The organism is Candidatus Binatota bacterium (assembly GCA_012960245.1).
GTDB lineage: Bacteria > Desulfobacterota > Binatia > UBA1149 > UBA1149 > UBA1149.
Genome location: DUBO01000045.1, coordinates 476 through 57,961 on the forward strand (window position 1 = coordinate 476; position 57,486 = coordinate 57,961).

At 64.4% G+C, this 57,486-nt stretch carries 53 protein-coding genes and 1 pseudogene (2 of these 54 only partly in view); 23 read left to right on the forward strand and 31 right to left on the reverse strand.

Annotated features, from left to right (window positions below; all coding sequences use genetic code 11):
• Window positions 1–483: pseudogene (locus tag EYQ35_07925) on the reverse strand (ATPase) (it extends 475 nt beyond the left edge of the window).
• Window positions 484–610: 127 nt separating this feature from the next.
• Window positions 611–1,624: a sigma-54-dependent Fis family transcriptional regulator gene (locus tag EYQ35_07930; GenBank protein HIF64062.1), complete on the reverse strand. Its 1,014-nt coding sequence runs from the start codon at window positions 1,622–1,624 to the stop codon at window positions 611–613.
• Between the two features lie 137 nt (window positions 1,625–1,761).
• Between EYQ35_07930 and ispH the strand changes: the two genes are divergently transcribed.
• Window positions 1,762–2,766: a 4-hydroxy-3-methylbut-2-enyl diphosphate reductase gene (gene ispH / locus EYQ35_07935; GenBank protein ID HIF64063.1), complete on the forward strand. Its 1,005-nt coding sequence runs from the start codon at window positions 1,762–1,764 to the stop codon at window positions 2,764–2,766.
• Window positions 2,767–2,776: 10 nt separating this feature from the next.
• Window positions 2,777–4,042, forward strand: a complete 1,266-nt coding sequence (locus tag EYQ35_07940; protein ID HIF64064.1) for an MFS transporter — start codon at window positions 2,777–2,779, stop codon at window positions 4,040–4,042.
• Between the two features lie 24 nt (window positions 4,043–4,066).
• Here the strand turns inward: EYQ35_07940 and msrB are convergent, their stop codons facing one another.
• Together msrB and EYQ35_07950 are read right to left on the reverse strand one after the other, a co-directional pair.
• Entirely contained in the window at window positions 4,067–4,477 is a 411-nt protein-coding gene (gene msrB, locus EYQ35_07945; protein ID HIF64065.1) for a peptide-methionine (R)-S-oxide reductase MsrB, read from the reverse strand.
• 108 nt (window positions 4,478–4,585) lie between these two features.
• Window positions 4,586–5,689 (reverse strand): ferredoxin--NADP reductase, encoded by a 1,104-nt coding sequence (locus EYQ35_07950; GenBank protein ID HIF64066.1) that lies wholly within the window; start codon window positions 5,687–5,689, stop codon window positions 4,586–4,588.
• A 101-nt stretch (window positions 5,690–5,790) separates the two neighbouring features.
• On the opposite strand from EYQ35_07950, the gene EYQ35_07955 reads away from it, so the two are divergent.
• Window positions 5,791–6,225, forward strand: coding sequence for a nuclear transport factor 2 family protein (locus tag EYQ35_07955; GenBank protein ID HIF64067.1), 435 nt, complete (start codon window positions 5,791–5,793; stop codon window positions 6,223–6,225).
• A gap of 10 nt (window positions 6,226–6,235) precedes the next feature.
• Here EYQ35_07955 and EYQ35_07960 read toward each other — a convergent pair whose 3' ends face one another.
• Complete coding sequence (locus EYQ35_07960) at window positions 6,236–7,825, reverse strand: phospholipid carrier-dependent glycosyltransferase (GenBank protein ID HIF64068.1); 1,590 nt, start codon at window positions 7,823–7,825, stop codon at window positions 6,236–6,238.
• Here EYQ35_07960 and EYQ35_07965 point away from each other — a divergent pair.
• The 4 genes from EYQ35_07965 (at window position 7,824) to EYQ35_07980 (ending at window position 11,476) form a co-directional block, all read left to right on the forward strand.
• A complete protein-coding gene (locus tag EYQ35_07965; GenBank protein HIF64069.1) occupies window positions 7,824–8,354 on the forward strand; it encodes a hypothetical protein in 531 nt (176 codons plus the stop codon). The genes EYQ35_07960 and EYQ35_07965 overlap by 2 nt on opposite strands.
• Before the next feature lie 73 nt (window positions 8,355–8,427).
• Window positions 8,428–9,462 (forward strand): aldo/keto reductase, encoded by a 1,035-nt coding sequence (locus EYQ35_07970; protein HIF64070.1) that lies wholly within the window; start codon window positions 8,428–8,430, stop codon window positions 9,460–9,462.
• 3 nt (window positions 9,463–9,465) lie between these two features.
• Window positions 9,466–10,611: an epoxide hydrolase gene (locus EYQ35_07975; protein ID HIF64071.1), complete on the forward strand. Its 1,146-nt coding sequence runs from the start codon at window positions 9,466–9,468 to the stop codon at window positions 10,609–10,611.
• Window positions 10,544–11,476, forward strand: a complete 933-nt coding sequence (locus EYQ35_07980) for a VOC family protein (protein HIF64072.1) — start codon at window positions 10,544–10,546, stop codon at window positions 11,474–11,476. Before EYQ35_07975 ends, EYQ35_07980 begins: the two co-directional genes overlap by 68 nt.
• Before the next feature lie 31 nt (window positions 11,477–11,507).
• Here the strand turns inward: EYQ35_07980 and EYQ35_07985 are convergent, their stop codons facing one another.
• The 3 genes from EYQ35_07985 to EYQ35_07995 are packed head-to-tail and all read right to left on the reverse strand — an operon-like array spanning window position 11,508 to window position 14,068.
• The gene (locus EYQ35_07985) at window positions 11,508–12,734 is read right to left on the reverse strand and encodes an LL-diaminopimelate aminotransferase (GenBank protein ID HIF64073.1); all 1,227 of its coding nucleotides are present in this window, start codon (window positions 12,732–12,734) and stop codon (window positions 11,508–11,510) included.
• A gap of 39 nt (window positions 12,735–12,773) precedes the next feature.
• On the reverse strand, window positions 12,774–13,223 hold the full coding sequence (locus tag EYQ35_07990) for a DoxX family protein (GenBank protein HIF64074.1): 450 nt from the start codon (window positions 13,221–13,223) through the stop codon (window positions 12,774–12,776).
• Between the two features lie 44 nt (window positions 13,224–13,267).
• A complete protein-coding gene (locus EYQ35_07995; protein HIF64075.1) occupies window positions 13,268–14,068 on the reverse strand; it encodes a DUF2781 domain-containing protein in 801 nt (266 codons plus the stop codon).
• On the opposite strand from EYQ35_07995, the gene EYQ35_08000 reads away from it, so the two are divergent.
• Window positions 14,046–15,227, forward strand: a complete 1,182-nt coding sequence (locus tag EYQ35_08000) for a DUF1329 domain-containing protein (GenBank protein ID HIF64076.1) — start codon at window positions 14,046–14,048, stop codon at window positions 15,225–15,227. The two genes, EYQ35_07995 and EYQ35_08000, sit on opposite strands and share 23 nt — an antisense overlap.
• Window positions 15,228–15,248: 21 nt before the next feature.
• Here the strand turns inward: EYQ35_08000 and EYQ35_08005 are convergent, their stop codons facing one another.
• Together EYQ35_08005 and EYQ35_08010 are read right to left on the reverse strand one after the other, a co-directional pair.
• Window positions 15,249–16,631: an aldehyde dehydrogenase family protein gene (locus EYQ35_08005; protein ID HIF64077.1), complete on the reverse strand. Its 1,383-nt coding sequence runs from the start codon at window positions 16,629–16,631 to the stop codon at window positions 15,249–15,251.
• A gap of 70 nt (window positions 16,632–16,701) precedes the next feature.
• Window positions 16,702–18,714: a DUF4215 domain-containing protein gene (locus EYQ35_08010; GenBank protein ID HIF64078.1), complete on the reverse strand. Its 2,013-nt coding sequence runs from the start codon at window positions 18,712–18,714 to the stop codon at window positions 16,702–16,704.
• A gap of 223 nt (window positions 18,715–18,937) precedes the next feature.
• Between EYQ35_08010 and EYQ35_08015 the strand changes: the two genes are divergently transcribed.
• The 4 genes from EYQ35_08015 to EYQ35_08030 are packed head-to-tail and all read left to right on the forward strand — an operon-like array spanning window position 18,938 to window position 21,140.
• Entirely contained in the window at window positions 18,938–19,087 is a 150-nt protein-coding gene (locus EYQ35_08015; protein ID HIF64079.1) for a redoxin domain-containing protein, read from the forward strand.
• A gap of 3 nt (window positions 19,088–19,090) precedes the next feature.
• Window positions 19,091–19,399, forward strand: a complete 309-nt coding sequence (locus EYQ35_08020) for a redoxin domain-containing protein (GenBank protein ID HIF64080.1) — start codon at window positions 19,091–19,093, stop codon at window positions 19,397–19,399.
• A gap of 32 nt (window positions 19,400–19,431) precedes the next feature.
• Window positions 19,432–20,076, forward strand: a complete 645-nt coding sequence (locus EYQ35_08025) for a hypothetical protein (protein ID HIF64081.1) — start codon at window positions 19,432–19,434, stop codon at window positions 20,074–20,076.
• An 11-nt stretch (window positions 20,077–20,087) separates the two neighbouring features.
• Entirely contained in the window at window positions 20,088–21,140 is a 1,053-nt protein-coding gene (locus tag EYQ35_08030; GenBank protein HIF64082.1) for a phosphotransferase family protein, read from the forward strand.
• On the opposite strand, the gene EYQ35_08035 is transcribed toward EYQ35_08030, so the two are convergent.
• The 6 genes from EYQ35_08035 to EYQ35_08060 form a co-directional block, all read right to left on the reverse strand.
• Window positions 21,137–22,723, reverse strand: coding sequence for a wax ester/triacylglycerol synthase family O-acyltransferase (locus tag EYQ35_08035; GenBank protein ID HIF64083.1), 1,587 nt, complete (start codon window positions 22,721–22,723; stop codon window positions 21,137–21,139). The two genes, EYQ35_08030 and EYQ35_08035, sit on opposite strands and share 4 nt — an antisense overlap.
• An 86-nt stretch (window positions 22,724–22,809) precedes the next feature.
• A complete protein-coding gene (locus tag EYQ35_08040) occupies window positions 22,810–24,993 on the reverse strand; it encodes an FdhF/YdeP family oxidoreductase (protein ID HIF64084.1) in 2,184 nt (727 codons plus the stop codon).
• 6 nt (window positions 24,994–24,999) lie between these two features.
• Window positions 25,000–25,431 carry a nitroreductase family deazaflavin-dependent oxidoreductase gene (locus EYQ35_08045; protein HIF64085.1) on the reverse strand — a complete coding sequence of 144 codons (432 nt, stop codon included), beginning with the start codon at window positions 25,429–25,431 and terminating at the stop codon, window positions 25,000–25,002.
• Entirely contained in the window at window positions 25,432–26,577 is a 1,146-nt protein-coding gene (locus EYQ35_08050) for a class A beta-lactamase-related serine hydrolase (protein ID HIF64086.1), read from the reverse strand.
• An 82-nt stretch (window positions 26,578–26,659) separates the two neighbouring features.
• Complete coding sequence (locus EYQ35_08055; protein ID HIF64087.1) at window positions 26,660–28,318, reverse strand: fatty-acid--CoA ligase; 1,659 nt, start codon at window positions 28,316–28,318, stop codon at window positions 26,660–26,662.
• 106 nt (window positions 28,319–28,424) lie between these two features.
• On the reverse strand, window positions 28,425–29,486 hold the full coding sequence (locus EYQ35_08060) for a glycosyltransferase (GenBank protein HIF64088.1): 1,062 nt from the start codon (window positions 29,484–29,486) through the stop codon (window positions 28,425–28,427).
• Between the two features lie 20 nt (window positions 29,487–29,506).
• On the opposite strand from EYQ35_08060, the gene EYQ35_08065 reads away from it, so the two are divergent.
• Window positions 29,507–31,117, forward strand: a complete 1,611-nt coding sequence (locus tag EYQ35_08065) for an FAD-binding oxidoreductase (GenBank protein HIF64089.1) — start codon at window positions 29,507–29,509, stop codon at window positions 31,115–31,117.
• On the opposite strand, the gene EYQ35_08070 is transcribed toward EYQ35_08065, so the two are convergent.
• The 6 genes from EYQ35_08070 to EYQ35_08095 form a co-directional block, all read right to left on the reverse strand.
• A complete protein-coding gene (locus tag EYQ35_08070; protein HIF64090.1) occupies window positions 31,104–32,318 on the reverse strand; it encodes an amidohydrolase in 1,215 nt (404 codons plus the stop codon). The two genes, EYQ35_08065 and EYQ35_08070, sit on opposite strands and share 14 nt — an antisense overlap.
• A complete protein-coding gene (locus tag EYQ35_08075) occupies window positions 32,318–32,890 on the reverse strand; it encodes a hypothetical protein (protein ID HIF64091.1) in 573 nt (190 codons plus the stop codon). The genes EYQ35_08070 and EYQ35_08075 overlap by 1 nt, the downstream gene beginning before the upstream one ends.
• A 59-nt stretch (window positions 32,891–32,949) precedes the next feature.
• Complete coding sequence (locus EYQ35_08080) at window positions 32,950–33,651, reverse strand: crotonase/enoyl-CoA hydratase family protein (protein HIF64092.1); 702 nt, start codon at window positions 33,649–33,651, stop codon at window positions 32,950–32,952.
• 75 nt (window positions 33,652–33,726) lie between these two features.
• Window positions 33,727–34,479 (reverse strand): DUF1499 domain-containing protein, encoded by a 753-nt coding sequence (locus EYQ35_08085; protein HIF64093.1) that lies wholly within the window; start codon window positions 34,477–34,479, stop codon window positions 33,727–33,729.
• A 73-nt stretch (window positions 34,480–34,552) separates the two neighbouring features.
• The gene (locus tag EYQ35_08090) at window positions 34,553–34,942 is read right to left on the reverse strand and encodes a BON domain-containing protein (protein ID HIF64094.1); all 390 of its coding nucleotides are present in this window, start codon (window positions 34,940–34,942) and stop codon (window positions 34,553–34,555) included.
• A 44-nt stretch (window positions 34,943–34,986) separates the two neighbouring features.
• On the reverse strand, window positions 34,987–35,628 hold the full coding sequence (locus EYQ35_08095) for a nitroreductase (protein ID HIF64095.1): 642 nt from the start codon (window positions 35,626–35,628) through the stop codon (window positions 34,987–34,989).
• A gap of 215 nt (window positions 35,629–35,843) precedes the next feature.
• Here EYQ35_08095 and EYQ35_08100 point away from each other — a divergent pair, with 215 nt between their 5' ends.
• The 5 genes from EYQ35_08100 to EYQ35_08120 all read left to right on the forward strand — a co-directional run bounded on the left by EYQ35_08100 (window position 35,844) and on the right by EYQ35_08120 (window position 40,961).
• Window positions 35,844–36,401, forward strand: a complete 558-nt coding sequence (locus EYQ35_08100) for a hypothetical protein (protein ID HIF64096.1) — start codon at window positions 35,844–35,846, stop codon at window positions 36,399–36,401.
• 66 nt (window positions 36,402–36,467) lie between these two features.
• On the forward strand, window positions 36,468–36,674 hold the full coding sequence (locus EYQ35_08105; GenBank protein HIF64097.1) for a hypothetical protein: 207 nt from the start codon (window positions 36,468–36,470) through the stop codon (window positions 36,672–36,674).
• A gap of 31 nt (window positions 36,675–36,705) precedes the next feature.
• On the forward strand, window positions 36,706–37,284 hold the full coding sequence (pdxH, locus tag EYQ35_08110) for a pyridoxamine 5'-phosphate oxidase (GenBank protein HIF64098.1): 579 nt from the start codon (window positions 36,706–36,708) through the stop codon (window positions 37,282–37,284).
• Between the two features lie 98 nt (window positions 37,285–37,382).
• A complete protein-coding gene (locus EYQ35_08115; protein ID HIF64099.1) occupies window positions 37,383–37,763 on the forward strand; it encodes a DoxX family membrane protein in 381 nt (126 codons plus the stop codon).
• 273 nt (window positions 37,764–38,036) lie between these two features.
• On the forward strand, window positions 38,037–40,961 hold the full coding sequence (locus tag EYQ35_08120) for a hypothetical protein (protein HIF64100.1): 2,925 nt from the start codon (window positions 38,037–38,039) through the stop codon (window positions 40,959–40,961).
• Window positions 40,962–41,079: 118 nt separating this feature from the next.
• On the opposite strand, the gene EYQ35_08125 is transcribed toward EYQ35_08120, so the two are convergent.
• The gene (locus EYQ35_08125) at window positions 41,080–42,873 is read right to left on the reverse strand and encodes a long-chain-acyl-CoA synthetase (GenBank protein HIF64101.1); all 1,794 of its coding nucleotides are present in this window, start codon (window positions 42,871–42,873) and stop codon (window positions 41,080–41,082) included.
• 13 nt (window positions 42,874–42,886) lie between these two features.
• Window positions 42,887–43,645 (reverse strand): SDR family oxidoreductase, encoded by a 759-nt coding sequence (locus EYQ35_08130; GenBank protein ID HIF64102.1) that lies wholly within the window; start codon window positions 43,643–43,645, stop codon window positions 42,887–42,889.
• Between the two features lie 105 nt (window positions 43,646–43,750).
• On the opposite strand from EYQ35_08130, the gene EYQ35_08135 reads away from it, so the two are divergent.
• Together EYQ35_08135 and EYQ35_08140 are read left to right on the forward strand one after the other, a co-directional pair.
• Window positions 43,751–44,035, forward strand: coding sequence for a DUF4212 domain-containing protein (locus tag EYQ35_08135; protein ID HIF64103.1), 285 nt, complete (start codon window positions 43,751–43,753; stop codon window positions 44,033–44,035).
• On the forward strand, window positions 44,032–45,864 hold the full coding sequence (locus EYQ35_08140; GenBank protein ID HIF64104.1) for a cation acetate symporter: 1,833 nt from the start codon (window positions 44,032–44,034) through the stop codon (window positions 45,862–45,864). Before EYQ35_08135 ends, EYQ35_08140 begins: the two co-directional genes overlap by 4 nt.
• A gap of 23 nt (window positions 45,865–45,887) precedes the next feature.
• On the opposite strand, the gene EYQ35_08145 is transcribed toward EYQ35_08140, so the two are convergent.
• From EYQ35_08145 to EYQ35_08160, 4 genes are read right to left on the reverse strand one after another with little or no spacing between them, the layout of a single operon-like run.
• Window positions 45,888–46,298 carry a VOC family protein gene (locus EYQ35_08145; protein ID HIF64105.1) on the reverse strand — a complete coding sequence of 137 codons (411 nt, stop codon included), beginning with the start codon at window positions 46,296–46,298 and terminating at the stop codon, window positions 45,888–45,890.
• A 23-nt stretch (window positions 46,299–46,321) separates the two neighbouring features.
• Window positions 46,322–46,927, reverse strand: coding sequence for a hypothetical protein (locus EYQ35_08150; protein HIF64106.1), 606 nt, complete (start codon window positions 46,925–46,927; stop codon window positions 46,322–46,324).
• Window positions 46,928–47,371: an MOSC domain-containing protein gene (locus EYQ35_08155; GenBank protein HIF64107.1), complete on the reverse strand. Its 444-nt coding sequence runs from the start codon at window positions 47,369–47,371 to the stop codon at window positions 46,928–46,930.
• A gap of 56 nt (window positions 47,372–47,427) precedes the next feature.
• Window positions 47,428–48,579: a flavodoxin-dependent (E)-4-hydroxy-3-methylbut-2-enyl-diphosphate synthase gene (locus EYQ35_08160; GenBank protein HIF64108.1), complete on the reverse strand. Its 1,152-nt coding sequence runs from the start codon at window positions 48,577–48,579 to the stop codon at window positions 47,428–47,430.
• A gap of 61 nt (window positions 48,580–48,640) precedes the next feature.
• Here EYQ35_08160 and EYQ35_08165 point away from each other — a divergent pair, with 61 nt between their 5' ends.
• The gene (locus tag EYQ35_08165; GenBank protein ID HIF64109.1) at window positions 48,641–49,048 is read left to right on the forward strand and encodes a CoA-binding protein; all 408 of its coding nucleotides are present in this window, start codon (window positions 48,641–48,643) and stop codon (window positions 49,046–49,048) included.
• A gap of 344 nt (window positions 49,049–49,392) precedes the next feature.
• Here the strand turns inward: EYQ35_08165 and EYQ35_08170 are convergent, their stop codons facing one another.
• The gene (locus EYQ35_08170; GenBank protein HIF64110.1) at window positions 49,393–51,510 is read right to left on the reverse strand and encodes a thioredoxin domain-containing protein; all 2,118 of its coding nucleotides are present in this window, start codon (window positions 51,508–51,510) and stop codon (window positions 49,393–49,395) included.
• Window positions 51,511–51,758: 248 nt separating this feature from the next.
• Between EYQ35_08170 and EYQ35_08175 the strand changes: the two genes are divergently transcribed.
• Window positions 51,759–53,984 carry a hypothetical protein gene (locus EYQ35_08175; protein HIF64111.1) on the forward strand — a complete coding sequence of 742 codons (2,226 nt, stop codon included), beginning with the start codon at window positions 51,759–51,761 and terminating at the stop codon, window positions 53,982–53,984.
• Window positions 53,985–53,987: 3 nt separating this feature from the next.
• Here the strand turns inward: EYQ35_08175 and EYQ35_08180 are convergent, their stop codons facing one another.
• On the reverse strand, window positions 53,988–54,809 hold the full coding sequence (locus tag EYQ35_08180) for a DUF481 domain-containing protein (GenBank protein ID HIF64112.1): 822 nt from the start codon (window positions 54,807–54,809) through the stop codon (window positions 53,988–53,990).
• A gap of 64 nt (window positions 54,810–54,873) precedes the next feature.
• Window positions 54,874–55,287: a CBS domain-containing protein gene (locus EYQ35_08185; protein ID HIF64113.1), complete on the reverse strand. Its 414-nt coding sequence runs from the start codon at window positions 55,285–55,287 to the stop codon at window positions 54,874–54,876.
• Window positions 55,288–55,556: 269 nt separating this feature from the next.
• Here EYQ35_08185 and hemE point away from each other — a divergent pair, with 269 nt between their 5' ends.
• Window positions 55,557–57,486 carry the 5' portion of a uroporphyrinogen decarboxylase gene (gene hemE / locus EYQ35_08190; GenBank protein ID HIF64114.1) on the forward strand. The gene runs 56 nt beyond the window's last position, so 1,930 of the gene's 1,986 nt are visible here — the first part of the coding sequence; the start codon lies at window positions 55,557–55,559; the stop codon falls past the right edge of the window.

Consider the following 57,486-nt stretch of genomic DNA (forward strand, 5'->3'; position numbering starts at 1 on the left):
GGTGGCAGCGACGAGGTCGGGGAGGTCATCGCAGAGCATGGCCTCGGCCTCGCGTGCCGCGATCCGACGCCCACGGGCGGGAAGTCCGGCGGTAAACCGGAGCTCGAGGGCACCGTCTTCGCCCACCATGACCGCGCTCTGCTCGATCACTTGCTGCCCCGGACATTCCATTTTCAGTCGCCCGCTTTTGCCCGAGCCACGGCTGCAGCTGCTGCGCAGGGCCAGCAAGGCGAATCGCCTGGCTACGTAGTCGCCCAGCGCGATCCTGCGAACCCGGCTGCTGTAGAGCGCGGGAGGAAAACCCGCAACGTCGCCTTCCACCCTTACGCCCAATCGCGACGGTCCGGCGAAGGGGTCACCCTGCACGCGGACGAGTTCGAAACAGAAATCGCCGAAGTCATAACGACCGCGCAGGTCCTTGTAGGCGGGGTAGCCGCGGCCCTCCAGCCGCAGCAACGAGGCCCTGAGATCGTCGCAATTCACATGCCCGGATTACTCCCCCCGAGCCGACTCATCAACCGGCGGCCAGCAACTGCCTCGCCGGCCGAGGGAAACAACGCGCCGCGGGAAGGCGGCCGAGGGAAACAACGCGCCGCGGGAAAGCGGCGCTTCAGCTCAGGCCGTAGCGGCCCAGCTTACGCCACAGGGTAGAGCGGCTCATGCCCAGCGATTCCGCGGCTTTTCCGCGGTGTCCGCGGGCTTCGCTCAGGGCAGCCATGAGACGATTGCACTCCTGGTCCTGCACGGGCGTCAGGTCGCGCGCGAGCCCGGCCGAACCGGCCGGCTCAACCACCCTCGAAGAAATAACCACCGGGGGCGGAGAAGTCCCGGCCGCGCCGAGAAGCTCGGGCGGCAGATCGTCCATCCCTAACTTGTCGCCGCGACACATCACCACGGCGCGCTCCACGGCGTTGCGCAGCTCTCTCAGGTTGCCCGGCCAATGCCAGGTCTCGAGAGCCTTCATGGCTTCTTCGCTTATCGATCCGGGGATCTCTTGGTACTTGCCTCGCAGTTCTTCGAGAAAGTGCCAGAACAGGGCAGGTACATCGCCGCTGCGATCTCGCAGTGGCGGAATCGACAACATTACCACTCCGACGCGGTACCTGAGATCTTCGCGCAGGCTGCCCTGCTCAACGGCAACGACCGGGTCACTGCTGGTCGAAGACAGCACCCTGGCGTCCGAACGACCGACATCGCCGGCAGCGCCGCGCACGAAACTGCCGTCTTCAAGAAAGCCGAGCAGGCGCGACTGCACGGAGAGGGGCGACTCCGCGACCTCGTCAAGGTACAGCGTCCCCCCATCGGCACGCGCGAGGGCTCCCGCACTGTCAGCGGAATCGCTCTCGCCCCCGTCACCGAAGAGATCAAGCTCGAGGCTGGCCTCGCCCAGGGCGGCGCAGTTGACGGTTTCACAAGACGCGCGACGACGATCGCCCAGCGCGTGTATCGCCCGCGCAACCGTCTCCCGGCCCGTGCCGGCCTCGCCCACGATGAGCACCGGGCAATCGCTCCGCGACACCTTCTCGAGTTGGAAAAACATGTCGAGCATGGCGCGGGAGTTGGTGTACACCCCCTGGAAATTGCGCAGCCCATGCGGCTTCGGTCGTTGCAAATATTGTTTCATACTGTCGCATCATTGTGCCACAGACCCCAGCCCCCCGAAAGGGGGGTCAGGCAGCTTTGGCGGCTTAAGTGCCAGGGCTCGATACCGGCTCCACTGCCTTTATAGCAAAAGGAGCGTATCCCGGTTACTTTCCGGGCGTGGCGACGAGCGAAAAAGGCAGCGATAAAGCTGGCCAGACTGACAAAAACAAGGCCATCGTGGCCAGCCCGCGTGGTTTCTGCGCGGGCGTGAGCTACGCCATAGATATAGTCAACACGGTACTCGAGCAGCACGGGCCGCCGGTCTACGTGCGCCACGAAATCGTCCACAACCGCCACGTCGTCGAAGACCTGCGAAGCCGAGGCGCCCGCTTCGTGGAGGACCTGGCCGACGTACCGAGCGGCAGCCTGCTCGTGTTCAGCGCCCACGGCGTGTCGCCGGCCATCAGGCAGCAGGCCGACCAACTGGGCCTGCGCGTGGTCGACGCCACCTGCCCACTGGTGACCAAGGTACACCTGGAGGCCGCCCGGTTCGCCGGCCAGGACTACGACATCCTCCTCATAGGCCACCGCGGCCACGTGGAGGTCGAGGGCACCCTGGGCCACGCGCCCGAGCGCATGCAACTGGTCGAAACGGTCGAAGACGTTGCCAAGGTTCGGGTGCGCGACCCCGAACGCGTGGCGGTGGTGACACAGACCACCCTGTCGGTGGACGACACCCGCGAAATCATCTCGGCTATCCGCGAGCGCTTCCCAGCCGTAAGCACGCCCGGACGAGACGACATCTGCTACGCGACCCAGAACCGCCAGGAAGCGGTCAAGGCGCTCGCGCTCCGCTGCCGCGTAGTTTTCGTGCTGGGCTCACCCAACTCGAGCAACGCCAACCGCCTGGTCGAGGTAGCCCGCAGCGCAGGGGCTCACGCCACGCTGATTGAAACCGCTGCCGACATTTCCGAAAAAGACCTTGCCCACAATCTGAACAAGCGAGACGCGAGTGGCCGCCAGGCCGTGGGCGTAACGGCCGGCGCGTCGACCCCGGAACTGCTGGTGCAACAAACGCTGGCGCGCCTGCGAGAACTCGGCTCCACCGAGGTCGAAGAGCTGCGTACCGCCGAAGAGCGAGTCACCTTCTCCCTGCCGGCCAAACAGATAGAAAACGCCTGACCGTCGCCAGATCGTGCGCGCGGCCGTATTCATAGCACTGTTTGATTTCCTGGCGCTGGGCGCACTGGGGGTGTTCTTTCCCTACTTCAGCATGTACCTGCACTCCACCGTCGGCCTTTCGGCCACGCAAACGGGCTTGGTATTTGCCATCACGCCCGCCACCGGCATGCTCGCCCATCCACTGTGGGGCCAACTCGCCGACCGCAGTGGCTCGCGCACCCGCGTGCTCGCGCTGGTGAGTTTCGGTGCCGCTGCTGGCTTCGTGCTGCTGGGTCAACTCGATGGTTTCTGGCCCTTGGCGCTGGGCACGGCAGTGATGGCGCTGTTTATGACCGCGATAATTCCCCTGGCGGTTTCTATCACCCTGGCGACAGTGCAGGACCTCGGCCGCCACGCTTATGGCCTGGTCAGAGTGTGGGGCACCGTAGGATTCCTGGTATCGGTGGTCGCGTTTCCCCGCCTGCTCGCCAGTACCGGGGCACAGCCGGGTGACCTGTCGTTAATGATGCCGGCCGCCGCGTTGCTGTTTGCCTCGGCCGGCCTGGTGGCGCTCGCCCTACCTCGCGGCAAGACAGTGTCGGCACGGGCCGAACCCCACGACTATCGACTGTTGCTGTCCGAACCATCGTTCCTGCGCATGCTGCTCTTCATCCTGCTCGCGTACCTCTTCCTGCAAGGACCCATGTCGCTGTTTCCGCTGTTCGTCGAATCGCTGGGCGGCGGCGTCAACATGGTTTCGGATATGTGGATAATCATGCTGCTGCTTGAGCTCCCGCTGGTAGCCATGATCGGCATGGTGCAGCAGAAGGTCGGCGCGCGCGGATTGCTGGCCATCGGGCTTTTGTCGGGTTCGGCCAGGTGGCTGGTGTCGGCGTGGTCTAACGACCTCAACATTGTTTATGCCGCGCAACTTCTTCACGGCGTCACAGTGATGGGCCTGATACTGGGCGCGCCGCTCTACGTCGACGCGGTGGTCCCCGCCCGGCTGCGGTCAACCGCCCAGGGAGTCCTGGCCATGGCCGGCGTGAGCCTGGGCGGGGTGTTGTCCAACCTCATGACCGGCTGGATGAGCGACGCACTGGGTCCGCGCTCGCCAGCGCTGGCGGGAGGGCTGGGCGCGCTGCTGCTCGCCCTTGCAATGTCGCGGCTGCTGCCGCCACTCGCAGACTCGGACCCGAGCCACGACGGTCGCGACAAGGACAACGGCCTTGCAAACCGCGGCGCCAGGACCGGCGAGCTTCCCCAACCCGAGCAATCGGTTGAGGCCGGCATCTAGCAACCCGGGGTGAAGCAGTCCGCGTCAGTCTTCGTCGCCGGGGTCACCGTCAAAATTCAGCGACAGCGAATTGATGCAGTAGCGCAATCCGGTCGGTGCCGGGCCGTCAGGAAAAACATGGCCGAGGTGTGAGTCGCAGCGCGAACAGACCAACTCTGTGCGCTGCATGCCGTGACTCGAGTCGCCATGCTCCTCCACCTTGTCGGCACCAGCAGTGCTGCTGAAACTGGGCCAGCCGCTTCCCGAATCAAACTTGGCGTCGGAGGAGAACAGTTGCTGCCCACAACCCGCGCAGAGGTAGACCCCCGCTTGCTTGTTGTCGCAGTACTCGCCGCTGAAGGCCGGCTCGGTGCCCGCGCGTCGGCATACCGCGTAGCGTTGCTCGCCCAACTGGGCCAACCACTGCTCATCGCTTTTCTGTAACTTTTTTTTCATGCCTGTTCTCCACTCGAGAGCCTGTCGCCCGCCAGCTTGCAATCGACGGGCGCAAACACCGCCGTACCGCACATCTCGGCGGTCGCAGTCCCGGACGGCGGCGATATATCAGTCCGGGTATTCCACGCGCACGCGGCCGCCAAGGGCCACGGCCTGGCAGGTGAGCACCCAACCGTCCTCTACCTCGGCGGGGGTGAGCACGTCATTGCGCAGCATTTTCACTTCACCCTCTACCAGCTGCGCCATGCAGCAGGCGCAGTAGCCCTCGGTGCAGGAAAACGGCACCGAGATCCCAGCCGCCTGGGCCGCCGCCACCACGGTCTGTCCGGGCTCGGGCTCGAGCTCGTGCTCGCGACCGTCAATGACGACCACGACCTTGATCGCTTCGCCGCTGTCGGCCGCCTGTTCGCGCGCCTGCTCGGCTGCCTTTTTCTGCTCGCGGGCCAGCTCTTCGTCGTCGACGTCGGCGGGCGACACGAAGTGCTCAACGTGCACCTGCTCCACGGGCACCAGCTCATCGCGCAGGCCCTGCTCGACCACCTCCATGAAGGGGCCGGGGCCGCACACGAAGAACTCCCTGTCGCCGTTGCCGGCCGACAATGCGCGCACGCCCGAAAGATCGAGAAAGCCATCGCTGTCGTCGTAGCGCCGTTGCAGGTCAAAGCGGTCGCCGTAGCGGCTTTCTAGCTGGGCCAGCTCGGCGTCAAAGATAACGCTGTCGTGGTCGCGGTTGGCGTAGAGCATGCTCACACTGCGCGAGCCGCTGACCAGGGCCGTCTTAAGAATGGATATAACGGGCGTGATGCCGCTGCCGCCGGCAAAGAGAAAAAGATCGCGCTCGCCCCCCCCGTCGCTGCCAGCCCCACCGTGGCCGAGATGAAAGTGCCCGGCCGGCGGCAGCACCCGGAGAACGTCGCCCTCGGCGACGTTCTCGTTCACCCAGTTCGACACCCTGCCGTCTTCCACGCGCTTGATTGTAACCTTGTGCTCGGGGTCACTGTCGGGCGAGCTGGCAAGCGAGTAGCAGCGATCGAGGCTACCGTCCTGCCAGGGCACCCGGAGGGTGAGAAACTGTCCTGCCCTGTAGCTGAACACCTCGGCCAGCTCGACCGGTATGTCAAAAACCAGCGAACAAGCGTCGCTGGTTTCACGAATCACCCGCGAGACGGTCAGTTCGTGCCACTGGTGGCGAGGATCGGGAGAAGACTGCATCAGCGGAGTCTGCTTGCTGCGCGCAGTAGACTCAACGGCAGGGGCAGCTGCCGACAGGCCGGGTAATTGTGTCACGCGACGGCATCCGTGTAGAAAGGGGCGTGGGAAAACGAGAGCAGGTCGAAGCGCTTATCTACGGTTACGCCGAACTTCTCGACGCTGGCGACCTGGCGGGAGTCGCCGCGTTGTTTGACCAGGGCAGTTATTGCTTCGGTGAGGACGTCGTCATCTCGGGGAGCGAAGAACTGCTGTCGATCATGCAGGCGACGGTCATACTCTACGACGGCAGCCCTCGCACCCAGCACGTTACCGGCAACCTCATTCTCGAGTTCGACGACGACAGCTGCCTGGCGCGCTCACGCTACACCGTGCTGCAATCGGTAGAGGCCGGTGAGCTCACGGTGGTCGTCGCCGGTCGCTACCACGACCGCTTCAAACGCGACGACGGACATTGGCACTTCAGCGAACGTCGCGTGTTCATGGATCTCGTGGGCGACGCCTCGCGCCACTCGCGCTTCGAACTCACGACGGGCTGACAGCGCGGGCTTAAGGTGCCGATGGCGGCGAGGAGCGCCTGCGCAGGCGGCGCTCAGTGCGCCGACTTCCCGCGGGAGTGAGGTACACGCGGATCTCCGGGCCGTTGCTGCTCCGCCAGTCGGGGCGAAAAACCTTGACCAGTTCGTTCGATGCAAACACGCGCTGGTAAGCCGCCGCCTGCTCGGGGTAACGCTCGGGGTGGTTAACAAAGCGGCCGTAATCACCGCTGCTCGCCACCAGGTAATCAAAGCCGGCGAGTCCGCCGCTGCGCGCGAGGCCACCGTAGCCCAGGCGGGTTGGCCACAAGCGCCCCGCGGCCAGGGGCGGTGTGTAGTGCTCCAGAGCGACGGTGCTTCGCCGCGGCAGGTTCTGCTGCATCCAGTTCATGGCAAGCAAGCGGGTGTCGGGCAGGCGAGCCAGGCGCAGGTGCGCGGCCGAGCGCGAGGCCTGTTGCCAAGCGCCCGCCACCAGCACGAGCAACAACAGCGAGCGCAGCAGCATCGCGCCCCTGGCTCCACCTGGTTTTGCACTGGCCTGCCAGGCCGTGGCCGCGCCCACCGCCGCCAACGCCCCCAGGGCGGGAAGCAGTACGACCGCGTTGCGCTCAAAGTGCACCGGGTAGGCGCCCATGAAAGCAAAGTAGAGGAGCGGGAAGCCGCCGAGCACGGCCGCCGTCGACCCCGCGCGCATGCACAGGGCCGCCGCGCCAATGCCCGCCAACAACAACTGCGGGCCACCGAACTTTCGCAGCAAGGTGGCCCAGTAAGCCGCGTAGCTCGTGGCCGCTCCCGTCCCGGCTCCCGGATGTTGATTGTAAGCGTCGCTCTGCAGCACGAGGAAGCGCCACAGTTCACCCGGCTCGACCAGGGCGAAGGGAGTGCTGACAAGAAAGGCGCCCACTGCCGCCGCGCCACCCGCCAGCAGGCGGCGGTCGAAGAGCGCCGCCAATGAAAACCCGCGCGACAGGTGAACCGCCACCAGTGCCAACGCCACCAGGCCACCGTTGTACTTGCTGCCGGCCGCGAGGCCAGCCATCGCGCCGGCCAGCAGGTAGTCGCGCACAGCGTCGTGGCCGCGGGCCACGCGCAGGCAGGCCAGCAGGCAGGCGCTTACCCAAAGGGTGGCCGGCATATCGGTGGTGATCAACATCGACTGTCCCAGGTGCAACACCGACACCGCAACAAGCGCCGCGGCGAGCAGCGACCAGGCCCTCGCACCCGCCGCTCGCGCGCAGGCCCAGGCCAGGGCCAGGGTCGCGGTGCCCAGTGCCGCGGTCAGTACGCGCCCCCACCAGTAGTAGTCGGCCATCTCGGGAGCGGCACGTCCGCCCAACGCCGACAAACCGCGCAGCAACCCGGCCACCGCGGCCTGCGCGTAAATATAAAAGGACGGGTAAAGGAAGCCGCCCGGGTGGGCGCTGCCGCTGTCGAGCATACGCAACGCCGGGTCGATGAGCTTGTTCTCATCGGGGTGAAGGAGCAGGGGCAAGCCCCACCGGGCACCCGCCACTCGCGCCAGCAGCGCCACGAGCAACAACAGCGCGAGCAGCTGCCGACCACTGACCCGGCCTTTGATGGCTTCGAACATTGCTCCAATCATGGCACAAATCCGCCGCGTGCACCCCGGCAGGACCACGCCACGGCAAGCGACCTCGCAAGTGTTTGCCGCCGGTAAGCCTTTCGCTTTTCACTACGTCGCCCACGTGGAAAGGTGCGGCATGAGAAAAATACCGCTGATATTCGTCTCGCTGTTGCTGACATCTACCCTTGGAGCCGGGCTCGCAACGGCCGACGACTGGGACCCCGCCGATTTTGCCGACCGCGATGTCCTCGAATTGCGCACCGAGCGCGAGGGTGAGGGCGAGCACTGGTTCAAGGTCTGGTTGGCCGTCGTGGACAACCAGCTCTACGTGCGCCTCGGCGGACGTGCAGCCGACCGTATAAACGGCAACACGGCCGACAGCCTCGGCCTGCGCGTGGCCGCTTCGCAATACGAGGTCAGCGGTACCCCGGCCCCGGACATGGCTGAGAAAGTAGCGGCGGTCATAGCCGATAAGTACCCGAGCGACTTCCTCATACGTTTTTTTCCCCACCCCCTCACCCTGAGGCTTGAACCGGTAGCAGACTGATGCGCGTTGACGGCTGCCCCACTGGCCGGGGCCTGACCTGGTACTCTTGCCACCAAAGGAACGTATCCCACTCATGAAACAACGCAGGCTCGGAAGATCAGGACTCACCGTGTCCGAAATATGCATGGGCACGATGACCTTCGGCAGCATGGCCGACGAGAAGGTCAGCCGTGCCATACTCGACCGCGCGCTCGACGCCGGCGTGGACTTCTATGACACCGCCGAGATCTACCCCGTGCCGCCCGACGCGAAATGGGTGGGCCGCAGCGAAGAGATACTCGGGAGTTGGATGAAAGGCAGGTCGCGCGACTCGCTCATCATCGCGAGCAAGATCGCCGGGCCCTCGGGTGGATGGTTTGTCACACCCTGCCGCGATGGCAAGACCTCGCTCGACCGGCACGCCATCGAACACGCGGTAGAAGACAGCCTGCGACGGCTCGGCACCGACTACATAGACCTCTACCAGACCCACTGGCCCGACCACGAACTGCCGTTTGACGAAGTGCTCGAAGGGCTCGACCGCGTGGTCGAAGCAGGCAAGGTGCGCTACGTGGGCTGCAGCAACGAAAATGCCTGGGGCCTGATGAAGAGCCTGGCCGCCTCCGAAATGTCGGGCGGGCCGCGCATGCAAACCATCCAGAACAACTTCAGCCTGGTCAACCGCCGTTTCGAAGACGAGCTGGCACTGGTGTGCCGTCGCGAGGGCGTGAGCCTGCTGCCCTACAGCCCCAACGGCGGCGGCGTGCTCAGCGGCAAGTACGACGGCGGAAAGGAAGGCGGCAGCAACTGGCCCAAGGGCGCGCGCTTCAGTCTCTACCGCAAGGACGCCAAGCGCGGGGCAGCGATGACCGAACGTTTCGTAAATGAAAAAACAATCGAGACATCCCGCCGCCTGGCGGCCGTGGCCGAGGAGGCCGGCATGGCGCCGCTCACGCTGGCAACCGCCTGGACACTGGCGAAGGACTTCACCGGCTCGACAATAATCGGTGCCACCACGGTCGAGCAGCTCGACGACACCCTCGCCGCCGCCGACGTTACCCTGTCGTTCGACGTTCTCGCGGAGTGCAACCGCATCACGAGCGAACTACGCTACCCCATGGAAGGCTGACCCATGGACGTTGAACGATTCAAGGCCAACGTAGACCAGGCGGTTCTCGACGATCTCCGCGAGCGTCTCGAGCGCACGCGCTTCCCTGGCCAGCTCGACGACGCGCAGTGGAGTTACGGTACTGAGCTGGGCTACCTGCGCGAGCTGGTTGACTACTGGATCAACGACTTCGACTGGCGCGCGGTCGAAGCCCGCCTGAACTCCTTCGACCACTACACCGCGCTGGTTGACGGGCGCCGGCAGCACTTCATCCACCAACGCTCGCCACACGACGACGCGATGCCGCTGGTACTCACCCACGGCTGGCCCGGCTCGGTGCTGGAGTTCATGGACGTCATCGGCCCACTCACCGACCCCACCGCGCACGGCGGGAAGGCCGCCGACGCGTTCCACGTGGTTTGCCCGGCTATACCCGGCTACGGCTTTTCGGAAGCGCCGTCGCAAGCCGGTTTCGATATCCGGCGGGTAGGCGCATGCAACGCCGAACTCATGGAAGGCCTGGGCTACTCGCGCTACGGAGCCCAGGGCGGCGACTGGGGTGCAATAGCCACCTCGTGGCTGGGCCTGGACGACAGCGAGCACTGCGCCGGCGTGCACCTGAACATGGTAGTGGCCGCTCCGCCCGAGGGCGACGACATGCAGGGCTTGAGCGAACGCGAAACCGAGGGCCTCGCGGCCATGGCAGAGTTCATGGAAGAAGGTGCAGGCTACCAGGCCATACAGGGCACGCGTCCGCAGACACTCGGCTACGGACTCAACGACTCGCCCGCCGGACTGGCGGCGTGGATAGTCGAAAAGTTTCACGCGTGGAGCGACTGCGACGGCCGCGTGGAAAACCGATTCTCCAAGGACCAGCTGCTGGCCAACATAACCCTCTACTGGGTGACCGGCAGCATCACGTCTTCCACGCGACTGTACTGCGAGACCCGCAGGGCCGGTCGCTTTGGTGCACTACCCGAGAAGATCAAGGTGCCGACCGGCTGCGCGATCTTTCCACGGGAACTGTTCCGCCCACCGAGGCGCTGGGCCGAAGCCGCGTACAACGTGGTGCACTGGAGCGAGATGGACAGCGGCGGGCACTTTGCGGCCATGGAAGAACCCGCGGCGCTGGTCGAAGACATGCGAACCTTCTTCAGGCAGTTACGCTGACGTGCTCAACCTCGATCACACAGTAATTGTTGTTGACGACATAGAGCAGGCCACCGACAACTACCGTACGCTGGGTTTCAATGTCCTGGCAGGCGGCAGCCACGCCGGCGGCCGCACTGCCAACGCGGTTATTTCGTTTTACGACGGCAGCTATATTGAGCTGCTGTCGTTCTCGAGCGCGGCATGGCGTTACGGGCTACGCGCCCTTGCCAGGGTTGGGCTGCTCGAGCGCGCGTTTGCCAGCCGGCCACGCATCGAGCGGCGCTTTCTTGCGCACGGCGCGCGGGCCGAGGGCCTGGCTGACCTCGCCCTGCTCTGCGACAACAGCAAGCGCACCATAGGCGAGCTCCAAAGCGCGGGGGCGTTCTACGAGGGCCCGGTACCCGGCGGCCGGCGACTGCCCGACGGCCGAGACCTGGCCTGGGAATTTGCCGTGCCTCGCTCGGAAGACCTGCCCTTCCTGATGAGCGACGTGAGCGCCCGGGAGCTGCGCGCGCCCTCGGGCGACGCCTGCCGTCACGCCAACGGCGCGGGGGGCATCGCCCGGGTGGTCATAGCGGTGACCGACCTCGACCGTAGCCGATTGCGTTTTGCGGCCATGAAAAGCAGCGGACTGGAGCCGCTCGCGGCCGGGCCAACCCCTGGTTACATAGCCGAAGACGGGCTGAGGACTGCCGGGTTCCGCCTGGGCTCCACCGAGCTGCTGCTGGTCGAAAGCGAGGACAGCAAGAATGAGCTCGGCCGCCATCTCGACGAACACGGCGAGGGGCCTTACGAGATAGAGTTGCGCACGGTTTCGGGTGCCTACCGCGGCACGCTCAACCGCAGGCTGGCCCATGGCGCACGCATACGCATGATAGCCTGAAATAAACTCGTCACCTGGAGTAAGCCGACCGCTACAGCCGCGTGCTTATACGCTCGACCGCCTCGACCACCTTGTCGCTGATGCCGAAGGCCGACAGCCTGAAGTAGCCTTCGCCGCAGGCACCGAAACCCGAACCCGGTGTACCCACTACGTTGGCCTTGTCGAGTAGCAGGTCGAAGAAGTCCCAGCTCGACACATCCCCGGGCGTGCGCGCCCAGACGTAGGGCGCGTTGACCCCGCCAAACGTGGTGACGCCCACATTATCGAGGCCCTCGCGAATGACGCGGGCGTTGTCCATGTAGTAGTCCACTCGCTGCCTCGTCTCGGCACGCCCGGCTACGGACAACGCCGCCTCGGCTCCCCGTTGCACGACGTAGGAAACACCGTTGAACTTGGTCGAGTGCCTGCGGTTCCACAGCTCGGCCACCGACACGCGGCTGCCACCGGCGTCGCCCTTCAACTCGTTCGGGATGACCACGTAGGCGCAACGCGTACCGGTGAAGCCAGCGCTCTTCGAAAAGCTTCGAAACTCCATGGCCACTTCGCGTGCGCCATCGATCTCGAAGATCGAGTGCGGCAAGGAGTCGTCGGTAATAAATGCTTCGTAGGCCGCATCGTAGAGAAGCACTGCGCCGTGCTTGCCGGCCCAGGCGACCCACTGTTCAAGCAGCTCGTGCGATGCCACGCTGCCGGTAGGATTGTTGGGAAAGCAGAGGTACACCAGGTCCACCGGCTTGTCCGGGGGCGAGGGCACGAAGCCGTTTTCGGCAGTACACGGCAGGTACTCTATGCCGGCGTAGCGCCCCTGCGCGTCGGCCTCGCCGCTGCGTCCCGCCATGACATTGGTGTCCACGTACACCGGGTACACGGGATCGGGCACCGCCAGGGTGGCGTCGCTGGAGAATATTTCCTGGATGTTTCCGCTGTCGCACTTGGAGCCGTCAGAAACAAAAATCTCCTCGGCGGATATCGTGACGCCGCGGGGCGCGAACTCCTCGCGAACGATGGCCTCGCGAAGAAAATCGTAGCCCTTCTCGGGACCGTAGCCGCGAAACCCCTCTGCGCTCCCCATTTCATCTATCGCCGCGTGCATGGCCTCGCGCACGGCCTCGGGCAGCGGCAGCACCACGTCGCCTATGCCCAGGCGGATCAGGTCAGCGCCCGGGTTGGACTCCTGGTACGCGGAAACACGGCGACCTATTTCCGGAAACAGGTAGCCGGCCGCCAACTTCAAGTAGTGTTCGTTAAGACCTGCCATTGGCCAAGGCTACGGCCTTCGCGCGTTGCGCTCAAGCGCTCACCCCGGGACCTGCCCCTGGATCGAGTAGAGGTAGAGAGTGAACAGCACCAGCAGGAAATAGCCCGCCAGCACCGCGGCGCCCTCGTAGTCCTTTGCCAGCCGCTGACCGAAGAACAACGCCAGCAGCGACACTGCCGACAACAACGCGCCCCAGATCGCCAACGCGGCCGAGCCACCCGTGAGCAACATCACTGCGCCGGCTCCCGACGCGAGGCCCGCGGCCAGCTCGAGCAGGGTGACGGTTGTGAGCATTGCGGGTACGACTCCCGACAAGGGCGACGAAGCAAAGTGGCCGGTGAGCCACTCGAGGTTGCCGCTGCGATCGCTCAACTTGTCAATCGCCGACTGCAGGAACAGTACCGACAGGAACACCGAGGCCAGTGACTTGGCCACCAGCAATACCGAAAGGCAGCCGCCCGTGGCTCCCCCCTCACAGAATACGTCCATCATCGCGTTCCTCCCTTTTCAGTGCGTTTCATCTTCTGCAGACATCATCCGGGCGTAAAGCCCAGGCCGTTGGACGACGACCCCTCGCCCGCAGTGAAAGGTTCGGGCATCCTCATCCGCCAGGCCAGTGCCAGCGGAAACACGGTGTAGGGCAGGTTGATCACGAACACCATCAGGAGGTCGGCACGCCCCGATTCACCGATAACTTCAACAGCGAAGTAAACCAGCGTGGAGTATACGATCGCGGCCGAGTAGAGCAGCGCCGGGATGCGTATCCAGTTGAGCCCTTTTACCAATGCGTAGACGAGCAGCGGGTAGAAGGCGCCAAAGACGAAAGCGTCGATCGCGCACATGACGCGCAACCACAACGGGGTGTCGAGAAAGATCGGGTCCCAGGAAGAAGCATAAAAATACCAGGCCCGTCCCAACGGGTCCGTGGCCGCGGCAAGATCAACGCCCAGGACAATGTACATTTCCATAACCAGGGATGTAAACGCGCACAGCGCGAACCACGCCACCAGCAGGACGTCGAAAGGCCTGTGTCTCATCGACAAAATTGCCATCTCCCCTGCGATAGCACCCAGCCGGCAGCCCCACAAGGGGGGGTGGTCTGACTTTTTGCAATGGCTGGGTATTCGGGCAGTCTGTACCCGATAAACTAAGGCGGCCCGCTGCCATCGACGCGACGGGCATACGCAACTGGAGAAACCTGTGAATAGACTCGCGAAAACTACCTGCCTGCTTGCCCTGGCGACCCTGTTGGCCCCCGGATTCCTGGCTCCGCCTCCTTCGGCTGCGGAACAGAAAATCCCCGAGCCCGGCTTGCTCATCGACACTACTAACATCCACGATTACTCGGACATGCTGAGCCCGGCCATGCTGTGGACAGTAGACCGCGGCGTGAAGATTCGCGTGGGTGAATACTCACTCGTGACCATGCCCCCGCCGTTTATGGAGGCCACCGAAAAATACTCGTCCCAGGTGGAGCTGTCCGAGGACCGCAAGGAAATCCGCAACCACGTGGCAGGGCTGCCGTTTCCGCAGATCGACACCAACGATCCCACGGTCGCGACCAAGTTGATGTTCAACTTCAACGCCACCATACGCGTGGACGACCTCGACCTGCGTAACTTTGACTGCGACACCGGCGCTGTCGGCAAAGACGGCCACCCGCTGACAGTTGAACGTCACTTTCTCATCGATCACATCCGTCGCATGTCCTGGTACGAACGCACCGAGGTTGAACCCATGCCCGTCATTCCGGATAACCCCGACAAGGTGCGTTACAAGGAAGCGATGTACCCACTGCTCGAGCCCTTCGATCTCAAGGGTGTCGGCTTCCTGCTCTTCCGTTACAAGGAACCTTCGCGACAGGACGACACCTGGCTCTACCTGCCGCAATTGCGCCGCGTGCGCCGGCTGTCTTCGGCCCAGCGTTCTGACGCTCTGTTTGGACAGGACACCGACATGGACAGCTACGCAGGCTACGCCGGTAAGGTGGGCTGGATGGACTGGAAGTTTCTCGGCGAGAAAAAGATCCTCGGCAGTTTCCACTCAGAGCACCTGCCCGTTAAGTGGGGCGAGGGATCGGGTGATTTCGTGCACGCCGACCTCTGGGAGCCCAGGGACGTATGGGTGGTCGAGGGAGTGTCGCTTCTTCCGCAGTATGCCTACGGCAAGCGGGTAATTTTTCTCGACAAGGAGAGCTACCGCATTCCTTACACCGACATCTATGACACCGCCGGCGAGCTGTGGAAGATGTGGATCAACCAGTTCAAGTACGCCAAGTGCCCCATACCTGACGCCCCCTACTGCCAGGAATACGAAGCGTCGTACAACCCGTCTATAACCATGGTCGACGTGCAGCTCGAGCACGCCACGTTCTGCGCGCTGCCCAGCCACCGTTTCCCGGGCGAGCAGGGCTGGTACTTCAACCTGGGCGACGAGGAAGGCACCACCGCAGATTACTTCTCGCTGGCCAACGTAATCTCGGCCGGCCGCTAAGCCGCTTCGCGCCTGCTCTTTTCAGGGCAGGCGCAGGTGGAATCCGCGCGTGCGGGTGAGGCGGTCGAAGCCGAGCTCGGACAAGGTCAGCCCCACCCCGCTATCCTTCCACCCCGACCACGGCAGCGCCGGGTCGAGAAAATCGCAGCGGTTGAGGAACACCGTTCCTACCTCCAGGCGCCTGCCGATGGCGCGCGAGCGATCGAGGTCACGGCTCCAGACCGAGGCTGTCAGACCGTAGCGGCTGTCGTTGACGGCAGCGATCGCGCTCTCATCGTCGGCTACCCTGGCAACGGCGAGCAGCGGGCCAAAGCTCTCCTCCTTCATCACCTGTGCGTCGGCGGGTACATCGGCGAGCACGGTCGCCTCGAAGTACCTGCCTCGGCCGTCCAACTGAGCGGGCTTGCCGCCCGCGAGCAGGCGCGCCCCTCGCTCCACGGCGTCGGCCACGTGTTGCTCGAGCAGCGCTATCGACGATGCCTGCGCCATGGGGCCCATGCTCGTCGCTTCGTCCATCGGGTCGCCGGGTTTCCAGTCGGCGCTGCGCGCGACCAGCAGGTCGAGCAACTCGTCGTAGACGTCGTCCTGCGCGAATACCCTCTCAACGCCGCAGCAGCTCTGCCCCGCGTTGTAGAATGCACCTTCGGCGAGAGACTCGGCTGTAGAAGATAACTCGGCGTCGGCCCTTACCCACGCGGCGTCATTGCCCCCGAGCTCGAGACCCAGGTCCACGAAACGCCCGGCCGCCGCCTTCGACAACTCGCGGCCTCCCCGGGTCGAACCCGTGAAGGCTATGTAATCAACCCGCGGGTCAGCCACCAGGCGGGCGGTGGCGTCGTGGTCTGCGTGTACCGCTGCCAGGGCGCCCGCCGGCAGCCCGGCCTCGAGAAAAGCTCTCTCGAAGTGGCCGCCGCACAAGGGAGTACGCGAGGAGTGACGCAGTAACACAGCGTTGCCGGCCAGTAGCGCCGGCACCAGCGCGTTGACAGCCGTCAACAGCGGGTAGTTCCACGCGGGCACGTTGAGTACCACGCCCAGCGGCAGGCGCTCAACGAAAAGCTCAAAGCCGTCGGGCCCCTCCAGCGGCTTGTCGGCGAGACAGCGCTCGGCCACCGACTGCATGTAACGCGCGCGCGCACAGCTGGTGGCGACCTCGGCCCTGGCCTGGGACAGCGGCTTGCCCATCTGCAAGCTTATGTCGACGGCCAGGGAATCGCCGTCACGCTCCATTACAGCGATAGCTCGCTCACAGACCGCCACCCTGGTGGCCACCGGAAGCGCGGCCCATTCACGACCAGCCATTACCGCGCGGGCCAGCGCCGCTTCCAATGACTCGCTGCTGTCGAGTTCAAAACGGCAGGCGATTTCGCCGGTGGCGGGATTGTCTACTTCGATCGTCGACACGGCAGGAACTTTTAGCCGTTGCCGCTTTCTCGATCCAGCTTGAAGTCGAAGACCGCTGACTGGCAGCCTGCTAAGGCGAGCTCAGCACGGTCCACGGCGCCACGACCGCCGCGCCCTCAACACTGGATAACGGACCGACGCACCAGAGGTTGCTCGAGGCCGACACTACCTGCCCCGCACTCCCGTTGTTCTGAAGGTCGAGCAGTTGGCCGGCCGGCCCCCGGTTGCGGCAGAACAGATTTCCGCCGCCGCTGCCCTGCAACTTTTCGTCAACAGTGACTTCGCCACCACCCAGATCAACAGCGGCGTTGTCCACGAGCGCAACGCCACCGAAACCAGCTTCGGCGGAGCCCCCGCCACCGTTATCGATGAGCATGCTGTCGGCGATGAGCAGCGACGAATCGGCCGATGCCCGAGCTGCCCGCAGCCCCGAGCCGTAGATTATGGAGTTCCTGATGACTGCCCCGACTTCGCCCCCCACCCTCAAACCGCGGCGGCAGTTAGCCAGCAGCAGGCCATCGAGGTACACCGACTGGCTGTCGCCGGGACCGCTGCTGAAACGCGGCCCGTCGCAGCCCCAGCGGTCACTCGGGGAGCCCGTAATGACACTGTCGCTAAAAAGAAACCGACCGCCCGCAGTCGTACGGACCGGTTGCACGCAGTTGCCTACTACCAGCCGCTCGAAAACGGCGTTGTAGTGCCCCGGCTCGCCGACCTGGCCGACGGCGAGAGAAGAATCGCCGTACAGCTGCAGGCACTTGTCGCAGCCGCCGTTCACCGACACGTCTCGGAACAGGTTCCCCACGCCCGATTCCATCGTGGTGATAGCGTCGTCGCAGTTATCGCTGAAAGCCATTTCTTCGAGCAGGTTGCCGCGGCCCGCCACGTGCACGCCGTCGTGAAATCCCCTGACCGACAGGCGCCGTATAACGTTGTCGTTGCCCTGCAGATCGAGAAACAGTGACCCGGAGTTATCGGAGCTACAGCTGTTTGCCCCGCCGCAGACAGGTGAGAGTTGAAAGATAACGCCGCTGTCGAGACCGTCCACGAGCAAACCGTCACAGGCCACGGTCCGCATCGGGTCTAACGCCGACACCTTGATGACCTTGCCCTTGCAGTCAAAACTTATCCTGTGAGCGTCACCGCCACAGTCGTTGAGTGCCTGCCTGAACGAACTCTCCGTACACGCTATGGCGCAGGAGTAGTCGCCGTCCGTGTTGACGCAATCGGCGTAAGCCGCACACGAGTGACTAGCCGTGGCGCACTCGTCGACGTCAACACAGAGTCCGCCCTGCAACTGGTAACCGGCTTCGCACAGGCAGGCACCGTCCACCCACGCAGCCCCGTACGGACACCAGCCGCAGCCGTTGCCGTCGCACTGCTCGAGCCGGCAGTCGTAGCTGCAACCATCGCCCGAATCCTGGTTAGCGTCGTCGCACTCCTCGGTGGACTGCAGCAGACCATCACCGCACACGACCCCGGCCAGCGGCAACCCGTCGGCCATCAGCAGGGCTACCCCGTCCCTGGCCACCGAGCTTTCCAGTGCGAGGCAATCGCCCCTACGGTTGGCCCTACTCCAATTTCTCGACAGCGAATTGTCTGCCTTGTCCCGACAGGCCAGCTCCGCTCCGGCGGTCGCACCGCCCAGGCTGCGCTTTATGCAGGAGAGATTACGGCGAAGGTAATGCCCGACAGCTCGCACCCTGCGAGTCGAACACGATGAAACCACGGGTGAGCCCGAAAAAACGACTTCCCCCAGAAGTTGATCCATTCCGCCCTGGGCAACCGTCCCCTGGAGAAGAGTCGCCGCACAGGCAACGCCATCGGATCCGTTTGTGCGCAGAGCCGTGAGCACCCGCGCGTCGCGCACTGCCAGCGCGCGGGCCCGACACAGCGCCCATTGATCGGGGCGGTCGGCCCTCACCAGCTTGAGCCAGCAACGGGTCAGCTCCGCGGCGTAGCCGCGCTCGGCTGCCAGGCGCTCCCGCGCGCAGTCGACCACCGCGTGCACAGGCGTCGCAGACAGTACGAGGCCCGCGACCAGAGCCGCAACTACCCCCCTTGTTCTAGCGATCGCTGACACCACTCAATCCCTAGCCTTTGGCGGGGAGCCTCGTCAAGGGGGAAATGCGGCGGCGGGTTTCCCCCTGTAAAATCTTCCGTTAACGCAGCCCTTACAGTAGACCGTCGCCGGTACCCGGAGCCGACGGCGCGCTCCCGATCGGGGGGGGTGGAGAGCCCGCTGGGCTCCTCGCCATAGCCGCCCTGCGGAGCTACACTCAGCCCACCGCACGAGGAGAAAGACCATGGCAGCAGAAGACAACATGATCGCCACGGGGACAGAAGCCCCCGACTTCACCCTCGCCGCCCACGACGGCAGCGAGGTCACGCTGTCCGCGCTCAGGGGCGGCCCGGTAGTCCTGTGGTTCTACCCCAAGGCCGATACCCCCGGTTGAACTATTCAGGGCAACGGATTCCGTGATCGAATCCGCGATTTTGAAGACAAGAACGTAACCGTACTCGGTATCAGCTTTGACACCGTCGAAGAGAACAAGGCCTTCGCCGAAAAGTTCGACTACACTTTCCTCCTGCTGTCAGACGTGGACAGGAAGGTGGGCCTGGCCCTGGGGGCCTGCGAATCTGCGGATGCTGGTTGGGCCGCCCGCATAAGTTATGTGATCGACGAAAAGGGAATCGTAGTTGGGTCGCTAGCCGACGTTGACCCGACCACCCACACCGACGACGTACTCAAACTGCTGGCCGGCTGAAGGCTAAAGGACGTAGCAACAAGATTCCTTCGATGCCACGGGACCGCCTCTACGTCTATTTCTCCCTGAGGAGTCCCTACGCGTGGCTCGGACTGCTGCGCTTGTCGCACGTGCTCGAACGCTACTCGCCGCCTGTGTCCTGGCACCCCATCTGGCCGCGACAGGACCTGCCCTTTGTAGACCCCGTGGCCAACCCGGCCAAGGCCAGCTACCTGGTTGAAGACGTCGGACGGCAGGTGGCCGCGCTGGGTCTCCCGCTCAAGTGGCCCCGGTCTGTCGACACCGACTGGGAGTTGCCCCACGCCTGCTGCCTGGTGGCGGCCGACGAAGGCTTGGCCCTCCCCTTTGCGCTCGACATGTTCAGCCTGCGATTTTCGCACGGACGCGACCTGGCCGATCGTTCGGTCATTGCCGACGCCGCGGACAACTGCGGGCTTGACGCAGAGCAACTCATCGAGAGGGCAAGCAAACAGGCGACTGCCGATCGACTCGATGCCTGCCATGCCGGCGCCCGGCGCAAGGATATTTTTGGAGTACCGTTCTTCGTCTACGGTAAAAAGCGTTACTGGGGTGGTGACCGCGTGGAGTGGCTGCTCAGGCAGCTGATGATCGATAACGGCGACATGAAAGACGAAGCCCTGGCCGACCCGTTGGCGGCGCCCCACGGTTCGCGCTAACAAGTCCTGCCATGAACACCGATCCCGCATCCCAGGCTGGCCCAGTACGCGAGGCGCACCGCATCGACCCCGCGCCCTTGACCAGCTGGCTGAAGGCCAACGTCGAAGGCTTTCAAGGCCAGCTGGACATCACCCAGTTCAAGGGCGGCCAATCCAACCCCACCTACCTGCTGGCTACCCCCGGCCAGCGTTACGTCCTGCGCAAGAAACCTCCGGGCCGCCTGCTCAAGAGCGCCCACCAGGTGGACCGCGAGTACCGGGTGATGAGTGCGTTGGCCGACACCGACGTGCCGGTGCCCCGCATGTACGCGCTTTGCACCGACGCCGAGGTCATCGGCACCGACTTCTACATCATGGAGTGCCTCGAGGGCAGGATATTCCGTGACCCGCGCTTGCCCGAACTGTCGCCAACAGAGCGAACGGCCGTGTACGAATCGATGGGCGAAGTGCTGGCCGCACTGCACAACGTAGACACCACGGCCGTGGGCCTGGCCGACTACGGCCGGCAGGGCAACTACTTTGACCGACAGCTCGGACGCTGGAGCGGGCAGTACCGCGATTCGCAGACCGAGCAGCTACCCGACATGGACACGCTCATCGACTGGCTGCCGGCCAACATTCCCACCGACGACTCCAGCGGCATAGCGCACGGCGACTACCGCCTCGAAAACTCGGTCTACCACCCCGACCAGCCGCGCATGATAGCCGTGCTCGACTGGGAGCTGTCAACGTTGGGTCACCCGCTGGCCGACCTCGCTTACAACTGCATGGGCTACCACGTGCAGAGCCCTACGCAGAGCGGCCTGGTCAACGTAGACTTTGCCGCCACCGGGATACCGACGGAGGACCAGTACGTGGCAAGCTACTGCCGGCGAACCGGCCGCGACGGCATAGACAACTGGAACTACTACGTCGCTTTTTCGCTTTTCAGGATGGCCGCCATAACCCAGGGCGTCTACAAGCGCGGCCTGGACGGCAATGCCAGTTCGGAACTCGCGACCACCTACGGGGAGGTGTGCCGCTATCTGGCCACCCGCGCCTGCGAACTGCTCGAACTCGGCTAGTTGAGCGTCATCTTGCCCGGCGGATCGCCCGGGCTCGTGGAAACCTGCTCAACGGTGGTGTCGGCGGCCGCGGTCTCCGCGGGAGAGGCCTCCCCCACCCCTGCCGCTGCCGATTTGCTGCCGGCCGGCGGCTGGATGTTTACTTCACCACCGCTGGAGGTCAGCTCTTCTGAAGCCGCCTGCGCCGCAGCCTCAAGCGCGGCAAACGATTCGTCGATGGCGTCGATGGCCTCCGATGTATCTGGAAACAAATCGTAGTCGGCGTTCATGCCCCAGTATATCGCACCGTCGTAACTGAGCAGCGCGATGCCAAGCCCCATGTTGTCGAACAACGGCACCACCGGGTAAGTCTCGAGCAGGCGAGCGCCGGCCATGTAAACGGGGAACTGCGGACCCGGCACGTTGGTCACTATCATGTCGAACAGGCGCATACGGGTCACGTTGCGCGTGCCAAGCGCGAGCAGGGTAGACGGGGCCCACTCGGCTACGTCGGTGAGCAGCTCGGCTCCGACCGCCTGCCGCGATTCCTTGAGTTCGCGGGTCTGTTCTCGAACAAGATCGAGCTGCGCTCGTGGGTCGACGCGGTCTACCGGCAGGTCAATGAGCCAGGCGGACACGCGGTTTCCCGGTCGCCCGCGTTCGTCGCTGCCGCGCACGCTGACCGGCGCCAGCACCCTGAAATCTACCGAACCTGGGTTGATCCTGCGCTTGGAGAGCATTCTCTGCACGGCACCGGCCACCACGGTGAGCACGATATCGTTGATAGACCCACCCAGCCGGGCGCGCACCGATTTAACCCGGGCAAGATCCATCGCGTACCAGTCGGCCCTTCTGTGCGGCCCCACTTCGCGGTTAAACGGGATGTCGTCCGCGCTGGCCATGGTCCAGCCCAGCATGCTGGCCACGGCACGCAGGCGCACCAGCAGGTCGCGCTTGGTGTCGTCGGCTTCCTTGAACAAGGCACCCGCGCCCTTCAACAACCTCAGCGGCAGCATCGCGCGGTGGCTCACGCCGTCGGCCAGTAGTTCCCAGGCCGTCGGTACGCGGCGTGGAATGAAGGCACCGGGCTGGGGGCGTTTGCTCTCAGGGTCGACGTCGAGCAGCACCGTCATGAGGTCAACACCGGCCACGCCGTCTATCATGCAGTGGTGCACCTTGCTTATGATGGCAAAGCGGCCGTCGTCCATGCCCTCGACCACCCACATCTCCCACAGCGGCCGGCTGCGGTCGAGGTGGTTTTCCATTATGCGACCGGTCAGCCGCTTGAGCTCCTTGTCTCCACCGGGCCTGGGCAACGCCGTGTGACGAATGTGGTAGTCGATGTTGAAGTGAGAATCGTCTACCCAAACCCAGCGATAACTACCGGGCACCTGAACTATCTTCTGCCTGTAGCGCGGGATGAATGGCAGGGCAGCCCGCACCGCGTCGCGCACCGCATCGGCGTCGATTCCGCCATCGGGATGGGCCAGCTCACCGGCCTCGAAAATCATCGTGCTGCCGATGTGCATCGGGGTGTGGGGCTTTTCGAAGATCAGGAAGGAATTATCGAGCGCGCTCAGGCGCTCAAAGAACATTTTTGACATGCCTTATACCTGCTCTTAAATCACTGTAAATACAAGAAGTTAGGCGCGGCCATCTCCCCTCCCCCTGGTCAGTGGCAGGATCGGCGTCAGCAGGGGGCCAGCTGTGCGCGGACTGATTTGAATGCCGGCGTTCGCGAGCGTGGGTCGAGCCGGCGTGGGACCAGCTGGTTGGCCTCGGGGTAGTACATGGCCAGGTTGCCCGGCCGTATTTCGACAAGAGACACGACCACCCGCATTCGGCCAACACCGGTGTAGACTTCTACCGGGTCGCCATCGGCCAGGCCGAGGGCCGCAGCGTCCTCGCTCGACATCATCACCACGTCGCGCCGGGTGTTGCCGCGATAGCGGTCCTCCTGCTCGTAGACGACGGTGTTGAACTGACCCTCCGACCTCAGCGTAATCAGGGTAAAGGTGCCCGGCTCCGCCTGCTGCTCGACCGGCAGCGGCGTGACCTTGAAGTGGACACGACCATCGTCGGTGGCAAAACGACGCTGGCTGAATCCCCGGCCGGCGACGTGAAACTCCTTGCGACTTTCGTCTATCTCGGCGAGCTGACCGTAGCCTGGCACCACCTGCGCCATGGTGCGCCTGAGCTCGGAATGCGAACGCAGTTGGCCCCAGTCAAAACGGCCTGTCGGAAGCAGTCGCTCGGCCAGCTCGGCCACCACTTCTACCTCCGAGCGAGCCTCGCCACCAGGTGCAGGCGCGCCGCCGTCGGACATGCGCACGAGGTTGAACATACTCTCCTGTGTTGTCGGCTGTTGCTCTTCGTCGCGCGCGAGCACGGGCAGCAGCAGGCTCGTTCGCCCGCGGCCCAGCAGGTGCCCCACGTTGAGCTTGGTGGCCATGTAAACCGTCGTGGATATGCGTCCGAGCGCACGCGCTGCCCACTCGCTGTCGGGATTGCTGGCAAACAGGTTGCCGCCGAGCATGAAGGCAGCACCAATCCTACCCTGCTCGGCTGCCTCCATAGAAGCGTAGGTATCCAAGCCCTTACCGGTGGGAGCGGCCACGCCATAAACTTCCTCGAGTTTCGAGGCGAAGGCCTGCTTGACCGCCGGAGCCACCCCGCAAGAGCCCACCCCCTGCACGTTCGAGTGCCCCCTGAGCGGCAGTAAACCCGCGCCGGGTTTTCCAAGCCAGCCACGAGCCATGGCGAGATTGGCCAGGGCCGCCACTGTATTGCTGCCGTCCACGTGGTGGGTAAGGCCCATGGCCCAGGCCGCCACTCCGTTTTCGGCAACGGCCAGCGCGTCCACTGCGCGCTCAAAATCAGCCGCGTCTACCCCGCTGCGCTGCACGAGCGCGCCGATATCATAACGCGACAGGTCGGCCTCGAGCTCGTCCCAACCGCTCGAGTGCTCGGCTATGAACGTCCTGTCGGTCGCCCCCTTGTTTACCAGCGCCAGCAGCATGGCCTTGAACAGGGCAGCGTCCTCACCGGCGTGGGGCTGCAGGTAGATGTCGCTCACCGTGGAGCCGAACAGCATGCTTCGTGGATCCGACGGAACGTGAAAACGCAGCAGTCCGTTTTCCTTAAGCGGGTTGACGACGATCACCACGCCGCCGCGACGGCGGATCTCGACCAAGCGGGTAATAAAACGCGGGTGGTTGCTCGCCGGGTTGGCGCCGGCCAGCAACACGAGGTCGCAGGAGTCAAGGTCATCGAGCGTGACCGACGCGGTGGACGAGCCGTAGGCTTCGGTCAGGGCCACGCCCGAGGCCTGGTGACAGTAGTACGAGCAGTTGTTGATGTTGGCCGTACCCCAGGCCCGGGCCACGAGCTGCATCAGGAACGCCGACTCGTTGCTCGCGCGTCCCGAAGAATAAAAAAACGCACTGTCGGGACCGGCCGCCTTGAAGCCGGCTGCCGCGCGGTCGAGCGCCTCGTCCCAGCCCACGCGAACAAAATGCGTCGCGCCGGGCTCGGCCAGCAAGGGGAACGACAGCCTGCCCAGGGATTCGAGCCCCTGGGAGCCGAGCGCGCTTATCTGCTCGAGGGTATTGTCAGCAAAAAAGCGTTCAGGAATCGCGTCGGCCATGTCGGCCGCCTGGGCCTGTATGCTTTTCTTGCAGACCTCGGGCCAGCGCCCCGCTTCGCTGACCATGCCGCCGGCCTGCCCGCCCATGCCCAGGGCGCAGGTCTTGCACGCGTTTCGGCTTGCCAGGCGACGGTATAGTGCGAGTACGCCGCCCGCCTCGCGGCCCTTGCGCAGACTGTACGCGAGAGCGGCCATGCCGCCGCCGCTCGCTGGCCGGCGTTCAGACATGCCCCATCAATCGGCAGGTTCGAGCATTACCAACGGTATCTCCCGGTCGGTCTTGCCCTGGTAGCCAGCGTAGTTCGTGAAGTCGCTGGTTATCGTCGGCCAGAGGCGTTCGCGCTCTTCGCGGCTCGCGACACGCGCGTTCATCTTGCGATCAGCAGAGCCCTGCATGGTCACCACCACCCGGGGATTATCCCGCAGGTTGAGAAACCAGTTGGGGTGGTGGTCTGCTCCACCCTTCGACGCAACGATGACGATCGCATCGCCATCCCGGTGGGGCGATGTCAGCATCACCGAGCGGGGCTTACCCGACTTGCGACCGATGGTGGTCAATTCGAGCACCGGCATATCGGCCGCCGTCCAGCCCAGTCTTCCCCTGCTCAACTTGAGCAGGCAGCGGTGTGCAGAGTTCATAAACCTGAGGGCCCTGTTACTTGGCATCTAGTTATCCTCCCCGTAGATCGCGTCGACCAGGCGGTAGGCCCGTGGGTCGAGCAGTATGTGCGGACCCATGCGGTTCATCACGTATGCAAAGCCCAGTCTCCGCTCGGGGTCGTAAAAAGCCAGCGAACCGCCCGCACCGGCGTGGCCGAAGCTCCCCTCGCCCGAACCGAACGACATGTGCGGCTGCGGCAACATGAATCCCACCGAAAAACGCGTTTCCAGTTCCAGCACCGCGTCGGGCCCCTGCGCCAACTCACGGCCGCAGGTGGCGATAGCCTCTGCCGAAAGCAACCCAGCCGCGTTGCCGTAGATCCTGGCCAGCGACAGGGCCGAAGAGTGACCGTTGGCACCCGGCACCTGGGCTCCGCGCCAGGCCCGCGAGTTAACGGCGCCCGGTTGCATGAGCGCGGGCGGGTTGGTGAAGGCGCGGGCGGTGAGGCCCTCGAGGTCCGACATCATTAACTCGACCAGGTTGGGCTCGCCCGCGGGCACGGGGTCGGTGGACAACTCGCCCATCTCGGCGCAGCGCGCGTCCAGTTCCTCGCCGAAGCCGAGATAAAAATCGGCTCCCGAGGGCGCCGCGATTTCTTCGCGTATGAAGGTGGCCACGTCGCGACCATCAACCCGACGTACAAGTTCGCCCCCGAGCCAGCCAAAACTAATCGCGTGGTAACCGTGTTTCTCGCCCGGCGTCCACCAGGGCTTCTCGGCGGCGAGCACCGCACAGATACCGTCCCAGTCGTAACCCGCGTCGGCTTCCAACTGTTGCCGCACTGCCGCCAGTCCGGCCTGGTGCGACATGAGCTGGGCCACCGTGATGTCCTGCTTGCCCGCCGCGGCAAACTCGGGCCAGTAATCGGCCACCGGCGAGTCCAGCGATATCTTTCCCCGGTCGACAAGAACCTGCACCGCGAGCGCGACCATGCCCTTGGTTGTAGAAAACACGTTTACTATCGTGTCTTCCTGCCAGGGCTCGCCACCCGGGGACTTGCTGCCGCCCCACAGGCTGGCCAGCACTTCGCCGTTTTCCACCACTGCCACGGCGGCGCCGATCTCGCAGCCGTCGGTAAAGTTGGCCTCGAAAACCTGCCGCAGCCTGTCGAGCCGAGGGTCGCAGTGTCCGTTCACAGTGCTCATAGCCATGTTCTTTCCTTTCTCGAATCCAGGTAGCAGTTGTCCAGGTGAGGGTTGTCCAGGTGATGGTTACCGAGTCGGCAAGCCGCGGTCAGGAAGCCTCGGCCACGAGGCTGGGCAACTGGTAGCCCTCTTCTTCGAGCGCCGCACGTATGACCTTCTTGTTGATCTTGCCGGTCGAGGTCAGGGGAATAGAATCTCGAAACAGCACGTCGTCGGGCAGCTGCCACTTGGCAAAGCGAGACTCGCAGTGCTTGAGTACCTCGTCGGCATTGAGCCCGGCGCCTTCGGCCACCACGACGATGGCCACCGGCCGTTCGTCCCACTTCGGGTGAGGCTGGGCCACGACGGCGGCCTGCGCAACCGCTGGTAACGAAACGATGTGGTTTTCGAGATCCACCGACGAGATCCACTCGCCGCCCGACTTGATCATGTCCTTGGAGCGATCGGCGATGATGAGGTACTCGCCCTCGTCTATCTTCGCCACGTCGCCGGTAACCAGCCAGCCCTCGTGAAACTTGGTCGGCTGCGGATCGTTGTAGTACTCCGACGCGATCCACGGGCCACGGATGAGTAATTCGCCAACGGCCTCGCCGTCGTGGGGCAGCGGCTGGAACTCCTCGTCGACTATTTCAATATCGAGACCGGGAATGAGCTGCCCCGCCTTGGCTATGTTGGCAAACTGTTCGTCGAGAGACAGCTCGTGGTCGGCGTACTTGGCAACCCGGCGCGATATTGTTCCCAGCGGGTTTGTCTCGGTCATACCCCAGCCCTGTATCATCTCCACGCCGAGTTCATCCCAGAACCAGCGCATGAGCGAGGCCGGCGGTGCCGACCCGCCGCAGGTCACGCGGTTGAAGCGCTCGAGATTCCAACGGTCGGGCTCGGCCTGCACGGCGGCCATCACGCCCTGCCAGATGGTCGGCACGCCGGTCGATACCGTGACGCCCTCACTGGCGTATAGGTCGAGCAAGGCCACCGGATCCATGGCACTGCCGTTGAGCACCTGCCGGCAGCCGGTCATAAGGTTGGCGAAGGGAACGCCCCAGCCCATCGCGTGAAACATTGGCACCACGCCCAGCACGCAGTCGGTGGCCGACAAGCCCAGCGCGTCGGTCATGCACACCGCCATGGTGTGCAGGTAAGTGCTGCGGTGGGTGTACATCACGCCCTTGGGATTGCCGGTCGTACCGCTGGTGTAGCACAGACCCATGGGCGAATTCTCGTCGAGCTCGGGCCAGCTGCAATCGTCGAGCTGGCCAGCAATAAACTCCTCGTAGTCCACGGTCTCTACACCGGCTAGCGGGCCGTCTCCCGAAACCGCGTCACCGTCCGAACACACGACGATCTTTTCAACGCAGTCTATCTTCCCCGACAGCGGGGCCAGCAACGGCAACAGGCTCTCGTCGGCCACGATCACCCTGTCCCCCGCGTGGTTGATGATGTACTCGAGGTCGGCAGGGCCCAGGCGTAGGTTGAGCGTGTGCAGCACCGCGCCCATCGAGGGCACGGCCTGGTACATTTCGAGATGGCGGTGGTTGTTCCACTGGAAACTTGCCACTCGGTCTCCGTGGCCGATGCCGTAGCTGCCCAGGGCGTTGGCCAATTGACACGCACGCTTCCTGGTCACGGCCAGCGTCTGGCGGTGGATGCCGTCGGCCTTCAGGGTGACAACCGTTTCATCGGGCGCAACGCGGGCGCCACGGTCGGTCAAGCGGTGCATCAAGAGTGGGGTACGCTGCATCGTCATCGTTAGTTTCTCCTGGGTGGGGCGGCTCGAGAATCCTCGCGAACCGCCCTTTTTAGACCGGATACCGTGGCTTGGGCAAGTGCTGGCGCCGGCGCAGCCTTCTTTTTCAGGCAGCGGCGATGAAGTCGACGCCGTCTGTCCAGCCACGCTGGCTTACCCAGGCGCGTATCCGCTCGCGAGCACCCGCCTGTCCAACCGCCGCAACTGCCAGCGGCCGGGGCTCAAGCAGGGCTAGATCCTCCATTGAGATAACCGATAGGCGCCGCCCCTCCACCAGAACCGAGCCCCCCTGCTTGCGCGGATTGACCTCGGCAAAGCCCCGCGGGCAGCGCCCTTCGCGAGCCAGTCCCCGGGCCAGTGTCTTGCCCACCGGGCCGGCGCCCAGCAGCCAGCAGTCCTGCTCCTCTCGCGCGGCTTCGCCCAGCCAACCAGCAAGAAAGTACGCCCGCGCCCGCGCGAAGGCCTCCTCGCTGTAAGCCTCGTCGTTGCGCCACGACTGGCCGTCGTGCAAGCGCCAGCGGTAGAGCAGGCCGGGCAACGAAGCCAGCTCGTGTCCCGCGGCCAGCGCCCGCAGCACGAGATCCCAGTCCTCGGGCCAGCCGCGGCTGCACCACCCTCCGAGTTGGCGAAGTCTGCTGCTGTGCAGCATCAGGGTCGGATGCAGAACCGGGCACTCCACGAAACGATCCCGCCCCAGCTCGGCAGTGGTCGTCAGAGAACCCTGCCAGTCAAGATAACGGCGCATGCCGTCGTTCATGCGATCGCCAGGAAAAGCCTCGACAGCACAACCAACGGCGAACAAGCGTGGGTTGTCGCGCAACGCCCGCTGCTGCTCGGCAAGGCGCGTGGGCCGGCAACAGTCGTCGGCGTCCATACGCGCGATCAAGGGCGCCTGCGCCAACTGCAGACCGTAGTTGAGCGCGTCGACAATGCCGCGGCCCGGGTTAGCCACCAGTAGTATCCTGCTGTCACGCCCGGCCGCTGCCTCGAGCACGGACCGGCTCGCGTCGCTGCTGTGATCGTCGACCGCCAGCAGCTCCCAGTCTTCCAGGGTCTGCGAGGTCACAGAATCCAGTGCCTCTCGCAGCCACGCGGCGGCGTTACGCACGGGCATGAGCACGCTGACTTGCGGCGGTCGCCGCTTCTGCCATTGCTTCGGTTGGCCCACGACCGGATAGTGTCGGCAGCATGGCAGCAAGGCAACGCAGTTTCTGGGGCTGGGGTTACGAGGGCGAGGGGCCGTCGGAAGAACAACGTCGTGCCATCGCCGGCGCGCTGGCCGAGCGCTTCGGCGTCGAGGCCCCCGAACCCGCCACTCCACCGCGGCTCGAAGACCTCGACCTGCGCCAACCGCGCCTGTCCCCACCCTCGTCGCTCGAGCAAGCCTGCTCACAGTCGCCATACGAGCGCGCGCTGCACAGCTACGGGCGTAGTTTTCGCGACGTGGTGCGTGGGCTGGCCGGAGATTTCGGCAACCCGCCCGACGTCGTTGCCTACCCGGCCGACGAAGACGAGCTGTGCTCGTTGCTCGACTGGGCCGGTGACCAGGGCGCGGCCGTGATTCCCTTCGGTGGTGGCTCGAGCGTGGTGGGCGGCGTGGAGCCGGCTGTCGGCGACAGCTATGCCGGTACGGTGACCGTCGACCTGTCGCGCATGGACCGCGTGCTCGAGATCGACCGCGAGTCGCGCGCCGCGCGCATACAAGCGGGGGTCTACGGCCCCGCTCTCGAAGACCAGCTGCGGCCACACGGGCTCACCCTGCGACACTTTCCCCAGTCGTTTGAGTTCTCGACACTGGGTGGCTGGATCGCCACGCGCAGTGGCGGACACTACGCGACGCTGTACACCCACATAGACGACTTCGTGGAATCGCTGAGGGTAATAACGCCTTCGGGGAGCATAGAGTCACGGCGCCTGCCGGGCTCGGGCGCCGGCCCCAGCCCCGACCGCATGTTCATCGGTTCGGAGGGCACGCTGGGAATAATAACCGAAGCCTGGATGCGGCTGCAGGACAGGCCCAGCATGCGGGCATCGGCCTCGCTGCGTTTTACCGATTACGAGCAGGCCTGGCGGGCCGTGCAGGCGGTATCGCAGTCGGGGCTGTTCCCCGCCAACCTGCGGCTGCTCGACAAGGTGGAGGCGGCGCTCAACGGCGCGGGTAACGGCGACGACCACGTTCTTATAGTCGGCTTCGAATCCGCAGACCACCCACCCGACGCGTGGATGGCACGGGCGCTCGAGTGCTGTCGCGACCACGGCGCCAGCCACGACGAGGGAGCCGGCGCCACCCGCAGCGACCAGGCGGGCAACCGCGAGGGAGCAGCCGGGGCCTGGCGCAAGTCGTTCCTGCAAGCGCCCTACCTGCGCGACGCGCTGGTGACGATGGGCTTTATAACCGAGACCTTCGAAACCGCCATAACCTGGGATCGCTTCGAACAGTTTCATTCGGGCATCATCGAGGCCGTCAACAAGGCACTGGCCGACATTTGCGGAGGCGGGCAGGTGACCTGCCGCTTTACCCACGTGTACCCCGACGGGCCTGCTCCTTACTTTTCGATCATCGCGCCCGCGCGCGCCGGCGCCCAGCTGCAGCAGTGGGCCGAGATCAAGGCAGTCGCCGCCGCGGCGGTAATAGACCTTGGTGGTAGCATAACCCACCACCACGCAGTCGGCCGCGACCACCGGCCCTGGTACGAAAAACAGCGCCCCGACGGGTTCGCGAGAGCCATGCTGGCCGCGCGCGCCGAGATGGATCCGGCCGGGATGCTGAACCCCGGCGTGTTGTTCAAGGCGCCCTGAAGAGTTGCCGACCGTCGGCGAGCATGGCCAAAGCCACGGCGCAGTGCAGTGCCGCGCCCACGGACAGCACCCCCTCGTCGAGTTTCATGCGATCGGAATGCAGGGGGCCGCCGTCTTCGACACGACAACCGAGAAACGCCATCGCTCCCGGCACACGGTTGAGCACGTATGAAAAATCTTCGGCACCCATCATCGGGCCGGGCATTTCGATACTGCGAAGACCCAGCCCCCCGGCAACGCCAGCAACCAGCCGGGCCGCGTACCCGTCGTTAACGGTAGGTCCGTAGCCTTCGGCTATGTCGACCTCGGCCGTGAGCCCGCGCGCGGCCGCAACTCCCGCCACCACGCGGCGCAACTGGTCGTGGGCGCGCTGCCGTCCATCGTCGCTCAGGCAGCGTATCGTTCCCTGCAAGGTGGCACGCGGAGGAATGACGTTGAAGGTACTGCCCGCTTCGACCCTGGTGACACTGAATACAACGCGATCGTAGGGGTCGGTCTCGCGGGCCATCGCGTGCGACAACCCGTCGACGATCGGCCCGATACCAGGTATCGGATCCGCGGAAAGATGCGGCACCGAGGCGTGTCCCCCGCGACCGTCAAGATGAATCTCAAAGATATCGGCCGAGGCCATGAAGGTGCCCTCTCGCCATGACACTGCCCGCGACGGCGAGCTGGGGTCAACGTGTATTGCGAAGGCCGCGTCTACTCCCTCCAGGGCTCCCTCGTCGAGCATGACCACCGCTCCCCAGTGCCCCTCTTCGCCGGGCTGGAACATCAACCTCACCGTGCCGGCAAAGTCGGCACGTCGCTCCTGCAACAACGACGCGGCACCGAGCAGCATTGCCACGTGGGCGTCGTGTCCGCAGGCGTGCATGCAACCATCGCGCTCGGAGCTGAAGTCAACGCCGCTGTGCTCGGTCATGGGCAGGGCGTCGGTGTCGGCCCTGAGCGCGACCACCCCCGCCGGCCGCTGGCCCTCGACTGCTTTGCCCTCGCCGACGATGTCGGCCACCACCGAGCTGCAACCTTCGCCGCTGCGGGCGCCGCTGATGCCCAGCCGTTCGAGCTCCCCCAGTATCAACGCCTGCGTGTCGGGGTTGACCAGGCCGAGCTCCGGGTTGACGTGCACGCGCCTGCGCAACTCGACCAAGCGCTCGGCATCGCGGCCGGCCGCGGCCAGGAGTTCGTTGTCGTCGCTCATTACTCCTGCCGCCCCTGCTCAGCTTGCACCTGTTTGAGCCGGCGGTTGACGATGTGGCGATAGAGGTCGAGCTCCTGGGCACCGGGCAGCGTAAGCACGTCGCCGTCTACCACCACCGTCGGTATGCCGGTGATACCGAGCTCGCGGGCCTCGGCGAAATCTTTCTGCAGTTCTTCTTCCAGCGCCGGGTCGTGGAGGTCAGCCTCAAAACGGACCTGGTCCAGGCCCAGCTCCACGGCGACCTCGACCAGCGTGGATCGATTACCCGGGTCGCGGTGTTGTTCGAAGTAGGCCTTCATCAATGCCAGGTGGTAGTCGGTGAAGCGTTGCTGGCGGGCGGCCGCCTTGACGGCGATGCCCGACGGCAATGACCACGGGGTGGGTGGCTCGGCCGAGCTCCAGGGATACGCAAAAACCGGCGAGCCCGGCATCGACTCGGGACGCGCCCAGGACGCGGTATAGCCGGTAAACTTCTCCAGCGAGGTCGCGCGTTGTTGCGGGCGCAGCATATAGCCTCGCCAGTTAACGATCAGCTTGTCACCGAACTCATCCTCGAGGGTGCGCAGGCTCACGGCCGCGACATAGCACCAGGGTCAAAGAACGTCCGACCAGACTGTGAAACGGACCTCCATCAGCCGGTCATCATGCCAGCGAGGTCGGTGTCCATCCATTGCCGGATGGAGGCCACCACGGGCCCGCGTGCATCCTTGCGAGTGAGGGCAAACGCACCGCGGCTGAGCTGGGCCAGGCGCGCGGCGTCTTCAACAGCCGCTGCTATAACATCGCCGGGCTCCACGACCTGGTCGAGAAAGCCGATGTCCACCGCCTCGGCGGGATTGTAGAGCCGGGCCAGTTGCGTGGCCTCGTGCAGGTCCTTGCGGGCCAGGCGCTCGCGCGCAAGCACCAACGCAAAATAGGGCAGGTTCATTCCGATGGCTGTCTCGTTGAGCCCCAGTTTGAAGTCACCAGCGGTGCCCACCCGCTTGTCGACCGACAGGAGCAGCATGGCTCCCAGCGCCACCGCGTGGCCGGTGCAGGCCACCACCACCGGGCGCGGGCTGGCGTAAAACCGCAGCAGCATCTCTATGCCGCTGGTCAAAAGAGCCAACGCGCCCTCGGGGTCGCCGGTGATGACCTTGAGATCAAAGCCGCCGGACAACCGCCCCTCGCGACCACTTATGACCACCGCCCCGGCGTCGGCTTCATCGACTTCGTCGAGCAGTGAATTCATGCTCGCTATGGCAGCGGGCGAAAACGCGTTGGCCTTGCCGTCATCCATATGGATATGGGCCACGCCGTCTTCGATGCTAAGCGTTATGTTGTTGTCAGCCATGCGGGCAGTTCTAGCGGCGATCGCCTGCTGAAAAAAGGCCGCCGGCAGTAATCGGCTTTCCGGCCAGCGGCGCGTTCAGCGCCCGGCCGCGACCTGCGACAACACGGTGCGAATGCGCGCCGCGTTGACACCGAGGTCGCCGCGCCCGTCGCGAGAACGAGAGCGCACGTCTACCTGCGTGCCTTCATCAATGGCTCGCACCCGGACAACTACATCGTCCACGAAGTGAAAAATCGACGAGGTGGCCGATGCCTCCAGGCGCCCGCTCGCCCTGTCCACATCGGTTACGGTCGTGCTCGCGAGGTCTTCGAGCGCCGCCTGCACCCGGTCGAATACCAGGTCGTAAGGCTGGGTGAGGAGCAGCGGGGCAAGATCGGCGTCGGATTGGCGCTGCTGGGCGGCGAACTCTTCGCCGGGGTAAGCCATCGGGTTGCCTTCGTTAGCGGGATCTTCGAGCGCCTTCACGAAGACCGGGGGGTCGTTGATGTCGGTCGTAAAATCGTTGATGGGCGGAGCGTCGGCCCCCTGCCCCGAGAGCGCTACCAGCAATGCCACGACCATGCTGCCCGACACCAGGGCACCAGACACCGCATCGCCACGACCGTCGAGTCCGGCAGCAGCGCGGGTCGAGTAAAGCCCCAGCAGCGAACAGACCAGCGCCAGCAACGACAGCAGCATGGCCAGCGCAAAACCGCCAAAGCCGGCCATCGGCGATATGACCTGCACGAAGGCTGCGGCCACCGAGCCCACGCCCAGGGCCATGCCCACGAGGGCGAGCAGTCTACCCACTGCCGCGATGCGCGAAGAACTGTTACCCACTGTAGCCATGGCCTCGTATCCCCCTCTTGCTATATCGGCAGCGGCGGTGACCCGCAGGCGCCGGACTCAATCCCGGTTGTTGTCATTCATTGTCGACAGTGAGGTTGTCGGCCACGTCTTCTACTCCGCGCACGGCTTCGGCCAGCTTGACCGCCTTACGACCAACCTTGCGGCTGGGCACCTTGCCGAACAACTTTACATTGCCGTCGTGGCTGTCGACCTTGATGTCCCACACGCTTATCTCATCGTCCGCGGCGTAGGCAGCCTTGATACTCAGCTCTATGCCGGTGTCGTCTATGATCTGCCCTACCGGGCGGTCGTCCTTGCCGGCGTAGTAACCACCGGCGGCCGCGCCGCCCAGTGCAACCGGCCAGCAGCCGGCCAGCAAGCCACCCAGCAGCAGCGGTACAACGGCCAGCGCAAGGCGGGACAAGAAAGTGGAACCGACGGGTTTGAGGTTATTTTTTATCACGCCGCACCTTTAGCATGTACCGCCGGTAAGCGGCAGCCAGCGCCTTATCCCTCGGCGCCCTGCCCCGCCCAGGGCCTGTTGCCGTAGTTGTCCAACGACACGACATCGCCCACCGGACGGCGGGTGGTGGGCCCGTAACGTCCCCGCGGCCAGCCCAGGGGAATAACCGCGCAGGGGGTGACCTTCCACGGCAGGCCGAGAATACGACGGGCCTTTATGGTGCTCCACAGGGGCAGGGTTATCAGCGCCGCGCCCAGCCCGGCCGCGCGCGCGGCCAGCAACAGGTTCTGGACCGAGGGGTAGATCGAACCGTACAAGCCCGTGGCTGCCATGGGAGGCCACGGCGGAATGATGCTCCTGAGGCAGGCCACAACGATCACCGGGATGTCTTCAAAATGATCGGCCTGCCACTGCACGGCATTCAGGATGCGCTGCTGGCCCTCGTCGTTGCGCGCCAACCAGCGCCCGAGGCCGCCGTAGATTTTCCACATGCGCATATTCTGCCGCCCCAGTGCGGCCTTGACCGCGGGGTCCCTCACGACAACGAACTCCCAGTTCTGCGCGTTCGAACCGGTGGGCGCCTTGAGCGCCAGTTCGAGCAGGCGCAGCACCAGGCCATCATCTACCGGGTCGTCGGTGAGTCGGCGTATCGCCCTCTGCGTGCTCATCGCCTCGGCCAGTGGCATGTCCAGCGACACCTCGGCCCCGGGGCGCTTCTCGCCTGCGGGCGGCTGTTCGCCTATCGGCGGTTGTGACTGTTCGCTTTGCTGATCTTCCATGGGCGGCATTTCTCCTTGCGAAAGCTGTTCTCGCGACCCGCAGTGTAGCCTGCTGTTGACCCTTGGCAAGGCCGGCTTGCCACCGCCTTCCAGTTTTGGCAGGGCTCGGCTAAACATGGGTCATGCAATCCCCCACCCACAGCCGAGCGCCTCTCTCTTCGAGCGAGGTCGCCTGGTCAAAACGGGCCGTGGCCCGGGTCGCCCTGTGGATGCAACGCAACACGCCGGGTATCTACCAGTGGCACGCCGCCCGCGAGAACCACCGCTGGCACAGCGAAGTCCCATTTTCGCCCCTGCTGAAGCCGCTGAAGCAATGCCGGGTAGCCCTGGTGAACTCGGGCGGACTCATCCTCGACGACCAGCAGCCCTTCAACCTCGCTGTCGAAGAAGGCGACTGCAGCTACCGGGTGATACCTGGAGATGCCGACCCCGCCCGCCTGGTGGTCAGCCACATGTTCTACGACGCGCACAATGTTGAACTGGACAGCGGCGTGATGCTGCCACTGGCTGTGCTCAAAGACTTCGCCGTGGAGGGAAAGATAGGCAGCGTGGGTCCCCGTCACTTCAGTTTCAGTGGCGGCATTCCCGACCCTGGCGAGCTCATCGAGCGCTACGCCCCTGAGGTGGCCGAGGCCATGGTCTCCGACGAAGTGGACCTCGCGATACTCACGCCGGCTTGAGGCTACTGCCACCGGGCCGTCGGCCTGGTAGCTAGAGCCATCGAAGAGCGCGGCATAGCCACCCTCATGGTCACCCTGCTGCCCGAAGCGACGCGCAAGCTCGGGGTACCGCGCACGTTGCACTTTCCTCGACCACTGGGAACCCCCATAGGTCGACCAGGTGACAGGCAAACCCAGGCTCACGACCTGGAGCTATGCCTGCAGGCAGCCGCCCAACTTGGTCGCGAAGAAATGGCCGAGTACAACGGCGACGAGCTGAGCTACCCCGTATAACAACGCTGCCCCCTGAAACGAAAAAACAACGATGGCCATAGACCCCGTAAAACGATTCAATCGCTGGTTCTCCGAAGCCAGGCGAGCCGGCATAACCCTGCCCGAAGCCTGCGCCATGGCCACTGTAGACAGCCGCGGCCGCCCAACGCTGCGCTACCTGTTACTCAAGCAGGCCGGCCCCGACGGTTTTGTTTTCTATACCAACGCCCAGAGCGACAAGGGCGAGCAGCTGCGCAACAACCCGGCCGCCGCGCTGGCGTTCTACTGGGATGCCACCGGACGACAGGTGCGCATAGAAGGAACCGCCACGCTGCTATCGGCCGCGACGGCCGACAAGTACTGGGCCACCCGTCCCCGCGGCAGCCAGCTGGCCGCGGCTGTATCGCAACAGAGCCGAACTTTGTTCGACCGCTCACGGATGATGGCCGAGTATCGTCACCTGGAGAAAAACAGCGAAGGCCAGGACATCAAGCGCCCCGACTACTGGAAGGGGTACTCCATCAAGCCTCGGCGCATCGAATTCTGGACGCGGCGGGAACCACGACTGCATCACCGGGAATTGTTCGTAAGGCGCAACGGGGAGTGGACCAGCCGCCTGCTGCAACCCTGAAGACCACGTTCCACCGCACCGCAGATCACACAAAGGGCTGGCGCTGTTGACCACGGCCCCGCCGACGCAGACAATGGAGACCCCGGGGGAGAACAACAATGGAAACGCGATTGACGATGGTTATACGAATTCTGTTGGGCCTGGCGATGTTCGTGTTCGGACTCAACAAGTTCCTGCACTTCATGCCCACGCCCGAGCACCACGGTGCGGCGGCTGAGTTCCTCGGATCACTGGCTGCCTCCGGCTACATATTCCCAATGGTTGGAGTGGTCGAGACCGTGTGCGGCTTCCTGCTGTTGACCGGCCTGTTCGTGCCACTGGCGTTGATCCTACTGGCGCCGGTGACGTTAAACATCGTCGCCTTCCACGCCTTCCTCGATCCGGCCGGCATAGCGGTGGCCGCGCTGCTGGCCGTGCTCCACGTTTACCTTGGCGTGGCCAACATCGACCGCTTCAACGCCCTGCTGCGTTCCAGGTAGCCGCCCTGTCTCCGGGCGGCCGACGGACAGGCTTTGGGCCAAGCAGCCCCCCTACCCCCCCGGCCGGGGGTGCGTAGATGCGACTTTCTTCATGCGAACGCACCCACTGCCGAAGCACAAGCGATTTTGTGCTTGACAGAATAGCAACCAATTTCCTAGGCTTGTACCGGGCGTGTCTGCTTTGACCCGACCCCTTGAACTGTGAGTGCAGCCCGGTGCCGAGCGGGAAGGCCACGGCCTGACAGCGATGCCCCGTTGGAGGAAATTGCCGTAATGAAAAACGTACACAACTCGTCGTTAGTGGCCATGCGGGCCGTGGCTTCGTTATTTTTTGCAGCCTTGGTTTTTACCGGCGGCGTGCTGCTCCAACCGGCCACCGGGTCAGCAGCCGCGCTCACGAGCAAGCTCGAAGGCAAGTGCGTTTCAAAGGTGTCCAAAGCTGCCACCAAGGCCGCCGCTACCACGGCCAAGTCACTGGCCAAGTGCCGCGACGCCGACATAAGCGGAAAGGCGGTAGGCTCGTGCCCGGACGCCAAGGGCCAAGCGAAAATAGACAAGGCCAAGGCCAAGGCCACGGCGACTGCTGCCAAGAGCTGCGGAAGCACCTGCACGGTGTCGGGAATCGACTGCGTTGCCGACAACGGCTGTCCCCCGCTCGGAGGATCGGCCAACGAACTATGCAAGGGCGACGGTGCCTTCGACATGGGCACCATCAACTACCCGGGCCCGTTCTGCGAATCGACCCTGGGTGTAGCACTCGCAAGCGCTTCGCAGATAGGCGAGTGTGCCGGGCAGCTCGCTTCTGCAAGCGGCTCTGATCTCGTTGACCTGTTATACGGATCCATAGGCAACGCCGATGGCCTTTCGAAGGTCACGGCCAAGTGCCTGTCAACGATCTCCAAGTCAGCAGTGAAGCTTACCTCCACGATAGCAAAGGGGGTGGCCAAGTGCCGCGACTCGATCAACAATGGCAAGACGCTGGGCAATCCACGTACCTGCACCACCGACGACACCAAGCTGGCGGACAAGATAAGCAAGTCCGACGCCAAACTGCGCGCTGACATAGCCAAAAAATGTATTGCTTCCGACATCCTGCAACTCGACCTGTGCGGAGAGGGAGTGGGGGGCGTCACTTCGATAGCCGATGCCCAGGATTGCGTGGCGGCTGCCGCGGCTGAGCTGGCCGATTCCCAGGAGTTGGCCCCAGACCGCAGCTACTCATCGCGGTCGATAGTTGAAGCCGCTTACCCTCCCACGGCGGTCTGCGGCGATAATGTCATAAACCAGGGGCCGAGCAGCAGTATGCTGCTCGGAGAAGAGTGTGACGGCACCGATGCCGCCAGTTGCCCCGGCGCCTGTTTTCCGCCGGGCGACCTTTTCCAGTGTACCTGCGCAAATGTGTCGCGCTATCGGCGACAAGCCGACTCTCTCGCCTCGGACTCTGACGCTGGCTGGATAGGCGGCTCGCACGACCAGGCCACACCGAACAAGGGTGGGTTCATACTGGACAGGACGGACTGCGACTGCTCTGAGCTGACCAACAACACCTGCACCGGCAGCTCGGCCGACCCCGTCTGCACGATAGCAGCAACCACCAGGCCCACTTGCTCGAACACACCCGGCGTGGGCAATTGCCTCAGGGACGAAGACTGCCGAACCTGCGATTCGTTCAACAGTGATGCCGGCGCGAGCTGCTCCGACCACGACGACTGCCAGGCCCAGTGCTACGACTCGGGTGGGAGCCCGGTTGGCAACTGCAGCTCGCAGGCCGACTGCGGAGCTAACGAAGTATGTCGTGGCCAGTGCGACCGAAGCGCCGACTGCGTGTACCTTCTAAGCAGCAATCCCTTCCCGGTATCCAACGGCGGAACGCCCGTTTGCACGCTGCAGTTAATGGCCACCGACGTTAGCGGAACTCAGAACATGCAGACCGGTGCCGCCGAGTACTTCTACGAAGCCAACAGCAAGGTCTTTCTCGGCATAAATACCGCCACCCCTTGCCCGGTATGCGGTGGCTTCTGCGACGGGGGCACCTTCGAAGGCCTGCCTTGTAGTGGCAGCTGTAGTACCAGCGGTGACGAGTGCCGCTTCAACAGCGACTGCGCGGGGGGTGAAACCTGCTCAAGCACGTCAGGCGACTGCCCGGGCAGCACCTGCAACCTGTCTAATATCTGCTTCGGTGGCGCGGGATATGCCAAGAACGGAGCCGCCTGCGAGGTGGGCGACGTTGATGCAGTTTTCGGCTCGGTTTCTAACGACTGCCCGCCCGACGTGGGCGCGTCGATATCGGGCGAGTTCGGGCTACGCATACGCCACTTGCCCAACACCACGCACTCCCGGTCCCTGGATGCCGCTGTCGATGGCGTGCCCTGCTCGGCCGCTGGTTTCGAATTGTTCGACTGCCCCTGCCCGGATGCGGGTGGCGTGCCTACGCAGGTCAACTCATGCAACCCGGGCTGCAACGCGGGGATAAATTCGGGCGGTGGTTGCGCAGACGGCGTCGGTAGCGGAACCTTCGCCAGCTGCGCCGCGGGCGCCAACGTGGCCAAGGCCTGCGACGAGGACTCCGACTGCCCCGGTAGCAGCTGCGAGAACCCCCTCCACTGCGAAGGCGATCCCGCGACCGAGCACGTGGCCTGTACCAGCAGCGCCACCTGCGGAACCGGAACTTGCGTGGACGCCTGCCCCGCTGGCCTCTGCATACCGCTGTGCGAGCTCAAGACCGGGGATCCGTGGCCCCTGGACCGCGAATGTTCCGCGGGACCCACCGAGACGAGCTGCACCGGCGAGGGACACTCCTTCCGCGTCTGTGATAAATCCAGCATCGGGGCGGGCTGTAGTGCCACCTGCGTCACCGCCGGTACTCCCTGCACGAGCCAAGCAGACTGTGGAGTGGGCGACAGCTGTTCGGGGCCTTGCGAAGAACGCCGCCAATGCGAAGCTGGGCTCGACGGTTTCCTCGGAAATGACGACGATTTCATTGGAGCTGCCGGCTGCATCGAAACGAATCTGGAATGTTTTGCCCCGTTGATAGAGGGCAATGGCTTGCTGTCTGGCAACGCCGATAACTACCAGTCGATCAGCATTTACTGTTACACGGCCACCACGTCACCCGCGATCAATTCGGGAGCGGGATTCGGCGGCCCCGCACGTAACCACGAGGTCGGTGTCAACTTATCGAACGGCGTGCTGCCCTAAGGTCGCGCAACGAATGCGCCCAGGGGCTACCAGCCCCTGACATTACCGGGCCCGTGCTGCCATGCGCAGTGCGGGCCCTTTTTTCTGCGAGCCCAGCGGCGCGGCTCTCCGGCGAGCGTCAGACCCTGACGCTACCGTCTACTATTTGCTTTCGCAGTGCCTCGTCGAGTGGCGCGTAACAGCCGGCCTCGTCGTCGCGAAACAGCACCGGGTCGGCCACCACCGCGGGATCAAAACCCTCGCGTACCAAGTCCGTCTTACGGTGCTTGAAGGTACCCGTCACGTCCACGACCTCCACCAGGCGCAGGAACAGTGGCTGCGCGTAAGCCGCCAGTGAACCCGTCACCTCGCTGTACAGCTTCTCGAGGTCGAGCTCGCCATCAACAACCAGGGCCGCCATGCCGGCCCTGCCGTCCGCGCCCGGCACCTCTACGCCGTAGACCGTGGCCTCGCTCACTCCCGTGCAGGCCGTGAGCTGCTCAGCCACCTCGTTGGTGGATACGTTCTCGCCCTTCCAGCGAAAGGTATCGCCGATGCGATCCACGAAGTAGTAGTAACCGTTGGCGTCGCGCCTGAGCAGGTCGCCGCTGCGGTACCAGCGGTCGCCGCTCTCGAACACGTCCCTCAATACCTTGCGCTCCGAGGCCTCCCTGTCGGTGTAGCCTTCGAACTCGGCCACCGGGCGGCCCTTGTCGGCCGGCATCCGGCACACGGCCTCGCCCACCTCGTCGGTCTCACAGGCGATCATAAAATCGTCCGCGTCACGCGGATGGGAATCGGACTCGACGTCGTAGCGCACCAGCTCCACGGGCAGCATGGGCTTGGCCCAGGCCGGCACGCGCCCTACCGAGCCCACGGTGTTATCTACGTTTATGAGCGCAAAGTTGGCCTCGGTGGCACCGTAGAACTCGCGTATTTCGGCCAGGCCGAAGCGATCCCGAAACTCTTCCCAGATGTCGGGCCGCAGACCGTTGCCCACCGCGCACCTGACCGAGTGCGCGCGATCATATTCGCTCGGCTCACCGTGGAGCAGGTAGCGACACAGCTCACCGATGTACAGGAAGATGGTGACGCCTTCTTCAGTGCACTCGCGCCAGAACGCCGACGCTGAAAAACGCCGCCTGATGACCAGGCAGCCGCCGTTGAGCAGCGCCGTCGCGACCGCGATCACGCCGCCGCTCGAGTGATACAGGGGCAGCACGCAATACACCTTGTCGTTGGGCCCGGCGTCGGCCAGCACCGTGTAGGCCGCGCCAACTCCGAGAAAACGAAAGTTACTGAAGTGAGCGGCCTTGGGATTGCCGGTGGTACCCGAGGTGTAGATATAAAAAAGATCGTCACGCGAGCGGGCGTTCTGGCGCAGCGAGGCCGGCGGCCGTTCGCTCGAAGCTGTGGCCAGCACCGGGTCCAGCGGCAAACAGCCCTCGTGCTCGCCACAGCTCACCCAGGCGCGGGGCGCGTCCTGCAACTCATCGGTGATCTCCGTCCAGCGCTCGGCCAGCGCGGCGCTGACAACCAGCTCCCGCGCGCCCGACACCGTGATCGCGTGGGCCAGCTGGGCACCCGCGAGGTTGGTGTTGATCAGCGCAGTCACGGCCCCGAGCTTGGCCAGTCCGAACCAGGTGATTATGAACTCGGGGCGGTTCTCCATCAGCAGCGCCACGACGTCGCCGTGCCCCACCCCCTGCGAACGCGCCCACGCCGCCACCCGGTTGGCGGCCTCGTCCATGTTCCGGTAACTCACCGATTCACCCTCGAAACGCAGCGCGGTTGCCGAGGGTGTACGGTCGACCTGCTCTTCGAGCTGGCCGGCCACGGTGTGCATGCCGCCGGGCTTGAAGCGCAACATCTTCAGGCCGGTCCTGCCAAGGACCCTTATCGTCCTCAATTCTCTCGACAGTCCTTCGAACATCAGCTCTCCCCCCTCAGCCGTGTGCCTGGCCCATTCCACCGTCCATCACCACGATGTCGCCCGTCACCATGTCGGCCCGCAGCAAGCCCATGATGGTTTGCGCCACGTCGTCGGGTCCCGCCACGCGCTTGAGCGGGGTCGCCTCGGCTGCCATCTGCTTGATAACGTCGTAGTGTTCGCGATCCTTCCACCAACGGGTGTCAACGAAGCCCGGCGCCACGGCGTTGACCCTGACCTCGGGGGCCATGACCCTCGAGGTAGTGACCGTGAGACTGTTGATAGCGGCCTTCGAAGCACAGTAGGGAATCGAACTGCCCATGCCGTAGACGCCGGCCACGCTCGACAGGTTGACCACCGCGCCGCCCTCACCGGCCTTGAGCGCATCGGCCGCCGCGCGCGTGCAGTAGAAGGTGCCGCGCACGTTGGTGTCAAAAATACGTTCCCAGTCCTCGTCGCTCACGCCCTCGAGATCGTCGTGGGGCACGAAGCAGGTCACGCCGGCGTTGTTCACCAGCACGTCGAGACCTCCCAGTACTTCGACCGTCTCGGCCACCATCGCTCGCACCTGCTCGTCGTTGCCCACGTCGGCCTTGACGGCAAGCGACTTGACGCCCAGCCCTTCGATCTCTGCCGCGGTGGCCTCACAATCCTCGCGCGAGCGCGAGTAGTTTACCGCCACGTGGCAGCCGGCAGCCGCCAGTGCCAGCGCCGTGGCCCGTCCTATGCCCACACCACCACCGGTTACAAGCGCCTTTTTCCCTTTAAGTTCCATGGTCTACCTTCTACCCGCAAAGCCGTATACCTTCCAGTCTCGCCCGCGAGCCAAGGGCGCGTACCGGTTGCCACCCCTGGAAACCGGAAGGAACGTAATCCCCTTATGAAAGATTCTATCGCCGAGCGCTACTGGCGCACCAACTTGAAGATCATGGCCGTGCTGCTGCTCATCTGGGCGGTGACGAGCTTCGGCCTGGGCATAATCGGCGCGCCGGCCCTCAACGAGATACGCCTCGGTGGTTTCCCGTTGGGCTTCTGGTTCGCCCAACAGGGCAGCATCATCGTCTTCGTGTTGTTGATCGGCATCTACGCCGCCCTCATGAACCGCGTGGACGACCGCCACCACCGCGAGCTGCAGAAAGAGCGTAGCGAGGGGGCGGGCAAATGAGCGTTTCGGCGTGGACCTACCTCTTCGTGGGCCTGAGTTTTTCGCTGTACCTGGGCATCGCGTGGCGAAGCCGCGTGCGCGACACCCGCGGGTTTTTCGTGGCTGGGCGCGGAGTACCCGCGATGGCCAACGGCATGGCCACTGCCGCCGACTGGATGAGCGCCGCCTCGTTCATCTCCATGGCCGGATTGATTTCCATGATGGGCTACGCGGGCGGCGTGTACCTCATGGGATGGACGGGCGGCTACGTGCTCCTGGCCCTGTTGCTGGCGCCCTACCTGCGTAAGTTCGGCAAGTTCACGGTGCCCGACTTCATCGGCGACCGCTACGATTCGAACGTAGCGCGCGTTGTGGCCGTGCTGTGCGCCGTCTTCATCAGCTTTGTTTACGTGGCCGGACAGATGCGCGGCGTGGGCGTGGTCTTCTCGCGCTTCCTCGAGGTCGACATCAATGTGGGCGTCGTCATAGGCATGGCCATCGTCTTCGTCTATGCCACCCTGGGCGGCATGAAGGGCATCACCTGGACGCAGGTGGCCCAGTACTGGGTACTCATTACTGCCTTCCTCGTCCCCGCCATAGCCATCAGCATACGCCTGACCGGCCACGCGCTGCCGCAGGTGGGCATGGGTGCCGAGCTGCTCGACAGCGCATCGGGTGGTGGCGTGTACCTGCTCGACAAGCTCAACCAGATCCACGCCGACCTCGGCTTTGCCAGCTACACCGATGCCTTTGCCTCGCAGCGCTGGAACCGGCTCAACGTGGGCCTTACGGCGCTCGCGCTCATGGTGGGCACGGCTGGCCTGCCGCACGTGCTGGTACGTTTTTACACCGTCAAGAATGTGAAGGCCGCGCGCTGGAGCGCATTCTGGGCGCTGTTTTTTATCTCCATGCTCTACCTCACCGCGCCGGCCACGGCCGCGTTTGCGCGCTACTACATGATAGACAGCCTGCAGGGGCAGAGCCGACAGGAACTGCCCGCCTGGTTCGAGAGCTGGGAACAGACCGGGCTCATCGCCTGGTTCGATAACGGCGACAACCGCCTTCGTTACTCAGCCGGTGAAGACAACGAGGTGTTCAGGAGCGGCAGCATGGCGGCTACGCGCATGCAGGCACTGGCTACCAGCCACCAGCGCTGGCTGGACGGTACCGGCGGCGAAGACGCGCGGCCCGAACTGCGCGAAGCCGGCCTGTCGGGGCCCGACCGCGACATCATAGTGCTGGCCACGCCCGAAATGGCCGGCCTGTCGGCGTGGATCATAGCGCTCATGGCAGCCGGCGGACTGGCGGCGGCGCTGTCGACGGCCAGCGGCTTGCTGCTGGTCGTATCGTCGAGCGTCGCCCACGATCTTTACTACCGCATCATCAACCCGCAAGCGTCCGAGGCCAAGCGACTGGCCGTGGGCAGGGCCACCATAGGACTGGCCGTGGTGGTGGCGGGCATATTCGGAATCTATCCACCGGGCTTCGTAGCCGAGGTTGTAGCGTTTGCCTTCGGACTGGCGGCGGCGAGCTTCTTTCCGGCCCTGGTACTGGGTATTTTCTCTCGCCGCGTGGGCACCGTGCCTGCCGTAAGCGGCATGGTGGTGGGCATCGGCTTTACTGCCGCCTACATTATAGGCAACCGTTTTTTCGGCATGCCGGCCTGGTGCTTCGGCATAAGCGCCCAGGCCATAGGCTCGGTGGGCATGCTCCTCAACTTTGCCGTGGCCTTGCTGCTGGTGCCCTTCTGCAAACCGCCGGGGCCCACCGTGCAACAGCTCATCGACCGCATACGCGAGCCCGAAGGCTCCGGCCCGGCCGTCGACATCGAGACCGCAGCCGGGCAGTGAAATTACCAGGGGGCGGGCGCCGCTCAGTCCTTCTTGATCCAGCCCTTGCCGGGCACGTGGTTCATCTCCACGCGTATCCCGTCGGGATCTTCGAACAACAGCGAGTAGTAGCCGGGAGCCCACTCGTCTTCGCGCGGCGGGTGAACGATGGTAGCGCCCATCTTGAGGAGTAGCTCGTGCAGCGTGTCTACATCCTGGCGCTCGCGCGCGCGCAGGCAGACGTGGTGCAAGCCGCTGCGCTGCTGGTCAAAGCGGTCGCCGACATCACCCCTCTGTATTCCGATAGCGGTGCGGCCTCCTATGCAGTAGTAGTTGTCGGCGCTGTCTATGAGCGGCGTCAGCCCGAGCTCGGGCAGAAGGTGGCCCCAGAAGACCCTGCAGGCCTCGAAGTCACTCACCGTCAACATCACGTGAGCTATACCGTTTATTTCCATGTCTCGCCTTCTCTCCCGGTCGCTCAGCCCCTGCTGTTCGCACGACGCGCCAGCAGGCGAGCGTAAATTCTCAGCGCCGCCAGCGCCAGCATCACGGCCACGCCCACCGCGGCTACCGGTCTCTGCGCGGCTCCGCCGGCCCATGTCACCGTGAACACCACCCAGAGATACAGCATGCCGCTGCGATGGAGCAACAGCCAGCGTTTCCTGCCCAGCGCTTCGACTGCAGCGTCGCTACTGGTGGCAGCCATCAGGGCTATGACCACGAAACCTCCGCTGCCGGCTACCAGGGTGAGCGGGTCCACTCCCAGCTCGACCAGCTGGACCAGCGTGAGCAAGGCCAGCAGGTGAACGCCGTGCGACATGGCCATGCCCAGGCCCACGCGCCGGCGCGAAGCCAGCAGCGAGAGCGCCCAGCGTTTCCTACTGAGATGGGCAAGAGGTGCCGCCGCCCAGGCCAACACGAACAGCAGGCTCGACAGCGCCCCGGTAGACCTGATCACGATACGCGCCGAATCCTCGCCCGAGTCACCCCCACCCAGGGCGGCCGCCACCAGCAGGACCAGCAACGTGGCAGTAGCCGGCAGCAGTCGATGCGCGCGGGGTTTCGTAACCGGTAAAACCATCATTCAGCCGCGGGGCTCTGCCACCACGATCTCGTCGCCCTCGCCCACGCTACCGTCCTCGATCACGCGCACGCAGATGCCACCGCGGCCGAGCAGCGAACGGGTCATGCCAGGCTCGGTGAGCGCCTCGATGTAGGCGCAGGGCGGACGAGGCCGGTCGTACTCGAACAGCGCGCTGCCCAACCTGAAACGCAGCCCGGCCAGCGCTTGCAGGCCAGCTCCCTCTACCGCACCGCCCTCTATCATACCGCGCACGACGATATTGCGCCGGTGCTGGCCCTCGCCCACGGCCACGCCCGTGTCACGGGTAATGGCGTCAAGATCCTCGGCGCTTATCAAGGTCACCTGGCATTCGTCAACGCCGGTCCAGTAACCGCTGCGTTCACAGTAACGGTCGCCGTCAAGTCCGCGGCCGGCCAGGGCCGTCACGCGGTCCACGCGCAACATGGGCTCGCTTCCGCGAACCGCCACGTACAGTGCTTCAACGCGGGCAGCCAACTCTCTCAAGCTCCCTCGGCCGCAACCTGCGAGGCAATGATCTGGTCGAGTTCGGCGCGCAGGCGCGGCAGTATCTCTTCATAGGAATACGAGCCCAGGCTCTCGGGCCCACGCTTGAGGTTCACAAAGGTTGGCGCGCACCACAGCCCGAGGTCGGCGTCATCGGTCTCGCCGGGGCCGTTTACCCTGCAACCCATGATGGCAATGGTGAGCCTGTGGTCGCGGGCATAAGCCGTGAGATCGCGCACGTCTTCGGCCAGCTGCACGAAGGCCTCGTTCTCTACCCGCGAACAACTCGGGCAGCTGATAATGTTGAGTCCGGGCAGGCCGTAGTCGACCACGCTGCGCACGCGGCCAGCCGCTACGTCGGCGAGGATGCTGCGCGCAGCCTCGATTTCTTCGCACTTGCGATCGTTGGGTACGGTGAGTGACACGCGCAGGGTGTCGCCTACGCCACGGGCCAGCAACTGCTCAAAAGCGATGCGCGTCTTGATGACTCCGTCGGGTGGAAGGCCAGCCTCGGTAACGCCCAGGTGCAGGGGCACCCCGGGGCGCTGTTCACTGAAGCGCAGGTTGGCGTCGACCACCTGGGCGGGGTCGGAATCCTTGAGCGATACGCAGTAGCGGGTAAAACCGATAGAGTCGAGAAAGTCCGAGTGAGCGGTGGCGCTCTCCACCATGGGCGTCACGGCGTCGCCGGGCCCGTAACGGTCGGCGAGCTCAGGGTCCACCGAGCCGCAGTTGACGCCGACCCGCAGCGCGCAGTCGTTGTCTGCGGCGACACCCGCGATCATACGGACCTTGTCCTGCCAGGACCGCTCACGCTCGTGGTGATAAAGATGCCCGGGGTTATAGCGCAACTTGTCCACCCAGGGCGCGACCCTTTCCGCGAGGCGGTAGTTCTCCTGCAGGTCCACCACCAGGTTGGCATCTGTACCCTTGCGTATGTCGGCCAGGGCATCGGCGTCAGCGCGACTGTCTACGGCCACCCTCACGAGATCCGCGCCAACCGCGTGCAGCGCGTTGACCTGCTCGAGCGTGGCCGCCGCGTCGCTCGTAGGCGTGGCAGTCATGCTTTGGACGGCAATGCGATTGCCATCGCCTATAACTACCGTGCCTACGGCGACAGCGCGGGTGCTTTTTCGTTTGATGTCCATGGGTGGTGTAGCCAGCTTAGAGAATAGGAAAAGCTTCCGACAAGCGCTAACGTAGACGCGGGTGGAAGCGGTACCCGAAATTCCCAGGCGGCTGTTGACCGACTGCCGCATCATTGCCGTGGTCGGGCTGTCTGACGACCCCGGCCGCGCCTCGCACCGGGTGGCAGCCTACCTGCTGGCCGCCGGTTACGAAATCGAGCCCGTAAACCCGCGCGTGGCAAGCGTGCTCGGGCGCGACTGCTCACCCGACCTGGCCTCGCTGCCGCAGCCGGTAGACATCGTACAGGTATTCCGACGCTCGCAGTACGCGGGCGAGGTGGTCGACGCGGCCATCGAAGCCGGCATCCCCGCCGTTTGGTTGCAGGACGGCGTAGTCGACGAACAAGCCGCCGCGCGCGCGCAGCAGGCGGGCATGGACGTGGTCATGGACCGCTGCATGATGCGAGACCACGCGCTGCTGGACCTGTAAGACGCGGCCAGCAGCACTGCAACTGCCCTTTTACGCAACTGTCTCGTCCGCTGTTCGTTATTCGAACACCATACCCAATCGTTACAACCGCCCCTGATAACCTTAGTAATCACTGCTCTTATTCACCGCAACGACCAGTGCCGTCCCCCCGGCAAGTTTCGTATGCGACACAACCAACGGCCATCCTCTACCGCTTACTGGAATAAGGCGTATTCTCCGAATCAGAATGATTTGATATTTCCCGGTTACCGCCCCCCCCTTGGTGGCCGGGAACGGGATCCCGGCAGGTTGGGACTCCCCTTTCTCCTTGCCTGCCGGGGTCCTAAAGTTCTGCTGCCGAGCGGCTACTGGTAATTTTTGACCGTGGAAATCAGTTCGGCAAACTTCTCCGGGTCGGTCGTCGGAAACTTGCACACCCGGTTCTCACAGACGTAAGCCGTCACCTTGCCCTCGATCGCCGTCTTCTCTCCTACCAGAGGCACTAGTCCTGCAAGCTCGCGCGCCTGCTCCCCCTCGGTGACGGCTGCGACGATGCAGTTGGGCAGGTAAGTGCGGCTGAGCACCGCGGTGAAGGGGCCGAGATCATCGTCGTCAGCCGAGCGCACGAGGATGACCTCCTTTGGACTGTCGAGATAGTAGTCCAGTGCCGACAGCATGCGGGGACTACCAGCCGGATAGCGCCCCAAGGCCGTGGCAAACGCGCCCAGCGTGCGCTCGGCGCGTTCTTTCCACCGCTCGTCGGTCGTGAACTCATACAGGCGCATGAGGTTCGATATCATGACCGAATTACCCGAGGGACGTGCGCCGTCGTAAGATGGCTTCTTGCGCACCAGCAGGTTCTCTCCGCTCGCCGGCGACAGGAAATAGCCTCCCGCGGTCTCGTCGAGGAACTCCTCGTCGGCGCCACCCTGCAGCTCGAGCGCCAGCTCCAACCAGCGCCGGTCGTAGTCGGTTTCGTAGAGATCGAGCAGGGCTGCCACCAGGAAGGCGTAGTCGTCAAGCACGCCGTCGTGCCGCGCCTTGCCCGATTTCCATGAACGCCGCAGGCGGTTACCGTAGCGCAGCTGCGACACCAGGAACTCACCGGCCCTGACGGCCGCATCGACGTAACGCGGTTCGCCCAGGGCACGCCCGGCCTTGGCCAGCGCCGAGATCATGAGTCCGTTCCAGGCCGTGAGCACCTTGTCGTCCAGGCCCGGTGGCTGCCTGTCGGCGCGCAGCTCGTACAGCCGCGCGCGTATGGCGTCGAGCCGTTCGCGGTCGACCGCAGCCGCGTTACGATCAACGTAGAGAATGCTTCGGCCTTCAAAATTACCGCCCTCGGTAACGCCCCAATAGTTGCGGGCAAATTCGCCTTCGTCTTTTCCCAGTGCCTCGTCTAGCTCGCCCGGTGTCCAGGTGAAGTACAACCCTTCTTCTTCGTGACCACCGGGCGCCGGGCTGTCGGCGTCGGTGGCCGAGTAAAACCCGCCAGCCTCGTCGGTCATCTCGCGCAACACGTAGTCGAGTATCTCGCGGGCCACCCGGGCAAAATCATCGCGGCCACTGACCTGCCAGGCCTCCACCAGCGTCGACGCGATTAGCGCGTTGTCGTAGAGCATCTTCTCAAAGTGCGGCACCAGCCAGCGCGCATCGGTGGAGTAGCGATGAAATCCGCCACCCACCTGGTCATACACGCCGCCCTGCAACATACGCTCAAGGGTGATGACCACCATCTCCAGGGCGCGCTCGTCGCCGCTGCGACGGTGGTAACGCAGCAGCATGTCGAGCATCACGCTACGCGGGAACTTCGGCGCGCGGCCAAAACCTCCCCACTGTTGGTCGAAGGAAGCCGTCAGAGACTGAACTGCTTTCTCCAACATCTCGTCACCCGGTACTCCCACCGGGGCCGCGGCACGGGCGGCGGCCTGGAGCCGTGAGGTCAACCGGGCCGCCTGCTCTACGACAGCATCGGGATTGTCGGCGTAGTTATCCGAAAGTGTTTTTAAAATGCTGAGAAAGCCGCGACGAGCACCTCGGTCACCGTCGCGCGCGGGAAAGTATGTTCCGGCAAAAAATGGCTCGCGATCCGGTGTCAGCATTACGGTCATCGGCCAACCGCCGCGCCCGGCCAGTGCGTGCACCGCGTCCATGTACACCGCGTCAACGTCTGGCCGTTCTTCACGATCAACTTTTATGGCGACGAAATGCGAATTAATGAAAGCCGCGATCTCGAGATCTTCAAAGGACTCGCGCTCCATGACGTGGCACCAGTGGCAGGTCGAGTAGCCAACGCTGAGCAACACCGGCCGACCCAGGCGATGCGCAGCCTCGAACGCCTCATCGCCCCAGGGGTACCAGTCCACCGGGTTGTGGGCGTGCTGGATCAGGTAGGGGCTGCCCTCCATGGATAGGCGATTACTGAATTCAGGCGAACCGTCCTCCCCCAGGTGGTGGGTACGCGGCGCGTAGCCGGCCGGCATGGCGTCGAGCGCTTCGCTTATGTCGTCGAGCACAGCCGCGGGGCGTGTTTCGCCCCCGGGCTGGGCTGCCGGCACCTCCCACCCCCTCGACGGGGGCCCCTCGGGAGACGTGCAGGACGCCCCCAGGGACAGGACGGCAGACAAAACCAGCGGTAGGAGGTAGTGATCCTTGGTGCGGCAACGCATAAATAACTCCTTTGCGTTGGCGCTTTTGCCTCCGCGTAGCGACCATTGAAACACCGGGAGCGGTGAAACGTCGAACCGTGACATCGAAGAAACAGAAAGGAGGGCTGGCCGGCAGGCTGATGATAGGGCTGGCGCTGCTGGTACTGGTCGTCGCCCTGGCTGTGCCGCTGCTGATCAGCGAGCTGCTGCTGGACGCCGAATGGGTTAACAGCAACCTGCTCCCGGCGGTCGAGGCCAGGCTCGGGCGACGCCTGAAGGTCGACGAGCTGGATTTCAAGACCAGTTCGCTGTGGCTGCGCGGTGTCAGCTTGTCCGAGGACCCCGACTGGGCTCCCAACGACAGTCCGTTTCTACAGATCGACGAGGTCAGCCTGGGAATAAATCTCGCCGCGCTGTTCGAAGCACGACTCGAAATCGATTCGCTCTCCCTCAGTGGACTGACGATGACCCTGCGCAGGTCTCGGTCGGGTGGACTCAACACCGACTCGCTCAACCGGCCGCCCAGCATAGGCGAAGGCGACAAAAGCGACTGGCAGCCACCGCCTGGCAGCGCTGCGGTATCACTGAAGCTCAAGCAGCTGGTTATTCGCGACAGCCGTATCCTCTTGCTGCCGCCTGACGACGATGACGCTGCGACGGTGTCGATAGAAACGGCTCGCTGGAAACCGGCACACGGCGCGTGGCCGCTCGAAGCGAAGGGAACGCTCTTGTTTCCCGGCGGTCCCCGGCGTGACTTCGAGTTACGCAACCACGGCGAAAAATTCGTGCGCCTCTCGGGCCTCGACCTCGAGCGCGCGGCGTCCTTCGCCACCGCGTGGCGCGGCGACCTACAGCCGCAACTGCCGGCGCCCTCAGCAGGTAAAGCCAGGCTTGAACTGGGCACCCTCAGCTGGCGTGGACTGGAGATAAGCCGACTGTCGGGCCTGGCCGTCAGCGAAGCCGGGCGGCTGCGGATACGAGGGCTCACGGGTTCAATAGCTGGCGGTACCCTCGACGGTGAGGCCGACCTGTTTCCCGGCGGCAAACCGGATCGTTACTCCGGCAAGCTGCTGGTCAGGGACGCCGCGTGGGCCAGCGTGGCGACGGCAGTTTTCGGCCCCGGCTGGGCCAGCCAATCAGGCAAGCTCACGGCCGACCTGGGCTTCGAGGGCAGCCTGGACAACGACCTCGCGCTGGCCATAGACCTCGACCTCGACCGCCTCGATATGGTGAAAGTCGGCGAACGGAGCAGGGAGTGGAAGGGCGAGCTTCCCCTGCGGCGCGATCCCCGCGAAGTCCCCATCACGGCGCGCGGCAACTTTCGCGCTGGAGCCGTCATCCTCCCAGGCCTGGAGTTTGAGCAAGCCTCCGGCAAGGTTGAGTACGGCAGAGGCGTGCTCCGCGTTTACGAAACCGAGGCCGATCTCTACGGCGGAAGCCTGGGCGATCTAACCGCGCACGTGGACTTCTCGCCGAGGAAGACCGACCCAGCGCTCGGTGCTGGTTCATCTCCGGGGCCGGCCTGGAAAGCCGCGGGCAAACTCACCGGCGCCGATATCAAACTGGCCGTGCAGCACTACCTGCCGCCTTCATGGGGGACGCTTAAGGGCGTATTCAACCTCGAGGGTTCGGTGTCGGGAGCCGGCACGGGCGAGGAGTTGCTAACCGGGCTGCGCGCCGACGCGTCGCTCGCGGTACCGCGAGCCGGCTTCCGCGACTCCGCTTTCATGAAGGATCTCGCCCGCAAGACCGGCATCGCCCCGCTGGCAGAACTGAAAATGGTGGACTCGGGTGGGGACTTCCAGGTACGCGACGGGCGCGTCCACAGTCCCCTGGCGGTGTTCGGCAACAGCGCAGGCCAGCTGGCCCTGCGCGGGAGCGTGGGCTTCGACACCAGCATGGACTTCGACCTGTGGATAGGAATCGGCCCGGGCGAAAAACGTGAGCTACTGTCGGCGGGCATACTGATGCCCTATCTCAAGGACACCGAGGGCTGGACCTACGTGCCGGTGTCGGTGTCAGGCGACTTCAAGGATCCCGGTGTTGCGGTTCACCCCAGGGCGGTCGTGTCGACCGTGCTCAACGTGATCCCCGACGCGGCTGGGCGCATACTGGCGGAGGGCAGCGACGCGGCCGAGATCCTGCCAGGCGGAGCACTCGCGGGCAAGGTCGTAAGAAGCAGCGCCAACGTGGCATCTGGCATAGTCGCGCACGGCACGGGTGGGCTGCTGTCGGTGATAGATCGCTTCGGAAAAATTATAGGCCTCGACGTCAAGGAACCCTCGCCCCCACCCGCAACGAAGCCCTGACCGCTACCAGTCAAACACCAGCGTGTTGCGCAGCTGGACGTCGGTCTGCTCCACGTCACCCGGAGGCCGGCTGTCGTGCTCAAGTGACAGCGAGAGGTCCAGGCTGATGCGCTCGGTAACCCGCGTCTCGAGCAGGAGTTCGGCCATCGCGCGCAGGTCACCGGGATCGTCAACGCGCGGTTGCACGAAGACCGTGGCAGAAAAGTCCGCGCTCTCGCCCACGGCGCGCGACAAGGACAGGTAAGTGTTGAGCCGCAAGGCTGACACCGAGGAATCTTCACCGGAGCCGGTATCAACGTCCAGCGACTCGCTTTCAATCATCGCGCCGAGCCCCAACCAGGCCCTGCTGTGCTCGAAACGCTCCAGCCGTATCCTCGCACCGCCACCCAGGAGGGCGCGAATTTTGAGATCGGCAAACTCGTTGGTCTGCAGCTGCGCAAAGACCTCGGGGTCCAGCCGCTGGTCGCGCCGGAAGTTGCGGCGAATGTGGACCTGCCCTTCCTGCACGTAGGTACTGTTGTCTTTCTCGGCCACCCGGCCGCCGGCGATGAGCAACCAGGAACGATGCTCGTCCCACTTTTCGAGCCTCAGGCCCAGGCCGAAATCGACCAGGTCCACGTTACCCGAGCGCAGCGCAATGCTCAGGTTCAGCCTGCGACTAAGTCCCTCGCCGCCTTCGACCCGCCGCTCCTTCTCGGTGTTGAGGATGAGCGCAGACGAGTCGGGCGGCAGTAACAGGCCCACCATGAACGCGCAGGCAAGCGCGGCCACGAGGCCGCGAGAGTGTGCGCGTAGGTCGATACCTGTAAACGTAGGGAAGCTCACCGCGCGGCAGCTTCCCGCTTTCGCCTGCGGCGGTCAAGCCCGCCGCCGCATCGCGCGGCCGGGGTCAGCCGGAGACGTACTCGCGCAAGTAAGTCACTTCGGCGTTGGTCTCCTCGAGCTGGACCTTCACCACGTCGCCTATCGAGGCTATGCCCACCAGCCTTCCACCGTCCATTACCGGTAGATGCCTGATACGGTGTTCTGTCATTATCCTCATAACGTAGGCCACCGAGTCGTCGGGCACACCTACCAGCGGTGAGGGTGTCATGACTTCGCTGACCATGTGCGTGTCGAGACCGGCAATACCATCGCTGCCGCAGAGCCTGAGGACGTCGCGCTCTGTTATGATACCGACCAGGCTCCCGCCCGCGTCGCAGACAGGCAGCGCTCCAATGTTGTGCTGGTTGAGAAGATCAACCGCCTGCTTGACCGTACTCGCGGGATCGATGGTCTGAAGTTTCGCCAGACCGTGAGTCATTACATCGCCTATGGTTTTCATATCCGACCCTCCCGTCCTGCGCGCCCGCCGCCTGAAAACAAGCCTTTTGTCTGCCTCGTTTTCGACTCAGCCGGCGCAAGTCAACGGGAAGGCTACCACAGAATGGCCAGGAGGTGTTAGCCCGGCGGCAAACTTTGACCACATGGGTGACACCCTTTCGGGTAGGTAGGGCGGCGCAAACGGGTCACTGATAAGCACCGCTTTTCGCTTTTGGCTAAACGGATAAGGAGGGTTACAGTAGAGCGGTGATTTCGGCTTCCAGCGACCAGGCCGGTAAGGCCGGTAAGGACGGTGCGAACCGTTCGACTGCAGAAGGCTTTGGCGGCCTGCGGGTGGTCTTCTTCGAATCCCGCCTCGCTGCCGAGTGCGGAACACTGGTCGAAAAATCGGGAGGCATCGCTATCAGCGCGCCAGCGATGCGCGAAGTCGAACTCAGCGACAACGGGCCGGCCACAAGCTTTGCAAGCCAGCTGCTCGCCGGCCGCGTGGACGCGGTAGTCTTCCTGACCGGTGTCGGCACCCGGCATCTCTTTGCAGCCATGGAGACAGTGCACCAACGCGACGAGCTCGTGGCCGCACTGAAAAAAACCACGGTGGTAGTGCGCGGCCCTAAACCACTCAGGGCGCTGGGTGAACTCGGTGTCCGGGTGGACCTTCGCGCTGAAGAACCCAACACCTGGCAGGAAGTGCTCGCGGCCTTCGACGCAAACCAGTCAACGTTTTCCCTCGAAGGCAAGACCGTTGCCGTGCAGGAGTACGGCGCCGACAGCCCCCAGCTCGCCAGTGGACTGGCCGAGCGCGGGGCCACGCCCTTGAGCGTAGCGGTGTACCGCTGGGCGACGCCGGAGAACACGAGACCGCTGCTCGACGGGCTGCGCGAAATCATCTCGGGCACGGCCGACGTGTTGCTGTTCACCAGTTCGATGCAGGCCCGTAACGTTATCGAAATCGCTTCGGCTGCCGGCATCGTTGACCACCTGCGCCAGTCACTCAAAGAAGTAGTAGTCGCGTCGATCGGCCCGGTTTGCAGCCAGACACTCGAAGAACTGGAGATCCCCGTCGATGTGCAACCCGCGCGCGGCAAGCTGGGCGCCCTGGTAAAGGTGGCAGCCGAACAGGCACTACCGCTGCTCGAGCAACGCCGACGCCAGGCCGTACCCGGCCCACCGCCGACGGCCGGCCGCCGGGAATTCGCGAGCGACGATCCCGAACAGAGTCTCTTCATGCGAGCCTGCAGAAGAGAACCCGTGGAACGCGTACCGGTATGGTTGATGAGGCAGGCCGGTCGCTACATGCGCGAGTACCGCGAGCTGCGCGCGAGAACCCCGTTCATGGACCTGTGCAAGAACCCCGAGCTATCGGCCGAGGTAGCGGTCACCGCCGCAGCGAGGCTCGGAGTAGACGCAGCCATACTGTTTTCAGACATCCTGTTGATCGTCGAGCCCATGGGACTGGGCCTGACCTACAGCCGGGGTGACGGCCCGCGCCTGCAGCACGTGGTCCGAGATGCTTCCGACGTAGATCGGCTGCTGGAGGTCGACCCCGACGAGTCGCTGCCTTTCGTAATGGACGCGATCAGGCACACGCGCAGTGAGTTACCCCCGGGCTTGCCTTTGATCGGCTTCAGCGGTGCGCCGTTCACCCTGGCCTCCTACATCATAGAGGGCGGCGGCTCGCGCAACTACACGCACACAAAGCGCCTGATGCACAGCGACCGGGGCGCCTGGGACGCCATGATGGAGCTTATCTCGCGCTCAGTAGCGCGCTATCTCTCCGCCCAGGTCGAGGCCGGTGTCCAGGCCGTGCAATTGTTCGACAGCTGGGTGGGCTGCCTGTCGCCCGACGAGTACCGCGAATTCGTGCTGCCCCACACACGCTCGGTGTTCGACTCACTGCCGCCGTCGACCCCCAGCTTACACTTCGGCACCGGCACCTCGGCCCTGCTCGACCTGCAGGTCGAGGCTGGTGGAAGCGTGCTGGGCATAGACCATCGCAGCGACCTCGCCGAGGCTTCGCGGCGCTTCAGCGACCTCGCACTGCAGGGCAACATGGACCCGGCCATCCTCTTCGCCGGACCCGAAGCCGTGCGCAGCGCATGCCGCGACGTGCTGACGGCAGTGGGCGATCGCGATGGCTTCATTTTCAACCTCGGGCACGGAGTACTGCCGGGCACACCGG

Coding starts and splice junctions, on each gene's coding strand:
- EYQ35_08160 (HIF64108.1), bottom strand. CDS start 48,579: ATGGACATCAAACGAAAAAGCACCCGCGCTGTCGCCGTAGGCACGGTA.
- EYQ35_08155 (HIF64107.1), bottom strand. CDS start 47,371: ATGTTGCGCGTGGACCGCGTGACGGCCCTGGCCGGCCGCGGACTTGAC.
- EYQ35_08095 (HIF64095.1), bottom strand. CDS start 35,628: ATGCCACTGGCCGAGGCGATGAGCACGCAGAGGGCGATACGCCGACTC.
- EYQ35_07930 (HIF64062.1), bottom strand. CDS start 1,624: ATGAAACAATATTTGCAACGACCGAAGCCGCATGGGCTGCGCAATTTC.
- EYQ35_08150 (HIF64106.1), bottom strand. CDS start 46,927: ATGATGGTTTTACCGGTTACGAAACCCCGCGCGCATCGACTGCTGCCG.
- EYQ35_08065 (HIF64089.1), top strand. CDS start 29,507: ATGGCAGCAAGGCAACGCAGTTTCTGGGGCTGGGGTTACGAGGGCGAG.
- EYQ35_07985 (HIF64073.1), bottom strand. CDS start 12,734: ATGGCAGGTCTTAACGAACACTACTTGAAGTTGGCGGCCGGCTACCTG.
- EYQ35_08125 (HIF64101.1), bottom strand. CDS start 42,873: ATGTTCGAAGGACTGTCGAGAGAATTGAGGACGATAAGGGTCCTTGGC.
- EYQ35_08015 (HIF64079.1), top strand. CDS start 18,938: ATGGCAGCAGAAGACAACATGATCGCCACGGGGACAGAAGCCCCCGAC.
- EYQ35_07970 (HIF64070.1), top strand. CDS start 8,428: ATGAAACAACGCAGGCTCGGAAGATCAGGACTCACCGTGTCCGAAATA.
- EYQ35_08170 (HIF64110.1), bottom strand. CDS start 51,510: ATGCCGGCCGGCTACGCGCCGCGTACCCACCACCTGGGGGAGGACGGT.
- EYQ35_08045 (HIF64085.1), bottom strand. CDS start 25,431: ATGCCAAGTAACAGGGCCCTCAGGTTTATGAACTCTGCACACCGCTGC.
- EYQ35_08185 (HIF64113.1), bottom strand. CDS start 55,287: ATGACTCACGGTCTGGCGAAACTTCAGACCATCGATCCCGCGAGTACG.
- EYQ35_08100 (HIF64096.1), top strand. CDS start 35,844: ATGCAATCCCCCACCCACAGCCGAGCGCCTCTCTCTTCGAGCGAGGTC.
- EYQ35_07995 (HIF64075.1), bottom strand. CDS start 14,068: ATGTTAGTAGTGTCGATGAGCAAGCCGGGCTCGGGGATTTTCTGTTCC.
- EYQ35_07965 (HIF64069.1), top strand. CDS start 7,824: ATGGCACAAATCCGCCGCGTGCACCCCGGCAGGACCACGCCACGGCAA.
- EYQ35_08070 (HIF64090.1), bottom strand. CDS start 32,318: ATGAGCGACGACAACGAACTCCTGGCCGCGGCCGGCCGCGATGCCGAG.
- EYQ35_08115 (HIF64099.1), top strand. CDS start 37,383: ATGGAAACGCGATTGACGATGGTTATACGAATTCTGTTGGGCCTGGCG.
- EYQ35_08055 (HIF64087.1), bottom strand. CDS start 28,318: ATGACGATGCAGCGTACCCCACTCTTGATGCACCGCTTGACCGACCGT.
- EYQ35_07950 (HIF64066.1), bottom strand. CDS start 5,689: ATGCAGTCTTCTCCCGATCCTCGCCACCAGTGGCACGAACTGACCGTC.
- EYQ35_08135 (HIF64103.1), top strand. CDS start 43,751: ATGAAAGATTCTATCGCCGAGCGCTACTGGCGCACCAACTTGAAGATC.
- EYQ35_07960 (HIF64068.1), bottom strand. CDS start 7,825: ATGATTGGAGCAATGTTCGAAGCCATCAAAGGCCGGGTCAGTGGTCGG.
- EYQ35_08080 (HIF64092.1), bottom strand. CDS start 33,651: ATGGCTGACAACAACATAACGCTTAGCATCGAAGACGGCGTGGCCCAT.
- EYQ35_08050 (HIF64086.1), bottom strand. CDS start 26,577: ATGGCTATGAGCACTGTGAACGGACACTGCGACCCTCGGCTCGACAGG.
- EYQ35_08035 (HIF64083.1), bottom strand. CDS start 22,723: ATGTCAAAAATGTTCTTTGAGCGCCTGAGCGCGCTCGATAATTCCTTC.
- pdxH (HIF64098.1), top strand. CDS start 36,706: ATGGCCATAGACCCCGTAAAACGATTCAATCGCTGGTTCTCCGAAGCC.
- EYQ35_08030 (HIF64082.1), top strand. CDS start 20,088: ATGAACACCGATCCCGCATCCCAGGCTGGCCCAGTACGCGAGGCGCAC.
- EYQ35_08140 (HIF64104.1), top strand. CDS start 44,032: ATGAGCGTTTCGGCGTGGACCTACCTCTTCGTGGGCCTGAGTTTTTCG.
- EYQ35_08120 (HIF64100.1), top strand. CDS start 38,037: ATGAAAAACGTACACAACTCGTCGTTAGTGGCCATGCGGGCCGTGGCT.
- EYQ35_07975 (HIF64071.1), top strand. CDS start 9,466: ATGGACGTTGAACGATTCAAGGCCAACGTAGACCAGGCGGTTCTCGAC.
- EYQ35_08040 (HIF64084.1), bottom strand. CDS start 24,993: ATGTCTGAACGCCGGCCAGCGAGCGGCGGCGGCATGGCCGCTCTCGCG.
- EYQ35_08025 (HIF64081.1), top strand. CDS start 19,432: ATGCCACGGGACCGCCTCTACGTCTATTTCTCCCTGAGGAGTCCCTAC.
- EYQ35_08105 (HIF64097.1), top strand. CDS start 36,468: ATGGTCACCCTGCTGCCCGAAGCGACGCGCAAGCTCGGGGTACCGCGC.
- EYQ35_07990 (HIF64074.1), bottom strand. CDS start 13,223: ATGGACGTATTCTGTGAGGGGGGAGCCACGGGCGGCTGCCTTTCGGTA.
- EYQ35_08145 (HIF64105.1), bottom strand. CDS start 46,298: ATGGAAATAAACGGTATAGCTCACGTGATGTTGACGGTGAGTGACTTC.
- EYQ35_08085 (HIF64093.1), bottom strand. CDS start 34,479: ATGGCTACAGTGGGTAACAGTTCTTCGCGCATCGCGGCAGTGGGTAGA.
- EYQ35_08130 (HIF64102.1), bottom strand. CDS start 43,645: ATGGAACTTAAAGGGAAAAAGGCGCTTGTAACCGGTGGTGGTGTGGGC.
- msrB (HIF64065.1), bottom strand. CDS start 4,477: ATGAAAAAAAAGTTACAGAAAAGCGATGAGCAGTGGTTGGCCCAGTTG.